This is a genomic window from Hyphomonas sp., from assembly GCF_041689225.1.
GTDB lineage: Bacteria > Pseudomonadota > Alphaproteobacteria > Caulobacterales > Hyphomonadaceae > Hyphomonas.
In genome coordinates, this window is record NZ_JBDNGN010000163.1 from 1 (window position 1) to 56,261 (window position 56,261).

55 protein-coding genes (1 of these 55 running past the window's edge) are annotated in these 56,261 nt (G+C 62.6%); 33 read left to right on the forward strand and 22 right to left on the reverse strand.

Annotation, left to right across the window (positions count from 1 at the left end):
- Positions 1-211, forward strand: a 211-nt coding sequence (locus ACESNB_RS16015) for an acyl-CoA dehydrogenase family protein (RefSeq protein ID WP_373009117.1), incomplete at its 5' end; no start/stop codon positions are given.
- A gap of 21 nt (positions 212-232) precedes the next feature.
- Here ACESNB_RS16015 and ACESNB_RS16020 read toward each other — a convergent pair.
- The gene (locus tag ACESNB_RS16020; RefSeq protein WP_373009119.1) at positions 233-1,117 is read right to left on the reverse strand and encodes an N-acyl homoserine lactonase family protein; all 885 of its coding nucleotides are present in this window, start codon (positions 1,115-1,117) and stop codon (positions 233-235) included.
- A 35-nt stretch (positions 1,118-1,152) separates the two neighbouring features.
- The gene (hisI, locus tag ACESNB_RS16025) at positions 1,153-1,554 is read right to left on the reverse strand and encodes a phosphoribosyl-AMP cyclohydrolase (protein ID WP_373009121.1); all 402 of its coding nucleotides are present in this window, start codon (positions 1,552-1,554) and stop codon (positions 1,153-1,155) included.
- A gap of 98 nt (positions 1,555-1,652) precedes the next feature.
- Here hisI and ACESNB_RS16030 point away from each other — a divergent pair, with 98 nt between their 5' ends.
- Both ACESNB_RS16030 and ACESNB_RS16035 read left to right on the forward strand, forming a co-directional pair.
- Positions 1,653-2,483, forward strand: a complete 831-nt coding sequence (locus tag ACESNB_RS16030; RefSeq protein WP_373009123.1) for an enoyl-CoA hydratase — start codon at positions 1,653-1,655, stop codon at positions 2,481-2,483.
- 18 nt (positions 2,484-2,501) lie between these two features.
- The gene (locus tag ACESNB_RS16035; protein WP_373009125.1) at positions 2,502-3,413 is read left to right on the forward strand and encodes a hydroxymethylglutaryl-CoA lyase; all 912 of its coding nucleotides are present in this window, start codon (positions 2,502-2,504) and stop codon (positions 3,411-3,413) included.
- On the opposite strand, the gene ACESNB_RS16040 is transcribed toward ACESNB_RS16035, so the two are convergent.
- Positions 3,410-4,168, reverse strand: a complete 759-nt coding sequence (locus ACESNB_RS16040; protein WP_373009127.1) for a YebC/PmpR family DNA-binding transcriptional regulator — start codon at positions 4,166-4,168, stop codon at positions 3,410-3,412. The two genes, ACESNB_RS16035 and ACESNB_RS16040, sit on opposite strands and share 4 nt — an antisense overlap.
- Before the next feature lie 138 nt (positions 4,169-4,306).
- Here ACESNB_RS16040 and ACESNB_RS16045 point away from each other — a divergent pair, with 138 nt between their 5' ends.
- Both ACESNB_RS16045 and ACESNB_RS16050 read left to right on the forward strand, forming a co-directional pair.
- Positions 4,307-6,286 (forward strand): alkyl/aryl-sulfatase, encoded by a 1,980-nt coding sequence (locus tag ACESNB_RS16045; protein ID WP_373009129.1) that lies wholly within the window; start codon positions 4,307-4,309, stop codon positions 6,284-6,286.
- Positions 6,287-6,336: 50 nt separating this feature from the next.
- Entirely contained in the window at positions 6,337-6,762 is a 426-nt protein-coding gene (locus tag ACESNB_RS16050; protein WP_373009131.1) for a DoxX family protein, read from the forward strand.
- 11 nt (positions 6,763-6,773) lie between these two features.
- Here the strand turns inward: ACESNB_RS16050 and ACESNB_RS16055 are convergent, their stop codons facing one another.
- Both ACESNB_RS16055 and ACESNB_RS16060 read right to left on the reverse strand, forming a co-directional pair.
- Positions 6,774-7,595: a YmdB family metallophosphoesterase gene (locus ACESNB_RS16055; RefSeq protein WP_373009133.1), complete on the reverse strand. Its 822-nt coding sequence runs from the start codon at positions 7,593-7,595 to the stop codon at positions 6,774-6,776.
- Positions 7,596-7,684: 89 nt separating this feature from the next.
- The gene (locus ACESNB_RS16060) at positions 7,685-9,340 is read right to left on the reverse strand and encodes a hypothetical protein (protein WP_373009135.1); all 1,656 of its coding nucleotides are present in this window, start codon (positions 9,338-9,340) and stop codon (positions 7,685-7,687) included.
- A gap of 65 nt (positions 9,341-9,405) precedes the next feature.
- Here ACESNB_RS16060 and ACESNB_RS16065 point away from each other — a divergent pair, with 65 nt between their 5' ends.
- The gene (locus tag ACESNB_RS16065; RefSeq protein WP_373009137.1) at positions 9,406-10,125 is read left to right on the forward strand and encodes a M48 family metallopeptidase; all 720 of its coding nucleotides are present in this window, start codon (positions 9,406-9,408) and stop codon (positions 10,123-10,125) included.
- A 172-nt stretch (positions 10,126-10,297) separates the two neighbouring features.
- Here ACESNB_RS16065 and ACESNB_RS16070 read toward each other — a convergent pair whose 3' ends face one another.
- From ACESNB_RS16070 to motA, 5 genes are all read right to left on the reverse strand, one after another.
- Positions 10,298-12,214 (reverse strand): cation:proton antiporter, encoded by a 1,917-nt coding sequence (locus ACESNB_RS16070; protein ID WP_373009139.1) that lies wholly within the window; start codon positions 12,212-12,214, stop codon positions 10,298-10,300.
- A gap of 42 nt (positions 12,215-12,256) precedes the next feature.
- Entirely contained in the window at positions 12,257-12,781 is a 525-nt protein-coding gene (locus ACESNB_RS16075) for a hypothetical protein (protein ID WP_373009141.1), read from the reverse strand.
- Between the two features lie 66 nt (positions 12,782-12,847).
- Positions 12,848-13,837: an endonuclease/exonuclease/phosphatase family protein gene (locus ACESNB_RS16080; RefSeq protein WP_373009143.1), complete on the reverse strand. Its 990-nt coding sequence runs from the start codon at positions 13,835-13,837 to the stop codon at positions 12,848-12,850.
- Positions 13,838-13,895: 58 nt separating this feature from the next.
- Positions 13,896-14,318 carry a hypothetical protein gene (locus ACESNB_RS16085; protein WP_373009145.1) on the reverse strand — a complete coding sequence of 141 codons (423 nt, stop codon included), beginning with the start codon at positions 14,316-14,318 and terminating at the stop codon, positions 13,896-13,898.
- A gap of 78 nt (positions 14,319-14,396) precedes the next feature.
- Positions 14,397-15,293: a flagellar motor stator protein MotA gene (gene motA, locus ACESNB_RS16090; RefSeq protein WP_373009147.1), complete on the reverse strand. Its 897-nt coding sequence runs from the start codon at positions 15,291-15,293 to the stop codon at positions 14,397-14,399.
- A 163-nt stretch (positions 15,294-15,456) separates the two neighbouring features.
- Here motA and ACESNB_RS16095 point away from each other — a divergent pair, with 163 nt between their 5' ends.
- Entirely contained in the window at positions 15,457-15,936 is a 480-nt protein-coding gene (locus tag ACESNB_RS16095; protein ID WP_373009149.1) for a hypothetical protein, read from the forward strand.
- Positions 15,937-15,981: 45 nt separating this feature from the next.
- Positions 15,982-17,253, forward strand: coding sequence for an MFS transporter (locus ACESNB_RS16100; protein WP_373009151.1), 1,272 nt, complete (start codon positions 15,982-15,984; stop codon positions 17,251-17,253).
- Here the strand turns inward: ACESNB_RS16100 and ACESNB_RS16105 are convergent, their stop codons facing one another.
- Positions 17,254-18,612 carry a lytic murein transglycosylase gene (locus ACESNB_RS16105; protein WP_373009153.1) on the reverse strand — a complete coding sequence of 453 codons (1,359 nt, stop codon included), beginning with the start codon at positions 18,610-18,612 and terminating at the stop codon, positions 17,254-17,256.
- Positions 18,613-18,724: 112 nt separating this feature from the next.
- Between ACESNB_RS16105 and ykgO the strand changes: the two genes are divergently transcribed.
- The 8 genes from ykgO (at position 18,725) to ACESNB_RS16145 (ending at position 23,747) form a co-directional block, all read left to right on the forward strand.
- Positions 18,725-18,850 carry a type B 50S ribosomal protein L36 gene (gene ykgO / locus ACESNB_RS16110; protein ID WP_034736570.1) on the forward strand — a complete coding sequence of 42 codons (126 nt, stop codon included), beginning with the start codon at positions 18,725-18,727 and terminating at the stop codon, positions 18,848-18,850.
- A gap of 31 nt (positions 18,851-18,881) precedes the next feature.
- Positions 18,882-19,493 (forward strand): HAD family hydrolase, encoded by a 612-nt coding sequence (locus ACESNB_RS16115; RefSeq protein ID WP_373009155.1) that lies wholly within the window; start codon positions 18,882-18,884, stop codon positions 19,491-19,493.
- A complete protein-coding gene (locus tag ACESNB_RS16120; protein WP_373009157.1) occupies positions 19,493-20,071 on the forward strand; it encodes a tetratricopeptide repeat protein in 579 nt (192 codons plus the stop codon). Before ACESNB_RS16115 ends, ACESNB_RS16120 begins: the two co-directional genes overlap by 1 nt.
- 5 nt (positions 20,072-20,076) lie before the next feature.
- Positions 20,077-21,030: an alpha/beta fold hydrolase gene (locus ACESNB_RS16125; RefSeq protein ID WP_373009159.1), complete on the forward strand. Its 954-nt coding sequence runs from the start codon at positions 20,077-20,079 to the stop codon at positions 21,028-21,030.
- 45 nt (positions 21,031-21,075) lie between these two features.
- Entirely contained in the window at positions 21,076-21,336 is a 261-nt protein-coding gene (locus ACESNB_RS16130) for a DUF2312 domain-containing protein (RefSeq protein WP_340694120.1), read from the forward strand.
- Between the two features lie 41 nt (positions 21,337-21,377).
- Positions 21,378-21,860 (forward strand): hypothetical protein, encoded by a 483-nt coding sequence (locus ACESNB_RS16135; RefSeq protein ID WP_373009161.1) that lies wholly within the window; start codon positions 21,378-21,380, stop codon positions 21,858-21,860.
- 27 nt (positions 21,861-21,887) lie between these two features.
- Positions 21,888-22,772, forward strand: a complete 885-nt coding sequence (locus ACESNB_RS16140) for an SDR family NAD(P)-dependent oxidoreductase (protein WP_373009163.1) — start codon at positions 21,888-21,890, stop codon at positions 22,770-22,772.
- 87 nt (positions 22,773-22,859) lie between these two features.
- The gene (locus ACESNB_RS16145) at positions 22,860-23,747 is read left to right on the forward strand and encodes an SDR family NAD(P)-dependent oxidoreductase (protein ID WP_373009165.1); all 888 of its coding nucleotides are present in this window, start codon (positions 22,860-22,862) and stop codon (positions 23,745-23,747) included.
- On the opposite strand, the gene ACESNB_RS16150 is transcribed toward ACESNB_RS16145, so the two are convergent.
- Positions 23,738-24,022 carry a hypothetical protein gene (locus ACESNB_RS16150; RefSeq protein WP_373009167.1) on the reverse strand — a complete coding sequence of 95 codons (285 nt, stop codon included), beginning with the start codon at positions 24,020-24,022 and terminating at the stop codon, positions 23,738-23,740. The two genes, ACESNB_RS16145 and ACESNB_RS16150, sit on opposite strands and share 10 nt — an antisense overlap.
- Positions 24,023-24,074: 52 nt before the next feature.
- Between ACESNB_RS16150 and ACESNB_RS16155 the strand changes: the two genes are divergently transcribed.
- A complete protein-coding gene (locus ACESNB_RS16155) occupies positions 24,075-24,959 on the forward strand; it encodes a DMT family transporter (protein WP_373009169.1) in 885 nt (294 codons plus the stop codon).
- 46 nt (positions 24,960-25,005) lie between these two features.
- Positions 25,006-26,028 (forward strand): SDR family oxidoreductase, encoded by a 1,023-nt coding sequence (locus ACESNB_RS16160; RefSeq protein ID WP_373009171.1) that lies wholly within the window; start codon positions 25,006-25,008, stop codon positions 26,026-26,028.
- A gap of 12 nt (positions 26,029-26,040) precedes the next feature.
- Here ACESNB_RS16160 and ACESNB_RS16165 read toward each other — a convergent pair whose 3' ends face one another.
- The gene (locus tag ACESNB_RS16165; protein ID WP_373009173.1) at positions 26,041-26,265 is read right to left on the reverse strand and encodes a DUF1674 domain-containing protein; all 225 of its coding nucleotides are present in this window, start codon (positions 26,263-26,265) and stop codon (positions 26,041-26,043) included.
- A 97-nt stretch (positions 26,266-26,362) separates the two neighbouring features.
- Here ACESNB_RS16165 and htpX point away from each other — a divergent pair, with 97 nt between their 5' ends.
- The 7 genes from htpX to purH all read left to right on the forward strand — a co-directional run bounded on the left by htpX (position 26,363) and on the right by purH (position 35,298).
- The gene (htpX, locus tag ACESNB_RS16170) at positions 26,363-27,262 is read left to right on the forward strand and encodes a zinc metalloprotease HtpX (RefSeq protein WP_373009175.1); all 900 of its coding nucleotides are present in this window, start codon (positions 26,363-26,365) and stop codon (positions 27,260-27,262) included.
- Positions 27,263-27,266: 4 nt separating this feature from the next.
- The gene (locus ACESNB_RS16175) at positions 27,267-28,535 is read left to right on the forward strand and encodes an RsmB/NOP family class I SAM-dependent RNA methyltransferase (protein ID WP_373009177.1); all 1,269 of its coding nucleotides are present in this window, start codon (positions 27,267-27,269) and stop codon (positions 28,533-28,535) included.
- Between the two features lie 206 nt (positions 28,536-28,741).
- Complete coding sequence (locus ACESNB_RS16180; RefSeq protein WP_373009179.1) at positions 28,742-29,239, forward strand: glycine zipper 2TM domain-containing protein; 498 nt, start codon at positions 28,742-28,744, stop codon at positions 29,237-29,239.
- Between the two features lie 94 nt (positions 29,240-29,333).
- Positions 29,334-30,002: a ribulose-phosphate 3-epimerase gene (gene rpe, locus ACESNB_RS16185; RefSeq protein WP_373009181.1), complete on the forward strand. Its 669-nt coding sequence runs from the start codon at positions 29,334-29,336 to the stop codon at positions 30,000-30,002.
- A gap of 11 nt (positions 30,003-30,013) precedes the next feature.
- Entirely contained in the window at positions 30,014-31,744 is a 1,731-nt protein-coding gene (locus ACESNB_RS16190; protein WP_373009183.1) for a heparinase II/III family protein, read from the forward strand.
- Entirely contained in the window at positions 31,741-33,633 is a 1,893-nt protein-coding gene (locus ACESNB_RS16195) for a polysaccharide biosynthesis protein (RefSeq protein ID WP_373009185.1), read from the forward strand. Before ACESNB_RS16190 ends, ACESNB_RS16195 begins: the two co-directional genes overlap by 4 nt.
- Positions 33,634-33,693: 60 nt before the next feature.
- Entirely contained in the window at positions 33,694-35,298 is a 1,605-nt protein-coding gene (gene purH / locus ACESNB_RS16200; RefSeq protein WP_373009187.1) for a bifunctional phosphoribosylaminoimidazolecarboxamide formyltransferase/IMP cyclohydrolase, read from the forward strand.
- 7 nt (positions 35,299-35,305) lie between these two features.
- Here purH and ACESNB_RS16205 read toward each other — a convergent pair whose 3' ends face one another.
- The 5 genes from ACESNB_RS16205 to ACESNB_RS16225 all read right to left on the reverse strand — a co-directional run bounded on the left by ACESNB_RS16205 (position 35,306) and on the right by ACESNB_RS16225 (position 38,901).
- Positions 35,306-36,310, reverse strand: coding sequence for an NAD(P)-dependent alcohol dehydrogenase (locus tag ACESNB_RS16205; protein ID WP_373009189.1), 1,005 nt, complete (start codon positions 36,308-36,310; stop codon positions 35,306-35,308).
- A 61-nt stretch (positions 36,311-36,371) separates the two neighbouring features.
- Complete coding sequence (locus ACESNB_RS16210) at positions 36,372-36,866, reverse strand: hypothetical protein (protein WP_373009192.1); 495 nt, start codon at positions 36,864-36,866, stop codon at positions 36,372-36,374.
- Positions 36,850-37,503 (reverse strand): DUF5671 domain-containing protein, encoded by a 654-nt coding sequence (locus ACESNB_RS16215; protein WP_373009194.1) that lies wholly within the window; start codon positions 37,501-37,503, stop codon positions 36,850-36,852. The genes ACESNB_RS16210 and ACESNB_RS16215 overlap by 17 nt, the downstream gene beginning before the upstream one ends.
- Positions 37,504-37,567: 64 nt before the next feature.
- Complete coding sequence (locus ACESNB_RS16220; RefSeq protein ID WP_373009196.1) at positions 37,568-38,533, reverse strand: alpha/beta fold hydrolase; 966 nt, start codon at positions 38,531-38,533, stop codon at positions 37,568-37,570.
- A 65-nt stretch (positions 38,534-38,598) separates the two neighbouring features.
- Positions 38,599-38,901: an SCP2 sterol-binding domain-containing protein gene (locus ACESNB_RS16225; protein ID WP_373009198.1), complete on the reverse strand. Its 303-nt coding sequence runs from the start codon at positions 38,899-38,901 to the stop codon at positions 38,599-38,601.
- Positions 38,902-39,144: 243 nt separating this feature from the next.
- Between ACESNB_RS16225 and ACESNB_RS16230 the strand changes: the two genes are divergently transcribed.
- Positions 39,145-40,692 carry an acyl-CoA carboxylase subunit beta gene (locus ACESNB_RS16230; RefSeq protein ID WP_373009200.1) on the forward strand — a complete coding sequence of 516 codons (1,548 nt, stop codon included), beginning with the start codon at positions 39,145-39,147 and terminating at the stop codon, positions 40,690-40,692.
- Here ACESNB_RS16230 and ACESNB_RS16235 read toward each other — a convergent pair.
- The gene (locus ACESNB_RS16235; RefSeq protein ID WP_373009202.1) at positions 40,689-41,951 is read right to left on the reverse strand and encodes a SulP family inorganic anion transporter; all 1,263 of its coding nucleotides are present in this window, start codon (positions 41,949-41,951) and stop codon (positions 40,689-40,691) included. The two genes, ACESNB_RS16230 and ACESNB_RS16235, sit on opposite strands and share 4 nt — an antisense overlap.
- 691 nt (positions 41,952-42,642) lie before the next feature.
- Between ACESNB_RS16235 and ACESNB_RS16240 the strand changes: the two genes are divergently transcribed.
- Entirely contained in the window at positions 42,643-43,536 is an 894-nt protein-coding gene (locus ACESNB_RS16240) for a DUF4349 domain-containing protein (RefSeq protein ID WP_373009204.1), read from the forward strand.
- A gap of 46 nt (positions 43,537-43,582) precedes the next feature.
- On the opposite strand, the gene gltB is transcribed toward ACESNB_RS16240, so the two are convergent.
- Together gltB and ACESNB_RS16250 are read right to left on the reverse strand one after the other, a co-directional pair.
- Positions 43,583-48,124: a glutamate synthase large subunit gene (gene gltB, locus ACESNB_RS16245; protein ID WP_373009206.1), complete on the reverse strand. Its 4,542-nt coding sequence runs from the start codon at positions 48,122-48,124 to the stop codon at positions 43,583-43,585.
- A gap of 6 nt (positions 48,125-48,130) precedes the next feature.
- Positions 48,131-49,576, reverse strand: a complete 1,446-nt coding sequence (locus ACESNB_RS16250) for an NAD(P)-dependent oxidoreductase (RefSeq protein ID WP_373009209.1) — start codon at positions 49,574-49,576, stop codon at positions 48,131-48,133.
- Positions 49,577-49,827: 251 nt separating this feature from the next.
- Between ACESNB_RS16250 and ACESNB_RS16255 the strand changes: the two genes are divergently transcribed.
- Both ACESNB_RS16255 and ACESNB_RS16260 read left to right on the forward strand, forming a co-directional pair.
- Positions 49,828-50,676: an undecaprenyl-diphosphate phosphatase gene (locus ACESNB_RS16255; RefSeq protein ID WP_373009211.1), complete on the forward strand. Its 849-nt coding sequence runs from the start codon at positions 49,828-49,830 to the stop codon at positions 50,674-50,676.
- Between the two features lie 298 nt (positions 50,677-50,974).
- Positions 50,975-51,328: a DUF2383 domain-containing protein gene (locus ACESNB_RS16260; protein WP_373009286.1), complete on the forward strand. Its 354-nt coding sequence runs from the start codon at positions 50,975-50,977 to the stop codon at positions 51,326-51,328.
- A 253-nt stretch (positions 51,329-51,581) separates the two neighbouring features.
- Here the strand turns inward: ACESNB_RS16260 and ACESNB_RS16265 are convergent, their stop codons facing one another.
- Positions 51,582-52,571: a complex I NDUFA9 subunit family protein gene (locus ACESNB_RS16265; protein WP_373009213.1), complete on the reverse strand. Its 990-nt coding sequence runs from the start codon at positions 52,569-52,571 to the stop codon at positions 51,582-51,584.
- Between the two features lie 297 nt (positions 52,572-52,868).
- Here ACESNB_RS16265 and ACESNB_RS16270 point away from each other — a divergent pair, with 297 nt between their 5' ends.
- The 4 genes in view from ACESNB_RS16270 to ACESNB_RS16285 are tightly spaced (at most 23 nt apart) and all read left to right on the forward strand, a layout consistent with a single transcriptional unit that may run on beyond the window.
- Positions 52,869-54,155 (forward strand): DsbA family protein, encoded by a 1,287-nt coding sequence (locus tag ACESNB_RS16270; RefSeq protein WP_373009215.1) that lies wholly within the window; start codon positions 52,869-52,871, stop codon positions 54,153-54,155.
- A 23-nt stretch (positions 54,156-54,178) separates the two neighbouring features.
- The gene (locus tag ACESNB_RS16275; protein WP_373009217.1) at positions 54,179-54,649 is read left to right on the forward strand and encodes a DUF1330 domain-containing protein; all 471 of its coding nucleotides are present in this window, start codon (positions 54,179-54,181) and stop codon (positions 54,647-54,649) included.
- Positions 54,646-55,734 carry an MBL fold metallo-hydrolase gene (locus ACESNB_RS16280; RefSeq protein ID WP_373009219.1) on the forward strand — a complete coding sequence of 363 codons (1,089 nt, stop codon included), beginning with the start codon at positions 54,646-54,648 and terminating at the stop codon, positions 55,732-55,734. The genes ACESNB_RS16275 and ACESNB_RS16280 overlap by 4 nt, the downstream gene beginning before the upstream one ends.
- Positions 55,731-56,261, forward strand: partial view of a TetR/AcrR family transcriptional regulator gene (locus ACESNB_RS16285; RefSeq protein ID WP_373009221.1) — the 5' portion only. The gene runs 84 nt beyond the window's last position; only the first 531 of its 615 coding nucleotides appear in the window; its start codon is at positions 55,731-55,733; its stop codon lies off the right edge, out of view. Before ACESNB_RS16280 ends, ACESNB_RS16285 begins: the two co-directional genes overlap by 4 nt.

The following is a 56,261-nucleotide window of genomic DNA, read 5'->3' on the forward strand; positions in this document are numbered from 1 at the left end:
CCTCGAAGCTGGCATGGCGAAACTGCTCGCGGCCCGCGTCGCTTGGGCAGCTGCCGACAATGCGCTACAGATCCATGGCGGCAACGGCTTCGCGGTCGAATACCCGATCAGCCGCCTGCTGGCCGATGCCCGCATCCTCAACATCTTCGAGGGCGCTGGCGAAGTGCAGGCCATGGTGATTGCGCGCCGCCTGCTCGAAGGCGGGAACTGAGCCCCGCCTTCGGCGCCACGCCTAGCGGATTACTCCGCCCAGCGGTTCGATATCAGCCGGTTCGTGCTGGATGATCACCTTGGCGCCAAGGCGTTCGGCGCGCGCTTCGAACGCATCCATCGACGCCAGCGTGTCAGGTTCGCTGGAATTGAAGCGGGGCACGCGCTTAAGTTCACGGCTTTCGGTGCGGTGATAGAGGTCTCCCGTCAGCAGGACAGGGCCGCTTTCCGGCATCATCAGCTGAAGTGAGGAATGGCCAGGCGTGTGGCCAGGAGTCTGGAAGATCACGACCGAGCCGTCACCGAACACGTCATACTCGTCGCCAATGACCAGTTGCTCCATCGGGTTGAACATGGCGAAGGTCGGCGCAAGGCTCGGATCATATGGCCCAGACCCATCCGGCGGGAACATCGCGTCCTTTTCCTTCTGGTTGACCAGCCAGGTCGATCCCTGAACCTGGTCGATCTGGCCGATATGATCGAAATGGCTGTGCGAGATGGCTACGTAATCGATTTCCGACGGCACGATATCATGCTCTGCCAACTGGTCCGTGATCGACGTGTCCATCGAGACTGTGAACACGCCTTGCGTGTTCTCACCATTGCCGACCAGCATGCCTGGCAGGCCGAGGTCCCAGAGCAGCATGCCTTTCGGATGGTGGACTAGGAAACACGTATCGGTCAGCGTGTCCGACTGGCCGGCATAATCACCGGCCGACGAGAAGATATCGAGATCGGACACCGTGATCGTGCCACAGTCGAGCACGGCGACATGAAGCGGCTTTTCCGCCGCGGTCGTTTCTGCCTCGGCAGGTGCGGCTTCGGGCGCAGGTGCTTCGGTCTTCGGCGTACAGGCCGACAGCAGCGCCGCCGTGGATGCCGCGATAAACAGATGTGTCAGGCGCATTGTGTTTTCCCTCAGGTTTGATCCTTGAGGCGAGACTAGTCGGGATTCGTGTCCGACGAAAGCGTCTGGCCATCGGAGCCGACCGCGCGGTAGAAACAGCTGTCCCGCCCCGTATGGCAGGCCCCGCCGGTCTGGCGCACGCGCAGCAAGACGGCGTCCTGGTCGCAATCGACTCGCACTTCGACCACCGCCTGCGTGTGGCCGGAGGTTTCGCCCTTCACCCACAATGCCCCGCGCGAACGGGACCAATAGGTCGCCCGGCCCGTGGCAAGCGTGGCGGCGAGCGCTTCGGCATTCATCCAGGCAAGCATCAGGACTTCGCCGCTGGCAGCATCCTGCGCAATGGCGGCGATCAATCCGTCAGCATTGAATTTGGGGCGCAGCTCAAGCGTTTCGTCCTGTGCACTGCCCTGCAGGGGGGGAGAATAGTCAGTCATGGCGTCCGGTGTCCCATGAATGATGCCAAGGTCAAGCCCTGCTGCCCTTTTCCGTCAAACCGGTCTAGACTGGTCAAAACAATCGGAGGAGACGCAGCATGGCTGCCTATACGCAAATTCTGGAGACGCAGAAGGACGGCGTCCTGACACTGACACTGAACCGTCCCGAGCGCCTGAACGCCTGGACCCCCGTCATGCAGATGGAACTGGAAACGGCCATAAGGGCAGCGGGCGACAATCCGGAGGTGCGCTGCATCATCATTACCGGCGCGGGCCGCGGCTTTTGCGCCGGGGCCGACATGAACCATCTCCAGGACATCCAGGACGACACAGGCGGCGCAGCCGAGACGGCCACAGCGGGCGTCGCACGCCCTGCGCCCACCGGTCTCGAGAAGGTCTATGATGGCCGGTTCGGCTATCTCTATGCCTGCCCCAAGCCCATCATCGCGGCGATCAATGGCCCATGCGCTGGCATCGGCCTCGTCTTTTCCCTGTTTGCCGACCTGCGCTTCACGACCGACGACGCGAAGTTCACAACGGCCTTTTCCCAACGCGGCCTGATCGCAGAGCACGGCATCGGCTGGCTATTGCCGCGCCTCATCGGAGAAGCAAACGCGCTCGATCTCCTGTTCACGGGCCGCAAGTTCACGGGCGCCGAAGCCGCAGACCTCGGCCTGGTCAACAAGTCGCTGCCCGCTGGCGAGCTGATGCCACACGTCCAGGAACTGGCGACCTTCCTCTCAACGCAGGTATCGCCGCGCTCTCTTGCGGTCATGAAACGGCAGGTCCGGGCGGCCTATTTCCAGTCCTATACCGAGAGCCTGGCCGAAGCAGATGTTGAAATGGCGGCCAGCTTCACGACATTCGATTTCAAGGAAGGTGTCGCGAGTTTCGTTGAGCGCCGCGCGCCAGCATTCCAGGGCAAATAGGCAGGAAAAGCAGATTCCATGATACGCCGCATTGATATCGTAGAGGTCGGCCCGCGCGACGGGCTGCAGAATGACCCGGCCAACCTGACGGTCGACCAGAAGCTGGAATTCATTTCCCGGCTTGAGGACGCGGGTGTGCGCCGCATGGAATCGGGCAGCTTCGTCAATCCAAAAGCGGTACCGAAAATGGCCGATTCCGCCGCCGTGTTCGCAGGCCTCGACCGGTCGCGCCCGACCAGGCATATCGCCCTTGCCCTGAACGAAAAAGGCGTCCGGCGCGCCATCGATGCCGGAGCCGACGAGATCAATTTCGTGCTGGTCGCGGGCGAAGGCTTCGGCCGGCGCAACCAGGGCATGAGCCCGCAGGACAGCGCCGACATGCTGGCCCAGTGCGCACCGCTCATCCTCGAAGCGGGAATTCCGCTGTCGGCCACGATCTCGGTCGCGTTTGGCGATCCTTATGATGGCGATGTCGATATCGCCGTCGTCGGTAATCTCGCCGCACAGGCCCAGCGGGCAGGCGTTAACGAACTCGCCCTCGGCGATACGATCGGCGTGGCGACGCCTTGGGACGTGCGCGCGCGGATCGAGCGCGTCCGCATGGAAGCGCCGGACGTGTTCTTGCGCATGCACTTCCACGACACGCGCGGGGCGGCCCTCGCCAATGTGGCCGCCGCCGTGGACGCGGGCGTGGATGTGATCGATGCCAGTTGCGGCGGCATAGGCGGCTGCCCGTTCGCGCCTGCTGCGACGGGCAATGTCGCCACTGAAGACGTGGTCTACATGCTGGAGCGCGCCGGTTTCGACACCGGGCTCGATCTCGGCAAGCTGATTGAAACGGCCCATTGGCTGGAGAAAGTCCTCCAGCACCCGGTGTCATCGTCGCTCAGTCGCGCGCACGCGTTTCCGCCAACGAAGGTGTCCGCCTAGGCGTCGCCGAGGCGGGCCGCTTCTTCATCCGACAGTTCGGAATTGTCATAGACGTTCTGCACGTCATCGAGCTCGTCGAGCACATCGAGCAGTTTCATCAGCGTATCCGCAGGATCGCCCTCGACCGGATTAGTGTTCTGCGGCTTCCAGATCAGCTTGGTTGATTTCGCTTCCACGTCAGCGCCGAAATGTTCGGCCAGTGCGTCGGCGACAGTCTGGAGCTCTTCGCGCTCGGTATAGATAAAGTGGGATTCTTCGTCGGATTCCACGTCCATCGCACCCGCCAGGATAGCCGCTTCCATCACTTCGTCTTCGGTGCCGACGCTGCCCGGATACTCAATCTCGCCAACCTGGTCGAAACCGAAGGACACCGAGCCGGTTTCACCAAGATTGCCGCCATTCTTCGAAAAGGCCGTGCGCACGTCGGTCGCCGTACGATTCTTGTTGTCGGTTGAGGCCTCGACAATGATGCCCACGCCGCCCGGCCCGAAGCCCTCGTAGCGCATGTCGACATAGTCTTCGCCGCCCCCGCCCACGCCCTTGTCGATGGCGCGCTGGATATTGTCCTTCGGAACCGACTGTCCCTTGGCGTTCTGGATGGCGAGGCGCAGGCGCGGGTTTCCGTCCGGGTCAGGGCCGCCCATCTTGGACGCGATAGTGATCTCTTTCGACAGACGCGCAAAGCGAACAGCGCGTTTCTTGTCCTGCGCACCTTTGCGGTGCTGGATATTTGCCCATTTACTATGGCCGGCCATGAAAACCTCTTGGGGGTCGGGAACGTGAAGCGTGGCCTTTAGCGTAGGATGGCTAGACTTCCAAGCGTCGCGGCGTCAGCCCTTGCAGAGGTCCGTCAAATCTTCGAAGTTACAAAAAACTCCTGGGAGGAGACCAAGATGCGCCAACGCATGTTCTGGCTGTGCGCCATTGTCCTGTCCGCCTGCTCCGGTGACGCCCCAGCGCCCGACCTTCCCGCCCCGCCACCGGCAGGCGTCGCCACGAATGCAACCCGGGCCGCCAACACCGCGCTCGCTGCGCGGCTGCCACTGGACGAGCAGAGCGATGTCGAAGATGCCAGCCGGGGCCGCATCGCCTTCATCGACGCCCCCGCCATCCTCAATGCCGAGGGCGGCGTCGTCTGGTCGATCCAGCAATTCGATTTCCTGCAAGGCGACGCGCCCGACACGGTGAACCCGTCGCTGTGGCGCCAGTCGCGGCTTGCCGCCGAGCACGGCCTGTTCGAGGTGGGTCCCGGCATCTGGCAGGTACGCGGCTATGACCTGTCGGTGATGAGCGTGATCGAAGGCAAGACCGGCTGGATCATCGTCGACCCCCTGACCAGCGTGGAAACCGCCGCCGCGTCACTGAAACTCGTCAATGACACGCTCGGCACAAGGCCCGTCACCGGCCTCCTCTACACGCACAGCCATGCCGACCATTTCGGCGGCGCGCGCGGAGTGATCACCGAGGAAGACGCCAAGGCCCGCAACGTGCCGATCCTGGCCCCCATCGGTTTCCTCGAGCATGCCGTCAGTGAGAACCTGATCGCCGGCAACCAGATGAGCCGCCGCTCGACCTTCATGTTCGGCAACACAATTGCCCGTAGCCCGACAGCCCATGTCGGCTCCGGCCTTGGCCCCGGCCTGCCGCAAGGCACGATCAGCCTGATTGCCCCGACCGAAGAGATTGCCGGTTGCGGCACACAGCGCGTCGTCGATGGCGTGACGTTCGAATTCATCGACGCGGCGGGCACCGAAGCGCCCGCCGAATTCATGTTCTACCTGCCCGAACGCCGCGCCCTGTGCACGGCAGAAGTCGTCACCGCCACGTTCCATAACCTGTTGACCCCGCGTGGCGCCAAGGTGCGCGATGCGCTCGGCTGGACGCGGGCCATCGACTATGTACTTGAGACCTATGGCGACAAGTCCGACTTTGTCTTCGCCTCGCACCACTGGCCGACCTGGGGTGAGGAAAACGTCGCCAGCCTGCTGACGCACCAGCGCGACATCTACCGCTATGTCCACGACCAGACGTTGCGCAACGCCAATGCGGGCGCAACCATGTTCGAGGCTGCCGAAGCCGTCAGCGAACCTGCTTTCGAAAGCGAAGCAGATGCCTTCAATACCCGCGGCTATTACGGCACGCTCAATCACAATGCCAAGGCGGTCTACCAGTATTATTTCGGCTGGTGGGGCGGCGTTCCGGCGGAGTACAACAAGCTGCCGCACGTGGTCACGGCGGCCCGCTATGTCGAGGCGATGGGCGGGCCCGACGCCACGCTGGCGCTCGGCGCAAAAGCCTTCCACGCGGGCGATTTTCGCTGGGCAGCCGAAGTCTTCAACCATGTTGTCTTTGCCGACCCGGATAACGAGACGGCCCGCAACTGGCTCGCTGCCGCCTATGAACAGCTCGGCTTCCAGGCCGAGAGCGGCGCATGGCGCAGCTATTACCTTGTCGGCGCGAACGAATTGCGCAACGGTATTCCCAGCCTCGGCAACCCACAGCTTGGCAATGCCGAATTCCTGCACGCCGTCGATACGCTCGACCTGATGGATTCCCTCGCCGCCCGGTTCAACCCTGAAAAGATGACAGGTGATCCGTTCGCGGTGAACCTCGTCTTCCCCGACCGCGGCGAGGCGGTGACTCTCCGGATCGGCAAATCGGTCATGGTGCCGCGCAAGGGCGCCAGCGAGAATGCCGCCGCGACCCTGACAATCGATCGCGCCGTGTTCGATCTCGTGCTGCTTGGCCAGACGACCCTGCCCGAGCAACTCAAATCGGGTACTGCCGCCGTCGAGGGCAGCCCGCTGATGCTCGGCGCCTTCTTCGGCACGCTCGACCGGCCGGACTTCTGGTTCCCGGTGGTGACGCCCTGACGCTGATCAGGACGCTCGAAGACTTTGACACAGCGAGAGGGAACACAGTGATGGACGACACAAAAGCCAAATGGGAGGTACTGACCGGTCGGGCCTTGCTAGGCCTGTATTTCCTGGTGCCGGGGATCATGAAATTCCTCGCGCCTGACATGCACGTCGCGCTGATGGAGCATCACGGCGTTGGTTTTGCCCCGCCGCTCATGTGGTTCGCCGCGGTGGTCAACGTCGCAGGCGGACTGGCCCTGATCAGCGGGTGGCACGTACGGATCGTGGCATTCTGCTTCGTGGCCTACATTCTTCTGGTGAATGCGCTGCTGCATGATTTCTGGAATTTCAGCGGCATCGAAGGCGCGCACGAAATGCAGAATTTCATCAAGAACCTCGGAATCCTGGCGGGCCTGCTCGTGCTGGTCGGTGCGAGCAAGCGCCGCCCAATTTCCCTGACGAACTGGTGGAAATCAGACCGCACGGTGTGACGCCCAAGCGTTTAAGCCGGCACCTGCTCGCTCAAACGCCCGCCCATCCGGATGGGCTCGATGCGCACGGCCAGCCCTGTTGCGTCATCCGTCTCGACATAAGTGCCGCACAGCGTTCCATCGCCCAGCGCGGGTTGGTAGCGCTCGCCCGGCAGCTGGGTGATGAACCGGTTCAACGAGTTCTGCTTCTGCATGCCGATGACGCTGTCATAATCGCCGCACATGCCGGCATCGGTCTGGTAGGCCGTGCCGTTCTCCAGGATCATCGTGTCGGCGGTCGGCACATGCGTATGGCTGCCGACAACGAGGCTGGCGCGGCCGTCACAATGGTGGCCCATGGCCATCTTCTCGCTGGTCGCCTCGCAATGCATGTCGACGATGATGGCATCCGCAACGGCACCGAGCGGCATGGAATCGAGTGCCTCGTCCACGGACGCGAACGGGTCGGGCAGGCTCTGGCGCATGAACACATTGCCCTGCACCTGCACCACGCCGACGCGGCGCCCGTCCGGCAGGGAAAACAGGTGCGCGCCCTTGCCCGGCGCATTCGCCGCCAGCGGATAATTGAACGGGCGCAGCAGGCGCGGTTCGCGCTGGATATAGGTCAGGGCCTCGCGCTGGTCCCAGGCATGGTCGCCCAAGGTCAGGCAATCGGCGCCAGCGGCGAAGAACTCATTCGCAATGGCTTCGGTCAGGCCAAACCCGCCAGCGGAATTCTCGGCGTTGACCACGACGAAATCGAGCCGCAGCCGTGCCTTCAGCCCGGGCAAATACTCTAGCACAGCAGCCCTGCCGGGCTTGCCGACGACATCTCCAAAGAATGCGATTTTCATGGTCGCAAGCCTATGCCCTGTCCGGCGGACAAAGAAAAGCGCGCGCCTCCAGCTGGAGACGCGCGCTGACCATTTGGTCAGGGCCGGGCCTATTCGTTGGTGGCGCTGAAACCGAGGGCTGTCTTGGTCAGGACCGACGGATCTTCCATTTCGGCGAAATCCGCCACACGTAGCGGCGTCAACGGCGCCACCGAGATCGTCAGCGTCTTCGGATCGGTCAGGAAGCTGGACAGCGCGGCAGATGCCTCGCTCGCCAGTTCGGGGTCGATACCGGCGCCTGCCGCCATCATTGGCATCATTGCCATCATGCCTGCCGTCTGGCTGCGCAGCTGCTGGGGGTCTTCTCCCGACTGCGCAGCATAGGCATTGAAGGCCCGGTTGGCGAAGCCGTCATCGTCAAATGACAGCTGGAAATTGTGGACCAGCAGCTTGTCGAGGGCGTCCTGCATGAGGGCACCCGGATCGGACTGACCCTCTTCTGCCATGGTCTTAGCCTGAGCGGCGGCAACGGCGCTAGCGCCTTCATACTTGCCCGAGAAATCAAGCCGGAAACCGTCATCCAGCTTCCAAAAATTCTTGCCCTTCGCGATCGTGACCATGTCCTTGTCGGGATCGTAGGTCTGCTCGCCCTGGCCGCTAAGCTCGAGCTTCTCATAGCCCAGGAGCGCGAGCTGCGAGCCGAATTTCTCGCCAAGCTCGCCTTCGCCCGTGCCGAGCGTCATCTTGAACGGATCCGTCGCGACCTTCACGGCCCGGCCCTTCTTGTCACGCGTCACCTTGGAGCTGAGCTTTGGCATGTCGAAACTGGCACCCGAGATGGCGACCTTGAGATCGTCTATCGACACGGAATCATAACCCGGATTGGCCGGATCGTTCTGGAGCATCTCGAACAGGCCGGACTGCATGCCCTTGGCCGCCTCGCCGTTTGCCATATCGTTGAACATTCCGAGATTCGCGCCCCGGATGTCGACGCCGCCAAGGCTGGCCGTCAGGTCGGTATCATCCTTGGGGTCGGTCAAGTCGAGGCTGAGGCCCTTCATGGCCATCCGCGCGACTTTCTCATCCTTCAGGCCAAGCATTTCGACCGAGGAGACAAGGAACGCGCCCTTCTGGCCTTCTTCCTCGTCAATCTGGAAATTGACATCATTCATTGACCAGAGATCGAAAGAAAGCGCCTTGCCTTCGGGCATGTCCACCGCTTCGCCCTTGCCGAACAGGCTGGCAATCCAGGCCGCTGTTTCGGGCGAAGGATTGACCAGTTCCATCGACTTGATCTTGCTCGATCCGTGCACTTCTTCGGGATTCTTTGGAACGAAGGTGATGTCTGACAGCACGACGCGCGAGAAATTCGGCTGACCGTCGATCATGCCAAGGCCCTCGAACTCCATTGTGCCGGCCTTCAGGTCAGCGCCCTTGAGGTGAAGCTCGCCATCGTCATCATCAAGGCTGACACCTTCCACACTGTCATCGTCCGACGATAGGAGGGTCACGTCCTTAAAGACAGCCTTGGCGCCCTTGATGTCACTGCTGGCAAAACTGACCCGGCCCGCACCGGACTGGGTCAAAGACATTGCACTCAGCACCTGACCGGCAGTTGCTGGGTCTCCTTTACGGAGTTTGATCTTCTTCGTTTTGTCCTGGGAATATTCGATTCCGGCCTGGCTGGCGCCATCCTGGTCCTTGTTTTTGTCACCGCATGCCGTAAGCAAAGCGAGGGCGGCAACGCCTGTCAGCAGATATTTCATCTTTGGTCCCTTTATTGAATAACTGCGAGCAGGTGTCCCCGACGCGTCTCTTGAGAGTTTGATACATGGCATACAACAATGGCCAGACAATGACACTGAAGGCGCCGAATGGTTCGCGCATTGTGGTACGATTTGAAGTAAATTCCAAGGCGCGACGGCTGATTTTGCGGCTGGACGAACGCCGGCGTGAGGCCGTTGCGGTCGCCCCAAGTAACCGTCAGATCAAGGATGCTGCTGCATTTGCTGCAGAACGGGTCGAATGGATCTCCACGCGCCTCCAGCATTTGCCCGAAATCGTTCGCTTCGAAGAAGCTGAAATCATCAGTTTTCGCGGCGAACCCTGCCAACTCACGGCAAATGGCGACACCCGCCTGCCCAAGATGTGGCCCGGCGACCCCCTGCTGCTCAGCGCGCCGGGTGATCCGGAAACGCTACCATCGCGCGTGACGCGCTACCTCAAAAAGCAGGCAAAGACCGATCTGACCCGGTCGCTCAACCGTCACATTGAGACGTTAGGCGTTGAATATAAATCAATTTCTGTGAAAGACACCCGCTCTCGCTGGGGATCGTGCACATCGGACGGGCAACTCTCCTTTTCGTGGCGCCTGGTCATGGCGCCGCCGAAAGTGCTCGACTATGTCGCCGCGCATGAATGCGCCCACATTCTCGAGATGAATCATTCGCCGAAATTCTGGGCACATGTCTCCCGATGTGTCCCGGACTGGAAGCGCCAACGCGCCTGGTTGCGTACCCACGGCGCCGGACTTCAATCGGCTGGGGAATAATCCGCTGGCTGAAGGTAAAGCCGGGCGCCATATCCCGGCCAGAAGTCCCCATACTGAAAATAAATTTTGAAAGCGCCCGCTCACTATCGAAGTGCGATCCTGGATTTGATATAGGGACTTAGAAAGCGTCCATTCATAGGTCTGTTTTTAGGATCGAGACCTTTGGAGCGCTTCAGCCTGCCTGAGCAGCCGCAAGTTCCTTCTCGGATTCGGTCGGCCTCGCCGGACCAAAGCTGATCAGGGTCACGCCCTCGCCGCCCTTCGGCTCGCGATTGGGACCGAGGAAAGTGACCGTGCCGTCAGGCCGCACTTCGGCAATCAGGTCAGCCTTTTGCCGGTCTTCGCGAAATTCCTCGAGGCCGTATTCGTCGGTCAATTTCGTCTTGCCGAACGTCCAGCCGCGAAAATGATCCCGGATCAGGCTGTCGTAGCCCCGCCCGCGCCGGATCAACGTGCGCCCGCGTGTACCCATGCCGATGGCGCGCGGATCCTCGTCCTCGGTATCCTGCGCGGACAATTGGTAGACCTTGTGACGGCCGAGCTCCGGCGCAAAATGCCCCGACACAAGCGCATTATAGGGCTCGTTCGCCGACAGGCCGATCACCTGGTCGAAGGCAGAATGGTCCAGGCGCACCTCGGCATCCTCTGACAGGACCTCCCCGAAGAACGTATTCAGGCCGGCTTCGCGCGCCGGGCGCAGGCGGCGCCAGTTATTGTCAGCCAGGATGGGCTCGACGCCAGCGCTCTGCAGCGCTTTCGCAAGGTCGATGCTCCACGGGTTGACGCCCACAAACAGCACGCCCGGCTTGTCCTTGCGGGCAAGACCAAGCCGCCGCGCCAGCGGCCCGATGGTAAAGCCGTGCAGCACCACGGTGGCGAACACCATGGCAAAGGCGAGCGGCGTGATCTGTTCAGCGCCGGAGAAATAGAACTTGCTGTCGCCGCGGCGCCCGAGGTCTTCGAGCAGAGTCGCAAACAGGCTGGAGACCGCCACCGCCACGATCCCGCGAGGCGCGATCCAGCCGAGCAACAGGGCTTCATTGCGCTTCAGCGTGCCGTAGGTGGATATCCAGACCGAAAGCGGCCGCACGACGAGCATCATGACCGCGAGAAAGGCGAGTGTGCGCCAGGTCAGCGCGTCCTGGATCACAGCGGGTTTCAGGTTCGCCGTGAGGATCACGAACACGCCGGAGACCAGCAGGACCGCAATATCTTCCTTGAATTTCCGCAGCTCGGCGATTCCGGCAAGCCGTGAATTGGCGAGCGTCATGCCATAGGCCGTCACCGCGACGAGACCGATTTCCTTCTCGATCTGCTCGGCCAGCGCATAGCAGAGGATGATCGAGGCAAAGATGATCGGCGCTTTCAGGTATTCCGGTGTCCACCCGGCCCGGAAGGCCCGCACAATGGCCCAGCCGAACGCAATGCCGAGCGCCACGCCGAGCGCGGCAGCAAATACGATCATCGCGCCCTTGCCGAGAATCGACTCGCCGGTTGCCGCCACGCTGATGATCTCGAACGAGGCCACCGCGAAAAGCGCGCCGATCGGGTCGTTGACGATTCCTTCCCATTTCAGAAACGCACCCGCCTTGCCACCCAGTTTCGACTGACGCAGCAGCGGCATGATCACGGTCGGTCCGGTAACCACCATTACGCCCGCAAACACAATGGAACTGGACCAGTCGAGCCCGGCCGCGTAGCGCGCCGCAAGCGTACCAAGCCCCCAGGCCAGCGGCCCGCCAATGAACACCATACGCCGCACGGCCGCGCCCGCATCACGCAGGTTCTCGAATTTGAGGACAAGCCCGCCCTCGAACAGGATCACGGCAACCGCCAACGACACGATGGGCCGCAACAGGTCATTGCCGCCACCATTGAACACGCCTTCGGGATCCAGCAGCGGTTCACCGAATATAACGGCCCAGAGTGGCCCGGCTGCCAGGCCAGCCAGCGCCATAAGCACGATTGCCGGGGCCTGCAGGCGCCAGGCCAGCCATTGCGCGCCGATTCCGAGCGCCCCGATCAACGCACACGCGAAGATCAGCTCGCTGGATCCAGCACCCGCGAGAGCAAAGTCCATATGGTTCATGCGTGCCCTATCAGCTCAACCGCTCGATAATCCTCACCCGCATTAAGCAGGGTGAACCTTGATGTCATCCGCAAAGTCAAAGCCGATCCCCCGGGTTCCGTAGTCGCCAACCTTGTAGCGCTCGATATTTTCCGCAAACCAATTGATCACATGTGAATAGACATGCTGATAAAAAGGCTCGGGGTCCTTGTCCCTGAGCGGCAGGTGGAATTCATATTCGGCGCCGTCCTCGATCTGGACGATGAATACCTCGCCAACCTTCCGGCACTCCATGCTCACCCGCAGCCAGTCGGCCTGGCGCGACACGCGAACGGCAAGGCCGAACGCAATCGGCACCAGCGGCCGGAATCCCCGTGGTGGCAGCGAAAACGCTCCGTCACCGTGCGGTTTGGGCTCAAATGCGCCTGTCGGCGGCACGAGATGGACGCAAATACCGTCAGACGCGCCGATATAGTCGCACAAGCCCGCCCGCACTTCTTCAGCGAGCGAACGGATGCGATTGTAATTCTCGGCGGCGAGCGCCTGGTATGTTTCAACCGTGGAGATCAGTTCATCGAAACGCGACAATGGGCATGGCCTCCAGCCTGGGCAGGTCAGATATGTACGAAAGACTAGGCTGATAAGGTCCGGCCTTCAAACTTTAAGGTCGCCGCCATCGGGCAATGGTCGGATGCCTTGGGCACCATCCAGCCGATTCCGGGGAACCTGAGCCCGGTATACCGGGCGGCATGATAGGGCGAACCGGCCCGGATTATGCGCGTTGCCGGCGCCGGATTCTGGGCCGCAAGGCGTGGCGACAGGAACATATGGTCGAGGGGCTCCATAGACATCGTCCTCCGGATAGTGGTGCGTCCAGCGGCCAAGCGGATCATGTATCGCGCGCAAGGCGAGATCCACGGCAAAGCCGTCGTCCAGCAAGGGACCGAAACCCGAATTTCCGACCGCCACGCCATCTACTTGGCGATAATCGTTGAAGTCACCGAGAATGACCCAGTCTTCCTCCTCCGGGCGCTCAAACCGGTTCCGGATCACCTGGCGAACCGCTTCTGCTTCAGCCTCGCGCACGCCTCGGGTCCTGTCGCGCCCGCCGTGCATCGACTTGAAATGGCAGACGAACAGGGTCAGCGCCCGCCCGTCCTTGACGACATCCACTTCAAGGCAGTCGCGGCGGAAGGCATAATCGTTCACGCCGCGGCCCTCTGGCGGGACAACCCCGAGCGCGCCGAACGTCGATCGCGCGTGGCTGCGCCGGAAGATCACCGGCAGACGCGACAGCAGTGCCACATCGATCCCGCGTGTATCATTGCCTTCGTGCAGCACGCGTTCACCGAACGCACTGCCGGCCCACCTTGCAATGTAGCGGGTGTCGAACGCCGTCAGCGTAACCAGGTTTTCGACTTCCTGCAGGGCGCAGACATCCGCCTCGGTCGCCACCAGCGCCTGCGCGGTCAGGGTCCGGTCGTCCTCGGACAGCACATTGAAGACAGAATCCACCTGTTCGGCGACCTGAACATTGTCGACTTCTGTCAGGCGCTGGCGCGCATTGGCGATGCCGGCGCGGCGAAAGTCCCAGCGCATCATCAGGTTTTCGCAATTGAAGGTCGACAGGCGTATGTCAGGCATGGTGCGGGCACTCGCCCGCGCCTGCCCGCCGCATCAATGCAATCTGTGTGGAACCTGCTTAGGCCGCCGTCTCGGCTTTGCTGGCAGCCTTGCGGTCATCTTCCAGCCGGTACCAATAGAGCTGCAGGCCGCAATAGGCGAGCACGATGCCAAGATTGGTCGAGGCCAGCGTGCCATAGTCCTGGCCACGTGCAGGCTCGAGAATCAGCTCGATAAAGGTCGCAAATCCCAGAGTGATCACCGCCGCCGTGCCGGACCGGCGCAGGCCGATGGTCAGCGCAACCCAGATTGTCAGTGACGCAAAGGCCACCATGCGGAAAATATGGTCTTCCACGCCGATCACGCCGCCTGAATTATAGGCTGTCGCTTTCAGGGCGACAAATATCGCGATCAGGCCCGTCAGGCCCGTGGCGACCATTTTCAGGTTGCCTGAAACCCAGTATTTGCGTTGGGGGAGCATTTCTACAGCTGTATCTGACATTGCTATCACCTCGTCCATGCGGATCGAGCGACTGTCTCAGAACCGAATTTCGCGACCGTTAAGCAATCGTTGCGAATTTCAGGCCGCTGTTCGTGACTTGGCAACGAATCGCGAGACGCTCAGCGCCCGTTCCAGCGTCGACGGGTCCGGCTGGAGGGCGGGTGGAATGGTCGTGCGGCCCATTTCCAGCGCAATTCCCGGCTGCAGCCCCTCGGCATAGGCGCCCAGGACCGACCGGATCACGTCCAGGAAGCGCGCATCCTCCTCGACAATCTGTCCGAAGCGGGCGGCAACAGGCCCGACCAGGCCATAAGCGAGAAACACGCCAAGGAATGTGCCCAGCAGCGCCGACCCGATCATCGCGCCCAATATGGCTGGCGACTGGTTGATCGATCCCATGGTCCGGATAATGCCGAGGACGGCGGCCACGATACCCAGCGCCGGCAGGGCGTCCGCCAGCGTGTGCAGGGCGCCCACCGCTTTCATGCGCTGGTCGAGATAGACGGCAATCGACTGGTCCATCCGGGCCTCTGCACGGGCCGGATCGGACAGGTCCAGCGCCATCAGCCGGAAAGCATCGCAGACCATGCCACTCGGCGCATCATCATCAAGTATCCGGGGCGCCGCCTGGAAGACCGCAGAATTCTCCGGGTCCTCGATGTCGGATTCGATCGCCACGAAACCGCCCTGACGCGCCTTGCGCATCAAAGTGCCGAGCAGCACCAGCAGGTCTTGGTAGTCATCACGTCTCCATTTGGCGCCGCGGAACGCCTTGGCGAATCCGCCAAGCGCCTCGCGCGACACGCTGAGAGAATTGCCGATCAGCACCGTGCCGACAGCCGCGCCGCCAATCAGCGCCAGCTCGAATGGCAGCGCATGCATGGCCGCACGCCCTCCGGTCAGCACAAGGCCGCCGAAAACAAGGACAATGACGAGAACGAGGCCGACAAGTTGCGCCAAACCGATACCTTTCAAGGCGATGACAGCCTGCACTCTGCGCAGAAGGGTGTTAACCCTGCGTTTCTTTCGGCCCGCCTGGCATGCGCCTGTACCGGGCGGTTGATCGGTCCCGGCGGTGCACGTATCAATAGGCCGGAGCGTCATCGGGGGGGTGGCGCACAGGAGGCCGTTCCAGCCCATGCGCATTTTCCTCGCCGCCATCGCGTTTTCCGCCGTCGCCGCGCCGTGTGTCGCGCAGCAATACGCCGCCAATGACGGCTACCGCGTCTGCGCAGTCGAGCAGACCGAACAGGGACGCGCCGTCGTCAGGACAACCTGCGGCGATGTTCAGCGCCCCGATATTCCAGCAGCGCTCACATCGCTGGCAGAACTTGAAACCGCGCGCGCGGTGCGCGAATCCTTCACCCAGGAGATCGACACCTACGCGACGTGCGTCTCCGATTTCATAGGATCCTATCGCCGGCCCGGTGGCGACGCCGCCAGCCTTGCGCCAGACCAGGCCGCCTGCGCGCATTCGTGGGCCGAGGAACAGGCGACCGAAGCGGTGCGGGCATTTGGTCGCGCCTGCATCGACTTTTCCAACCGTTCAATGATGGATTCCCGCCTATCGCCCTGGTCCGGCGAGTGCTACCCCCCCGTCTCCGGAGACAAGGGATAAGTCTCCCGCTGGACATTTTCACCCCTCCAGTCGATTGGTCTAGACATGACCCAGACAGTCGATCCCCTTCAAGATGTGCCGCGGCCCGAACGTCGCGGCGCTTTCTTTTTGCTGTTCTTTTCCCTCATGGCCATCGGTGCCGGCAACACGATGCTGATCGCTGCCGTGCTGCCACCAATGACCCGCGAACTGAACCTGCCCGATTGGATGGCGGGGTCCATTTTCGCACTGTCGGCTTTCTGGTGGTCGGTCACATCGCCCTTCTGGGGCAAGAAATCGAACCGCTGGGGCCGGCGCCCGGTCGCTGCCATGGGGCTTGCCGGTTACGGCCTGTCGATGACGCTCCTCCTGGTCTTCGGCTGGCTCAGCCTCAACCATATGATCACGGGCACGGCGCTGGTTTTCATTTCCCTTGCCGCGTCGCGCTCCATTTTCGGCCTGCTGGGATCAGGTGCGAGCCCGGCCGCGCAGGCCTATGTCGCCGACAGGACGAGCCCGGCCGAGCGCCAGTCGGAAATCGCCTTCATCACATCCGGCTTCAGCGTCGGCACCGTGATCGGCCCCGCTGTCGCTGCGGCGCTTGTCGCAACTGCCGGCCTGCTCAGCCCGCTGGCCGTCACCGCCGTGATCGCCTTCACCATGTCGGCGCTGATCTGGTTCCGCCTGCCGGAACAACGCGCACCCGTCACCGACGCAACACAATACGATGATGAAACCGGCGCCCACGGCCTCTGGCGCTCGGGCACGGTCCTGCCCTTCCTCGTCTTCGCTGTCTGCCTGTCGCTGACAACCGGCATCCTGACCCAGGTTTTCGTGTTCACCGTGATGGACCGGATGGGCGTGTCAGGTCGGGAGGCCGCGCAATTCACCGGCCCCGCCTTCACCGTCGGCGCCCTTGCCGTGCTGCTCGCCCAGCTCGTGCTGATCCCGCGCCTCAAGATGCGGAACAAGACGCTCATGATGGTCGGCTGCGTGCCGCTTTTCCTCGGCGCGATCATTCTTGTGTTCGCGCGCGACTATGCCAGCCTCATCCTCGCACAATTCTGCATCGGCCTCGGTCAGGGCCTCGCCCGGCCCGGCTTCTCCAGCGGCGCATCGCTGGCGGTCTCGCCGCAGCTTCAGGGCAACGTCGCCGGGCTCGTGATCTCGGCCAATGGCATGGGCTTTATCATCACGCCCTTCTTCGGCCTGTTCCTGTATGAATATGTGAACCCGCACCTGCCCTTCGTCATCTGCGCGGGCCTGCTGGTCTTCATGGTCCTGTTTGCCCGGTTCGGCCTGAAGGATGGTGTCGGCGAGTATGCCGAGGCCGATTGATCAGCTCGGACCGTCGGTCGCCGAGGACACACCCACGCCGCTGCTGCCGCCATCGGTCACCAGTGCCAGCATCTCCTTGGTCGGATAGCCGTCGGCCACCAGTCCGCGCGATGTCTGGAAGCCCATCAGCGCCAGTTTCGTCTGGCGGCCCGGAATGCCGTCCACGGGCCCGGCGCTGAACCCTCGCCCGTTGAGGCCGGCCTGCAGCGCCTTGATATCCGCCACCGACAGGGGCCTCAGGTGGGTCGGCCAGGGCGTGACCGGTCCGCTTTCACCGATGACAGCATTGCCCGCCATGCCGACCGCAAAGGCATAAGAGTCGGCGTTGTTATAGGCCTTGAACACTTTGAAATTGCTGAACAGCAGGTATTTCGGTCCCTCGGCGCCCGCCGGCAGCCAGAGTTGCGAGAAGTCCGCTCCGCCAGTCTCGAAGGGTCCGCCCGTAATCGGCACCAGTCCTGCCGCCCGCCACGTATCCATGCGCCGCTCATTGCCATCGGCCAGGCTGAAGTCGAACCCCGTCGGCACGGCCACTTCGATTCCCCAAGGCTGGCCCATCGCATAGCCGAATTTCTTCAGGTAATTGGCCGCCGACGCGAGCGCGTCGCCTTCGTTCTTCCAGACGTCCTTGTGTCCGTCGCCGTCGAAATCCTCGGCATAGGCCAGATAGCTGGACGGCATGAACTGCGTCTGTCCCATAGCCCCGGCCCAGCCCGCGACCAGGTCCGAGCGTTCGGCATCGCCGCGCTCGACCATTTTCATCACGGCGAACAATTCCTTCTCGGCGAAGGCTCGCCGACGCCCCTCGACCGCCATGTTGGCGAGCACGTTGCCGGCATCGAAATTGCCGATAACCGCGCCATAGCTCGTTTCCATGCCCCAGATCGCGACCAGGACTTGCCGGTCGACGCCATAACGCGCCTCGAGGTCGGCGAACATCTCAGGGTGGATGGCGAGGCGCTCCCGGCCATTGCTGATCCGGCTCTCGCCGAGCGGCACCTTGAGATAATCCCAGATTGGCTTGGCAAACTCGGCCTGGTCGCTGATGCCGGTGGCGGCGACCTGGAGATTGGACCCCAGCCAGAGCGGGATCGGCTCGATGCCGGTGAGCAGCGATTCCACCAGTGCCCGGTCATGGCCTGCTTCCAGCGCCCGGTTGGAGTAATCCGCGCGCCAGGCATCCATCTCGGCATGGCCTGACGATTTATAGGTGATGGGGCCTGTCTGCGGCGCAATGACAGGCGGATTACCCGTCACGGGCGGTTTCACCTCATGCGGGCCGGCAGCACATGATGCGAGAAGTCCCGTGAGGGCGGCGGCAGCCAGCCATTGCGTCCTGGCCATGCCATTCTGTATCATTGTTGCTCTCCGTCGGAATATAGGCGCGTGACAGCGCGCGTCCTTGACTCTGCTACCCGGATTCATTACTCGCACCGCTTTCCTAATATCACATGATCGTCAGGCTAGGCCCATGAAAGTCCGCTCGTCACTTAAGTCCCTCAAGGCACGTCACCGCGATTGCAAGATCGTGCGCCGTAAGGGCCGCGTTTACGTGATCAACAAGACCAACCCGCGCTTTAAAGCGAAACAAGCCTGAGCCGAAGATGAACAGGCAATGAGGCGGGAAAATGACCGTTTCGATTGTCCTGTTCGATCTCGGCCGCGTCGTGCTCGATTGGGAGCCATCGCGCCTCTATGACAAAATTTTTGACAATACAGACGCCCGGGATCACTTTCTGGACTCGGTCTGTACGATGGCTTGGCATATGTGCCACGATGCCGGGGTCAGCTTTGCCGACAATGCCGACGCGCTCATCGCCGACCATCCCGAACACGAATCCGAGATCCGCGCCTGGGGCAGGCGCTGGATGGAGATGTTCGACGGCTATATCGACGGCACGCCCGACCTGATCGAACGCCTGCATGCACGCTATGTGCCCCTCTACGCCCTCACCAACATGCCGACCGAGACCTGGCCCCTGATGCAGCAGCATTTCGGCCCGCTGCTGGACCGGTTCCGCCACGTCGTCGTTTCCGGCGACCTCGGCATGGTCAAGCCCGATCCCGCGATCTACCATCATACGCTTGAGGCAATTGGCCATCCGGACCCGGCGGCTATCCTGTTCATCGATGACAGCGCGCCCAATATCGCCGCCGCCGATGCGCTCGGCTTTGCCACCCACCACTTCACCGGCGCCGCCGGTCTCGAAGCCACACTCGCGCATCACGGCCTGATCTGATGCAACTTGGTGTTGCCGCCACGCGCTTCCCGGCCATATTGAACTTCATGTTCAAACGCTTGCTCCTCGCAGCCCTCGTCTTTGCCGGGCAGGCCGCCGCCGGGCCCTCGGACGAGATGTTCGAAAAACTCCACAATGCCCCCAGCGAAAGCGAAGCCAATGACGTCGCTCAGGACATCTGGGCCTCATGGATGGATTCCGGGTCGCCAACCGTCGACATGATCATACAGCGCGCGGTCGATGCCCAGACCGTCGGAGACTATGAAACCGCCCGCGCCTTCTATGACCGCGCCATCCTGATCGCGCCCGACTATGCTGAGGCCTGGAGCCGGCGCGCAGGTCTCTTCCTCAACGATGAAAACTTCCCCGAAGCCCTGCGCGACCTCAACGAGGCGCTGCGGCTCGAGCCCCGCCATTTCGGCGCATGGGCCGGGCTCGGCATCATGATGGAAGCCATGGGCGCAGAAAACGAGGCCCTCGAAGCCTACCGGCAGGCCCTCACGATCTATCCGTTCATGACCCAGGCCATGCAGGCCGAAAAGCGACTGTCCAAGGTCGCCGAAGGCCAGGGGCTTTGACGCGCATGTTCAGCCTTACCCTGCTTGCAGTCTCGTTCGTCAGCGTCGGTGGTTTCGGCGCCTGCGTGTCGAGCGCCGCCTATACGTCGAAGGTCCAGCAGGCGAACCCCGCCTCCACTGGCCAGATGCTGACCGTCAACGGCCATGGCGTGAATGTCCTCACCGCCGGCACGTCCGGCCCGCCCGTCCTGATGATCCACGGCGCCAGCGCCAATGCCCGCGAATTCAACTGGACGCTCGCCCCGCGCCTTGATGATGGCTACCGCGTCCTGATGGCCGACCGGCCGGGACATGGTTATTCCGAACGCTTCGCGGGTGCCGAACACCTCGAAGCGCAGGCCGCGCAGATGGCTGGCGTGCTCGACCAGATGGCACCCGGCGAAAAGGCCGTGATCGTCGGCCATTCCTTCGGCGGCGCGGTGGCGCTCCGCCTTGCGCTCGACCGGCCCGATCTCGTGCAAGGCCTCGTCCTCATCGCGCCCGTGACGCATGACTGGGGCGGCGGCGGACAGGCTTGGTATAACGGCCTTGCCGCAGCACCCATGGTCGGCCCGATGTTTACCCAGCTCGTGCCCACCGTCGGGCCGCAGCAGGTCCGCGCCGGCATTGACGGCGTGTTCGATCCTGCGCCCGTGCCGGAGAAATATTTCGAGCAGTCCGCCATCGGCCTGCTGTTTCGCCCGCCTAACTTCAGGGCCAACGCGCAGGACGTGCGCAGGCTCGAAGCCGAACTTGCCGAACAGTCGCGTCGCTACCCGGAACTGCGTGTGCCCATAACCGTCTTCTCCGGCAGCCAGGACACGGTGATTTCGCCGAAGCTCCATGTCGGCGAACTGAAGAAACAGGTCCCGGTCGATCTCGTGATCCTGCCGGACGAAGGCCACATGCCCCACCATGCCCACGGCGCGGATGTCGCGGATACCATTCGGCGACTGGCCACGGGCAGTGAGTCTCGCTAAGAGGCTCGGCCTGCCTGCCACCATATCGATTCGAGGATTACCTTCATGGAAGACGCTGCCGCCACGCACCTGACCGAGACCACCAAGGAAAAGCTTCGCCAGACCGTTTCGAAAATCGAGCGGCTGGAAGAGGAAAAGAAAGAGGTCGCCGAGCAGATCAAGGATATCTATGCTGAAGCCAAGGCCTTCGGCTTCGACGTCAAGGCGCTGCGCCAGGTCATCCGTCTTCGCAAAGTCGAAAAGGCTGACCGCGAAGAACAGGAAATGATGCTCGAACTTTACCTCATGGCGACCGGCGACGCCTGAATCAATTGGCCTTTGTGCCGGATTGAACTAACATCCCCACCATGTCCCGGGATGTCGACGAGCGTAAGAAACGTGCCGCCCTGCGCAAGGCCGCCGCCCTCGCCGAACACGGCCTTGGCCCCGAACTCTCCGATTGGGAGCGCCAGTTCCTCGAAGAGGTCGAAGAGCGCATCGAGACCTATGGTTCGGCCTTTGCCGATCCGGAGAAGGGTGCCGAAGGCGAGGCCCTCTCCAGCCTCCAGCGCATCAAGCTGAAAGAAATCGACAAGAAGGCGCGCGGCAAGGGCAAGTCCGGGTTCAAGTCGAAAGCGCGCCCGGCCTTCACGCCGCGTGTGCGCGACATCGCCGGCGAGGAGGAAGAGCCTCCCGTCGATGCGTCCGAACCACCCCCGTCCCGCCCCATGGCACCCCGGCTGGTGAACGCTTCCACACCCTCACCACCCCCGCAGGACACCCCGAGCACCCCCACGCCACGGCCCCGTTTTCGGGTAATCGAGGGCGGCAAGCAGACCGCAGACGACTGACCCTTTCCCCCAGACAAGAGGCGACACATGGCACTGGACACGACCCCCACCTCCCTCCGCACTGTTGTCGTGACAGGTGCCTCGACCGGCATCGGTGCCGCAACCGCCCGCCACCTCGCCGCGCAGGGCTGGTGCGTCTTTGCCGGCGTGCGCAAACAGGCCGACGGTGATCAGTTGAAGGACGGCGCCCTGGGCGATCTGCGCCCGATCCTGCTCGACGTCACCCAGCCTGGCAGCGTTGAATCGGCCGTCCAGACCGTCGCCGAAGCGCTTGGCAACGCCCGGCTCGCCGGTCTCGTCAATAATGCCGGCATCGCCAAGATGGGGCCGCTGGCAATCCAGCCATTGGCGGATTTCGAGGCCCACTTCGCCGTCAATGTGTTCGGCATGCTCCGCGTCACGCAGGCCTTCGTGCCCCTGCTCGGATCAGACAAGGTCCGGACCGGTTCGCCCGGCCGGATCGTCAATATCACCAGCGTTGGTGGCAGAATCGCGGCCCCCTTTCTCGGTGCCTACACGGCCACGAAACACGCCAATGAAAGCATGACCGACACATTGCGCCGCGAACTCCTGATCTACGGAATCGACGCAATCGCTGTGGGTCCCGGCTCGGTGAAGACCCCCATCTGGGACAAGGCGGAAGCGGCCAATGACGAACAGCCCTTTGCCAAAAGCGATTGGGGCGCGTCGCTGAAAACATTCCAGCAGGTCATGCTCGATGGCGGTCGCACCGGGTTGGATCCGGTCGAGATCGGCAGGGTCGTCCAGACCGCGCTGGAAGACCCGAAGCCCAAGGCCCGCTACGCGCCCGTGCCCAACAAGCTGACCAATTTCACGATCCCGACCCGCCTGCCAAAACGCTGGCTCGACAAGATCTTCGCCAGTCGGTTCGGCCTGCACGCACCAGACTAGGCGGCCCGGCCCCGAATCTTTTTCACCTTCCCTTGACGTCCCCGGCGGAAGCCCGGCGCATGGTGGGAAAAACGGGAGAATAACATAATGTCAGATCTCAGCGGCAAGATCGCCATCATCACGGGCGCCGCCAGCGGCATCGGCCTTGCGGGCGTCGAAGTCTTCGTCGCCGCAGGCGCGAAAGTCATCGCGGGCGACGTGCAGGACGAAAAAGGCAAGGCGCTGGAAACGCGCTTCGGATCAGACAAGGTTCGCTTCACCCATTGCGACGTCACCGACATGGGGCAGCTCGAAGCCCTCATGCAATCCGCCGTCGATGCCTTCGGCGGCCTTGATATCCTTTGGAATAATGCAGGCCATGGCGGCACGCCGACCGGCGTCGAAGACCTCGATCTCGAGGGCTATGACACCACGATGAACCTGCTCCTGAAACAGGTCTTCGCCGGCACCAAGTTTGCCGTTCCGCACATGAAAGCGCGCGGCGCCGGGTCGGTCATCAACACGTCATCGATCAGCGCCGTCTGCGCGGGCTATGCCCCGATCACCTATTCGGTCGCCAAGAAAGGCGTCGCGCATTTCTCGAAGCTGGCCGCTGGCGAACTCGCCAAGTACAAGATCCGGGTCAATTCGATCCTGCCGGGCTTCATTGCCACGTCTATCTTCGGCGCCTCCCTCGGCCTGTCGCGGGAACAGGCAGACCAGATGGCTGAAATGGTCGCCCAGAACGGCGGCAAGATGCAGCCCATCGGGCGCGTGGGGCGCGGCAACGACATTGCCGAAATGGCCGCGTTCCTGGCCTCCGATGCGGCTGGCTTCATCACCGGCGGTGAGTTCCTGGTCGATGGCGGGATGACCGTCGGACCGGTGCACAGCTGGAACGAGGAAGCGGCCGGGCCGCTCCTCGAAGCGCTAGGCCTCACGCCCGAACAGGCGGAGCAGATGCGCCTTGCTCAGGCGTCCGGTTCTCAATCCTGAACGACCGCGTCCAGACCCGGGACCGCTTCGACGGCCTGCAGCAGGTCCGCCAGCGTCGGCGCCCGGAAGACGCGGCGGCCGTGTTCGTCGGAAAGCACATAACCCCTGACCGTCTTAGTCAGGGGAAAGCGGCGCCAGTGGGCGCGGGTGCGGAAGATCCAGACCTGTTCCGGCGCCTCACCTGCGGTTGCCCAACCGGTCCACATATGCTCGATCGGCAGACGCCGCCACAGGCGGTCGATCTCGTCGATTTCCGAAGCGGTGAAGCATTCCATGCCGGCTAGTCCAAACTCTTCTGCAGCTCGCGAGGATAACCGCCCCCAACGGGTGCGCAACCTCGAAGGTGCGCTGTGGATGGCCGCGTCCGGCGTGGTATTCACGGCCTTCCTGACCCTCTCCAAGCTCCAGTCGGCCCATTACGATCCCGGCTTCCTCGCCTTCTGGCGCGCAGCGGTCGCTCTGATGATCACGCTGCCGATCATCTTCCAGCAAGGACTCGGCATCCTGCGGGTCCAGCAGCCCGGCATGGTCTTCGTGCGTAGCCTGTTCGGCACCCTAGGCTTCATCCTGAGCTTTTATGCCGTCTCCGATGCTGTCGGCCTGCCGCTGTCCGCCTTCAACGCGATCAGCTTCTCGCGGGCAATGTTCATCACAGTCATCGCTGCCCTAATCCTTCGCGAAACGGTCGGTTGGCATCGCTGGGGCGCCACACTGGCGGGCTTCGGCGGCGTCCTCATCATGACCCAGCCGCAATCAGGCGTCAGCCTTGGCACGCTCCTCGCGCTTGCCGCCGCTTTCTGCATGGCCGGCGCCATAACGCTGGTGAAAGTGCTATCGCGTCTCCACCGCCCGATGACGCTGCTGATCTGGGCCAACCTCCTGTCATCCATACTGTTGCTGCCCCTCGCGATCTGGAAATGGCCCGCTGTCGCGCCGTCGCTTCAGGACTGGAGCATGATCGGAGTAATGGGCCTTTGCGGCGCCGTCGGACAATACCTCTACATTCGCGGCATGAGCATTGGCGACGCATCCTTCCTCTCCCCCATCGACTATCTGCGCCTACCAATGGCGGCCCTGGTCGACTGGCTGCTGTTTCATCTCCTGCCCGGCCCCTGGACCTGGGCCGGCACGGCGATCATCATCTCGGCAACCTTCTACATCACGTTCCGCGAGCACCGGATGAGCGGCAAGGCCGTCGCGCCTCCCTTGTGAAAGATGGCGAGAGCGCTCATCATTCACGAAAATCAGGGAGGCTGCGATGGCCAAGGTACTCGTTACGGGCGCGACCGGATTCATAGCCGGGCACGTCATCCTTCAATTGCTGGATGCGGGCCATGAGGTGCGCGGCACGGCGCGCTCGGCCAGCAGCGCCGCCAAGCTCAACGAAACGCTCAGCAAATATGCTGGCAGGCCCATCGCAATAGAGCTGGTCGCCGCGAATCTGGAACGCGACGACGGCTGGGCCGAGGCGGTCGCCGGAATGGATTTCGTCCAGCATGTGGCCTCGCCTTTCCCGAGCGGAGTCCCGAAGGATCCTGACGAACTTATCCGACCGGCAACAGACGGCGCACTCCGCGTCCTGAAAGCCTCCCGGGCCGCCGGCGTGAAACGCGTCGTGATGACCTCGTCCATGGCGGCGATCGCCTATGGCTGGGGCGAGAACCGTCCTGCTGTCCTGACCGAGGAACACTGGTCCAATCCAGACAACCTGAAAGACAACACCGCCTATACGCGCTCCAAGACCATCGCCGAGCGCGCAGCCTGGGACTATATCAACGGCGAAGGCAAAGGCCTCGAACTGGCGGTCATCAATCCTGCTGTCGTGCTTGGCCCGGTGATGAGCGGCGATCTCTCAGCCTCGCTTGAACTCCTGACCATGCCCCTGTCGGGAAAAATCCCCGCCGTACCGCGCATCGGTTTCGGCATTGTCGATGTCCGCGATGTCGCCGCAGCGCAGGTCGCAGCGATGACCGTGCCGGGCGCAGCCGGCGAGCGCTTCCTCGTCTCGCAACCTTTTATGTGGTTCAGCGATGTCGCCGACGTGCTGCGCGAAGCCTTCCCCGCCTATGCGAAAAAACTTCCCAAAGGTACGATGCCTGATTTCATGCTGAAAATTGTCGCCGTCGTCAATCCGACCCTGAAACAGGTCATTCCGGAACTCGGACGGCAGCGCCAGACATCGAACGAGAAGGCCAAACGCGTCCTCGGCTGGCAGCCCCACACAGCGAAAGCGGCTATCATTGATGGCGCGCAAAGCCTGATCGACGCCGGTGTTGTCTGACGCGTCCGGCGCTCAGAAATCGTAGGCAATTCCCTTGCGTTCCCAGTCACCATAGCGTGTTGGCTCGATATTGCGGGGCCCGCCATTTTCGTCCTCGGGCAGGGTCGCCGCACCGGCATCCGCCGCCGCGCGGCGCGCGTCTGCTTCTTCCAGCGCCCGGCGTGCCTCAGGGGTCAGACGCTTGCGCCGTTCGGTCTCGTCCTGACTGCTGTCAGGGTTTGATGATTCTTGGTCCATGTGCCAGCAGACTCCTCAATTCGTTAATGGTCACCATATAACTGACAGTATCATCCGTAGAAACATCGAACTGCCGTATTAGTGGAGTATAGGTCCAATGGGGACTGCGAAAACCTTCATCCTGCTTGCCATGCTGACCGCCCTGTTCATGGCGATCGGATATCTCGTTGGCGGCGTGCTCGGCATGACGGTCGCATTCGTCGTCGCTGCGGGCATGAATGCATTTTCGTACTGGAACGCCGACAAGATCGTCCTGAAGATGCAGGGCGCGCGCGAGCTGACGCCGGAAACCATGACGCCCATGCTGCGCACCTTCGCGAATGACGTTGCCTCGCTCGCCGAACGGGCCGGCCTGCCCACACCCAAGGTCTACATTATCGAAACACCGCAGCCGAACGCCTTTGCCACCGGACGGGATCCCTCGCATGCCGCCGTCGCAGCAACGACCGGCCTGCTCGGCATGCTGACCCGGGAAGAAGTGTCGGGCGTGATGGCCCACGAACTCGCCCATGTCGGAAACCGCGACACGCTGACCATGACCATCACCGCCACCATTGCGGGCGCGATTGGCATGCTGGCGAATTTCGCGCTCTTCTTCGGGCGTGACCGTAATGGCCTGATCGGCTCTCTCGCGATCATGATTATCGCCCCCATCGCCGCCGGCCTCGTTCAGATGGCGATCAGTCGCTCGCGAGAATATGTAGCCGATGCCAGGGGCGCTGAAATCTGCGGCAACCCGCTCTGGCTGGCCTCTGCGCTCGAAAAGATCGAACGCGGCGCCCGCGCGTCCGTCAACGTCCAGGCCGAGCGCAACCCCGCCATGGCCCACATGTACATTTCCAACCCGCTCAGCGGCCGCGGCGCCGACAACCTGTTCTCGACCCACCCGACCACGGCCAGCCGGGTCGCCGCCCTGCGCCGCATGGCCGGCGACCAGATATCCGCCTCCACCGCTGACGCCACCCCTGCCCGGCGCGCTGCCGGCCCGTGGGGTTGAGGACGTGAGCGGAGCCGATATTCGCCGCGCTGCAGCCGACCTGCTGACCCTGACACTGGACAGTCGCCGCACGCTCGACGATGCGATGGACACGAGCCAGATATTCAACACGCTGGAGGGTTCCGACCGCGGGTTCGCGCGCGCCATCGCGAGCGCCGCCCTGCGCAATCTGGGCCACATCGACGACGCCCTTGCCCCCCTCCTGTCACGCCCGCTCCCCGCCGTCACCGCACCCATACGGGCCCTGCTCCGCACCGGCGTCACCCAGCTTTGGCTGATGGATACGCCGCCCCATGCCGCCGTCGGCGAAACAGTGGAAGCGGCCAAGGCCTGGCCGGAAGCGCGCTCCGGCGGCGCCTTCCTCAATGCGGTCCTGCGCCGCGCTGACCGCGAGCGCCCTGATTTCTCCACCATGTCTCCGGTGACGATCTGGCCGGACTGGCTGCAAAAGGCCTTCACCGATGCGCTCGGTGAGGACGCGGCGATCGCCCTTGCCAAGGCGCAGCTTTCCGAGCCCGCGCTTTACCTGACACCCAAATCCGACCCCGACAAAGTCGCCGCCGAGACCGGGGGCGAAATCGTTCCCGGCGGGGCTGTGCGGGCATCGGGCGGATCAGTCGAAGACAAGGACGGGTTTGCCGCCGGTGACTGGTGGGTCCAGGACGTCGCGGCCATGATTCCTGCGCGGCTGCTGAACCCGCAAGCGGGCGACACCATGATCGACCTGTGCGCCGCGCCCGGCGGCAAGACGCTCCAGCTCGCCGCATCAGGCGCCAGCGTCATCGCCGTCGACCGGTCTACACCGCGCCTGCGACTTTTGCAGGAAAACCTCGCCCGCACGGGCCTTTCCGCCGACGTGATTGCGGCAAATGCCGACGAATGGCGCCCGGATGCGCCTGTTGCGAAGATTTTGCTCGACGCGCCATGCTCGGCGCTCGGAACGCTGCGCCGGCACCCGGAAGGCGCATGGATCAAGCGCGACGCCGACATTGCCCGCTTTCCGGTGGCCCAGGCCCGCCTGCTCGAATCGGCCCTGGACATGCTGCAGCCCGGCGGGACGCTCGTCTATTGCGTCTGCACGCCCCTGCCAGCCGAAGGCGTCGACATCATTGACGCTGCCGTCGCGAGCGGCCTCGTCCGGCGGACGCCGGTCAGCGCCGCTGAAATTCCCGGTTTTGAAAACGCGATCACGCCTGATGGTGACGTCCTGACCCTGCCCGGCATCGCCGGTGACCATGACACCTTCTTCATCGCACGGCTGGTCAAGGCCTGATTCGCCTCCGGATTCCTCGCGGCACGGGCGATCCGGGGGTAAATACGTGTTAGCCGCAGGTTGCGCCATGGCGTCTCCGCGAGGAAATCTTGCGATGGCTGCCATTGAATCGCCACTGATCACCCCGAAATCATTCAAACGGGTTCATCTGCTATTCAGCCGAATACGCGCAAAAAGCGTCCATTCAATGTGCAAGGAGCACTGATATGTCTGCAATTACTTACTCCCGCGCTGTTCCTGGCAAGGTCATGGCTGGCGCTCTTGCCGCGCTCACGCTCGCCCTCGCTGGCTGCGCCAACAATCCCGGCGTTGGAACGACGAGCACGCAGTCCGTCGGCCAGGCGTCAACCGTTTACCAGGGCACCGTGACCTCCGTCCGGGCCGTAACGATCAAGCCCGACCGCTCGATCATCGGCGTCGCAACAGGCGCTGTCCTCGGCGGCCTCGCAGGCTCCGAACTCGGCGGCGGTGACAAGGCCCAAACAGCTGGCGCCATTGGTGGTGCAGTCGTTGGCGGCGTCGCCGGCAACGCGGCCGGCAAGGCCATGGGCACCAAGCAGGGCTATGCCTACATCGTTCGCTTCAGCAATGGCGACGTGAAGGAAATCGTCCAGGGTGCCGACGTCTACATCGCGCCTGGCACACAGGTCGACATCATTGCCGGCGCTGACGGCTGGAAGCTGGTTCCACGCGGCGGATACTGATCTGGCATGCCCGGATCCGGGCACGTGGTTAAAACTTGATTCCCGGGCAGCCGGCCGCCTTGTGCGGTCGGCTGTTCCCTTTTAGGGAGAGAGCATGAGTAAGGTCCTGATTTCCCCTTCGATTCTCTCGGCGGACTTCGCCTGTCTGGGAGACGAAATTCGTGCGATTGATGCTGCCGGCGCCGACATGATCCACATTGATGTGATGGACGGTCATTTCGTGCCGAACCTGACATTCGGCCCGCCTGTCATAGAAAAGCTTCGCCCACACTCGAAGAAACCCTTCGACGTTCACCTGATGATCGCGCCGGTTGATCCGTTCATTGCCGCCTTTGCCAAGGCGGGCGCCGACATCCTCACCGTCCATCCGGAGGCGGGGCCGCACATTCACCGCACCTTGCAGGCAATCCGGGCGGCTGGCATGCGACCGGGCGTGGCGCTCAACCCGGGCACGCCAGCCTCGATCGTTGAGCCCTTGCTCGACAATCTCGACCTGATCCTCGTCATGTCGGTCAATCCGGGCTTCGGCGGACAGAGCTTCATCGAGAGCCAGTTGCGCAAGGTCGAAGAACTCCGGCACATGATCGACCAGTCAGGCCGTGACATCATCCTGGAAATTGACGGTGGCCTGAACCCGGAAAACGCGCCCCGGGCCGTTTCTGCGGGCGTCACTGCGATTGTTGCAGGCTCGGCCGTTTTCAAGGGTGGGCCTTCCGCCTATGGTGACAATATCCGGGCGCTCAGGCCGAGCGTTCAAGTATAGTAGGTTTCAGGATGGGGCGTGCCTTGGGTGGTGGAGACAGCGAATTCGGAGCTGACCGCACGCGTTCCAGCGCCGACGATGCAGCCCTTTGGCGCCGATTTCGCGGCGTCGCGGGTGAAGATGCGCGAATCGGCGCGCGCCAGCGACTGAAACTGACGGGAACGGCTCCCGGGAAATTCAGCGTCAATCTCCCTGATATCGTGCCGCCAGACACATGGCGCGGCGAAGCCCTGATGCGCGACGTGTGGCGCATGGGCATGGAACGCCTGACATTGGAGCGGGCTCAGGCCCCCTGGTCGGCTCCCCTGCCATCGCGGCACTTCGCCGACCGCCTGCACCGGTTTGACTGGCTGCCGGACCTCGTCTCGCAAGGCCCTGCCGGGGCAAGCCGGGCCGCCGCGTTTATCGACTCCTGGATCGACGCTTTCGGCACGTTCAACGGCTTCGCATGGCGCGCTGAGCCGACTGCAAATCGCATCTGGAACTGGATGCGGTGCGCCAGCGACGTGTTCACGGCGGACGCCAGGCCCGAACGGATGGACTGCCTGGTTCGGCAATTACGATTGCTTGCCGATACGCTGGACCAGACGACCGATCCCAAGACCCGCTGGATCGGATCTTGTGTCATGGTCGCCCGGTCTGTTTGCCTTGACGGGGCACACAAGCTGGATGAGGCGCTGGGCCGGTTGGACGGCGAATGCACGGCCCAAATCCTTCCCGATGGCGGCCATGTCAGCCGCAGCCCGTCACGCCTCCTGTCTGCTTTGCTCAATCTGCTCGCACTGCGCGAAGTCCTGCAGGAAGCGGGGCATGTCGTGCCGGACTATTTCGTGAAATGGATTCCGCGCATGGGCGCCATGCTGGCCTTCTTCCAGACGGACGACGGCGCGCTGAATCCGTTCAATGATGGCGACGAGGGCCGACCCGAAGCCGTGAACGCCGCATTGGCGCGCCTCGGCGCGCCCCCACGCCATTTTACGTTTGCACCGAAATCCGGTTTCCAGAAACTTCAAAAAGGTCCCGTACGCCTTGTGCTCGATTGTGGCGAAGCCCCGCCGCCGCCATTCGGGGATTTCGCCCATGCCGGCGCGCTCGGATTCGAATTGTCAGACGGACCGGCCCGGCTGGTCACGTCCTGTGGCTACAGCGCGGAAGTGAATGTCGACTGGCAGGCCGCCGTTCGCCGCACCGGCGCGCACTCAACGCTTGTGCTCGCGGGACGGGACTCGGCCAGTTTCGTGACCAATGAAGAATCCCGGCTGCTGGCAGCCATGGGTCCCGAAGGTATCTCGGCGAAACGCCTCGAGGAGTCTGATGAGACCTGGCTTGATGCCCAGCATGGTGGCTACAAGGCCGCTTGCGGCCTCCTGCACCGTCGGCGCCTGTTCATGTCGGGCGATGGCAGCCGACTGACCGGCGAAGATTCTCTGGTGCGTCCGATTTCTCAATCCCGATCGGATGATTCCAAGTTCATCAATTTCGAGATCCGGTTCCACCTTCATCCTACCGTCACGGCGATGATGTCGCGGGATGCCATCCGCCTGATCTGCGACAATGGTTCGGTCTGGCGCTTCAAGACGAGCCATGAGGGCACACGGCTTGAACGGACCGTCTATCTCGCGCGCGGTATCGTCGAGCAACCCGAACAGATTGTCATGTCCGGTTATGCTGACCCGAACAGCGACGGCAATGAGCCGCCGAACTGTATCCGCTGGGCTTTCCTGAAGGAATCCGCAGCATGACCCCGCAGCGCGCTGCCCGAAGGGCCATGGCCCTGACCTTGGGATTCGACGTCACCATGGCAGCGATCGCCATGATCATGGCGTCCGTTCTCGTCGGGTCGTCGGACGCCGTCACCGGACCGTATTCGTTTGTGTCTGGTATTACAGCCACCTGCTTTTTCGTCCTGGCCGTATTCGCCGGTTTCGTGATCCGCGGCGTCCAAAAACAGGTCTGGCGCCATATGGGCTGGCCCGATGCCGTGATGACGGTTCAGGCCATCGGCCTGTCGGGCCTGATCTACCTGCCGGTCATGCTGCTGCTCAATGGCCGGCTCGTCGCGCCATGGGCGACCTTCCTCGTGGCTACCCTGCTCTGGACGATCCTGCTGTTCGCAGGTCGCATGTTTGCCCTGTCGCGATCGACGCACATGCCTCTGCAGATTTTTAGCCCCGTCTCGCGATCGGGACAACCTGTTCTGCTCGTCGGCGATGCCGAGAATTGTGTCACCGTGTTGCGCCGGCTCCAGAATGCGCCGCAGGGCGGCAAGGTGCGCGTGCTCGGCGTTATCGAAATGCGCGGAGCCGATCCCGGACGCGCCATCCGCGGCGTCCCGATCATGGGATCCCTGGAAGACCTCGGCAATGTCATCGACGTGCTGCGCGTCCGCTACGGCCGGACACCGTGGCTCGCTGTGACCGGCGTCGCGCGGTCGCGAGAGGGCATGCTCCAAATCCTGGAAATCGCATCAAGCCACGGCGCCGAAATCATGGCCCTTGGCGGTGACGAAGCCGCGCAAATTCTTGAACCCGTTCATCCTGCAGATCTTCTCGCCCGGCCAGAACGCCAACTCGATATCGCGCCCGTTCGCAATATCGTCACATCCGCGAACGTGCTCGTGACCGGCGGCGGCGGCACAATCGGTGCGGAGCTGACCCGGCAGGTTGCCGCGCTCAGCCCGTCTTGCCTCACAATTCTCGACGCATCGGAATTCAACCTTTACAGCATCGACATGGCGCTCGGTGCCACAGCGCCTGACGTGCAGGTTGTCTCGCGGCTCGGCGATGTTCGCGACGTCAGTAGGCTTGCCGATGTTTTCCAGCGCGCCCAGCCAGACCTCGTTATCCATGCAGCCGCACTCAAGCATGTGCCCCTGATGGAACACAATGTCTGCGAAGCCATCCTGACCAATGTGGGCGGCGCCGTGAACGCGGCGCGCGCCGCTGTGGGCGTTGGCGCGCGCCGTTTCGTCTTCATCTCGACAGACAAGGCCGTCGATCCCGACAATGTGATGGGCGCCACGAAGCGCCTGGCGGAAATCGCGGTCAGCCGGATTGCAGCCGATTCCCGGATGTCGGCCTCCATGGTCCGATTCGGCAACGTGCTCGGTTCATCCGGGTCCGTCGTACCGCTGTTCGAAAAGCAGATTGCTGCTGGTGGGCCAGTCACGCTTACCGATCCGGGCGTCACGCGCTATTTCATGACCGTCGAAGAGGCCTCCTCGCTAGTGTTGCAGGCCGCCGCCCTTCAGGCCCTGGAAGGCGCCGCCGACCTGTTCGTGCTCGATATGGGCGAGCCCATCCCAATCCTGCAGCTGGCCGAAACAATGATCCGCCTCAAGGGCCTTGTCCCGGGTGAGGACATCGAGATTGTGACGACAGGCCTTCGGGACGGCGAGAAAATGCACGAAGTGCTGACCTATGGGCACGAACAGGTCAGCCCGACCTCGGTCGATGGCGTCAGCCGCGTGGCCTCGCCGAACGGGCATGGCGAATTGTTCGAGAAGCAGCTGGCCGCCCTCCTGGAATCGGCAGGCCGCCGGGACCGCTCCGAGGCTCTGAGACTGCTGGGGGTGCTGGTGCCGGAATATGGCGCCAACCGGGCGGGCCGGGACCGACGCCACAGCGCTTGACGCCCCGGGCGGTCGTGCTACCCCGCGCGGTAATTCAGCCAGCCACCAGAGGACACCCCCATGACAGACGCCGCCAGCCGCGGAGCCCCCGTTCGCATCCGCCGAGCCCTCCTGTCTGTCTCTGACAAGACCGGCCTCGTCGACCAGGCTCGCAAGCTTGCCGCCATGGGCGTGGAACTTGTCTCGACCGGCGGCACGTCGAAATTGCTGAAAGAAGCCGGGCTGGCCGTGAAGGACGTCGCCGACCTGACAGGCTTCCCGGAAATGATGGACGGACGCGTCAAGACGCTGCATCCGGCCGTGCATGGCGGCCTTCTTTACTTGCGCGACAACCCGTCCCACGTGAAGGACGCCGAAACCCACGGCATCGGCGCCATCGACCTCATCTACGTGAACCTCTATCCATTCGAGGCGACGGTTGCCTCCGGTGCCGATTTTGAAACATGCATCGAGAACATCGATATCGGCGGCCCCGCCATGCTCCGCGCCGCAGCCAAGAACGGAGCGTTCGTGGCCGTCTGTACCGACGGCGGCGACGTCGATGCCGTGATCACGAAAATGGAAGGCCATGACGGCGAGGTACCGGTCACGCTTTGCCGCAAGCTCGCCGCGAAGACCTATGCCCGCACCGCCGCGTACGACGCCGCCATTTCAGGCTGGTACGCGCGTCAGCTTGGCGACACAGCGCCCGACTGGGCCGCGATCGGCGGCAAGCTGCAGGAAGCCATGCGCTACGGCGAAAACCCGCACCAGAAGGCGGCCTTCTATGTGACCGGCGAAAAACGCCCGGGTGTCGCCACCGCGAAACAGCTGCAGGGCAAGGCACTCTCCTACAACAATATCAATGACACCGACGCGGCTTATGAACTGATCGGCGAGCTCGGCGCCGAGACGCCCGCCGTGGCCATCATCAAGCACGCCAACCCGTGCGGCGTTGCACAGGGCAAGACCATCATCGAGGCCTATCGCGCGGCGCTCGCCTGCGACTCGACGTCTGCATTCGGCGGAATCGTCGCTCTCAACCGTCCGCTGGATGGCGCGACCGCCGACGAGATCAGCCGGGTCTTCACCGAAGTCGTCATTGCGCCGGGCGCCGATGCGGACGCCGAAGCCATCTTCGCAAAGAAGAAAAACCTCCGCCTCCTGATCACCGAGGGCTTGCCCGATCCAGCCTCTGCCGGTCATTTCGTCAAGACAGTCGCCGGTGGCTTCCTGATGCAGGACCGTGATTTCGGCCGCATGACGCGCGCCGACCTCAAGGTCGTCACCCGTCGCGCGCCCACCGAGGAACAGCTTGACGACCTCCTCTTCGCGTGGCGCGTCGCCAAGCATGTGAAATCGAATACGATTGTCTATGCGAAAGATGGCGCCACGGTCGGCATCGGCGCAGGCCAGATGAGCCGCATCGACTCGGCCCGCATAGCGGCGCGCAAAGCCGAAGATGCCGCCGAAGTGGCCGGCTGGGACGTGCCGAAAACCAAAGGCTGCGTCGCAGCGTCCGATGCGTTCTTTCCGTTCGCAGACGGTTTGCTTCAGGCCGCGTCAGCTGGTGCCGTTGCCGTGATCCAGCCCGGCGGGTCCATCCGCGACGACGAAGTGATCGCCGCCGCAGATGATGCCGGTCTCGCCATGGTGTTCACGGGCATGCGCCATTTCCGGCACTAGGACCGGTTCAGATCGAGACGATGATCTTGCCGAAATGCTTTTGCGATGCCTGATGGGCGAACGCGTCGGCGATCTTGTCGAGCGGGAATGTCTGGTCCAGCACGGGTTTGATATTGTTCGCCTCGATCGCGGCGATCATGTCTTCCTGCATCGTCGCCGAGCCGACCGTGATGCCTGACAGCGTGATGTTCATCGAGAACAGCGCCGCCGTCGGCACTTCGCCGGACACGCCGGTGAGCACGCCGATCAGCGAAATATGCCCGCCCATCTTGCAGGCTTGGATCGACTGGCCGAGCGTGCCCGGCCCACCGATCTCGACCACTTCATCGACGCCGCGTCCGCCTGTCAGGGCCTTGGCTTTCTTGCCCCAGTCAGGCGTCGTCTTGTAATTGATCAAGTGGTCCGCACCGAGTGCCTTCAGGCGCTCGAGTTTTTCGTCGGATGACGAGGTCGAGATCACCCGCGCGCCCGCCGCCTTGGCGAACTGCAGCGCAAAGATCGAGACGCCGCCTGTGCCTTGTGTCAGCACCCAGTCGCCGGGCTTGATCTTCGCTTCCACCATCAGCGCGCGCCAGGCCGTCAGCGCGGCGCAGGGCAGCGTTGCGGCTTCCGCGAACGTGTAGCCATCAGGCATGCGCGTGAACGCCGTCTCCGGAGCCGCGACGAGTTCTGCGCCGAACCCGTCGGCACCATCGCCCGGCACACTGGAAAAGCCGGCCATTTGCGGCGCCCCTGAATACCAGTTCGGGAAGAACAGGCTGAGCACCTTGTCGCCCGGCTTGAACCGGCTCGCGCCCTCACCGACGGCCACGACCTCGCCGGCGCCGTCCGACATCGGGATACGGCCATCGGGAGTCGGGATGCCGCCCATCACGACAACGAAGTCATGATAGTTGAGACTGCTGGCCTTCACACGGACAAGGATCTCGCCCCGGCCCGGTTTTGGGTCCGGGCGGTCTTCGATTACAAGGTTTCCGGGACCTCCGGGCTTTTTGACGGCGGCTGTTTTCATGGGGCGCTTCCTCTTCGCTTTGCCTGAACGTGGGTCGTCGACGCTAGGGAAGTCAAGCAGATCAGCCGAGTGACGCAACAAGATTCACGGTATAGCAGGACCGGCCCGCCTCGGGGCGAGGCGTTGCCGAGTCAATATAGTAATCGCCCATTTCAACATACGAGCGCCCGTAATCGCGGCTTCCGGGCCGGGCGAAGACGGCACAGATTTGCGCTTGCAGGTCGTCCACGCGCACGATTTCAAACGCCTCGCCTGAAATCGGATCGTCCCGCCATCGCGCATTGCGACAGCCTGTTGCGAGCCGCGCCGCGGATCCGAAATCGCCTATGGCTGACCGGACGCTCTGCATGTCGTCCGGCAGGGGTCCGGTCCCACGGCGATAGCAGTTGAGCGCCAAGGCCGTCTCGGCCAGCGCCTGCAGGCGAGCTTCATCCTGCTGCACCTCACGCGCCTGTTCCGGCCCGCCTATGATCGCGAGGCCCGCGACAATCGCGGCAACGGCCACCCCGACGAGCGCAACGGCCAGCCAGTCTCCGGATTCACGGGGTGTCCACATCGCCCTTGTCTCCCTTCTCCGCATCGCCGATGAAATAGGTGAAGATTGCCCCGGCGATCACGGCCACGACCACCGACTTGAGGACAAACCGCACGGTCAGGTCGCCACCGAGGAAATTGTACACGAGCGACATGCCGTCGCCGACCAGCGTGCAGCCGGCAATGACGAGGCTGATATAGGTCAGCCATTTGCGAATGCGCGAGCGCTGCATTTGCGGGTTCCGGCGGCGTGCGCCGCGCAGGATATAGCCCAGCCAGAGGAAGAGCGGTGTCGCCACCAGCAGGCCCGACACGCCGCTGCGCACCTGCGATTCCAGCCTGAACACACGATAGTCGTTCACGTTGGCCTTGTCGGGGAAGCCGTATTCGATCAGCGCGAACAGCAGCGAGCCGAGGCTGAACGAGACAATGCCCAACAGGATGAAGAACAGAAGGTAGAAGAAGGCTTCCCGCGCAGACAGGTAAGGTTGCGGCCGAGGCACGGCGACCGGGAAGGCCACATCGGAATAGGTCTCCAGCGCGGCATCCACCTCGGCCTTGCGCCAGCCCGCCTTGGTCAGCGCGTCGAGGATGGCACTGCGCGTCTGCCCGTGCTCCAGGCTCTGCTTGACGAATTCCACGAGTGTCTTGTCGGCCATCGCGTCCTCACTCCCATGCTGTGACCGTCAGCATAGCCCGTCTGTCATGCCGTCGCCAGCCGGATCAGATGCCGGCGCGTTGCAGCAGGCGTTGGAAGCCTTCCCAGAATTCGGCCCGGCGTTCGTCGGTTTCCATCAGGATTTCGTGCAGCGCGCCCTCAACGGTCACATGCTCGCAATCGGGAAGACGGGCGCAGACGGCCTCATGCGACGCATTGTCGACGAGCTTCTCTTCACCGGCCGACGCGACGAAGACCGGGATGCTCACGGCGTTGAGCGCCCTGGACTTGCCGAACGTCGAAACGATATTGAGCGACGCGCCCAGCCAGCCCCAGGTCACCGGGCCCAGTTCCAGTTCCGGCGCCGCATCGCACAGGTCGCGCTGCATCTGCCAGCGGCGCTTGTCATGCGTCACGATATTCGTCTCGAACGTCTCCGCCGGGCCCGGCTGCTGCGCATAATCGTCAGAGCGCCCCGTCGCCCGCATGGCCCAGACGAGATAGCTCATGCCGAGGAACTTTGACTTGAGTCCCCACATCGGCGCGCAAAAGGCGGCGGCCTCAACCTTGACCAGGCCCTGCGCGATGGTTGCCAGCGCAATCGCACCGCCCATGGAATGGGCAAGCGACACGTAAGGGCGTGGCAGCCGGTCATCGAGCTTCTCCAGCCCCTTGGCGAGCGCGCCCATGAATGTCTCGAACCGGTCGATATGGCCTTTTTTCGTATCATCCAGCAAGCGGTCCGACAGGCCCTGTCCCGGCCAGTCGATAATGACGACGGCAAAGCCCATGGCCTGCAGCTCGCGCCCGACTTCGAAATACTTCTCAATGAATTCTGTCCGGCCCGGGCAGACAATGACCGTGCCCCGCGGATTGTTATAGGTCAGCGCCGGAGCAATACAGGCGCGCAGCGATCGTCCCGCACTACCCTCGAACCAGACAATCTCGGCGCCGTCGGGCGCAGGATTGCCGGGCACAAGGACAAAGTCCTTGCGCTGATCGGCTTTGGCGATGGCGATCTTGTCAGTCATTAAAAAAAGCCGCCCTCAGGTTTCCCCTGGGCGGCCCCTTCTGGATTGGTAAGCCGTCGCGGATGCTACGAAAACTTCTTCATCAGGCTCTGCAGTTGCATCGCAACCGACATGTCGCCTTCGACTTTCAGCTTACCCTGCATGAACGCCATGGTCGGGTCCATCTGGCCGCCGGAAATCTTCTGGAAGTCATCCCAGTCGACTTTGATCGTGGCATCAGCGGCGCCGTCCGAATTGTCGACCGTGCCAGCGACGCCGTCGATGAAGAGTTTGCCGACGCTGCCAAAATCAAACTTCACCTTTTTGGTGAAATCGCCGCCCGGCTGGATAGCGGATGAAGCCTTGGTTGTGAGTTCTGCGAGATCCATGATGGGTCCTCCTTGGAATGGGTCTGAATAGGATAAAGCAGAGGGACACGGGGAAATGCAAGGAAAGATTGAAGCCCGGCGGAATTGTTCAGGGCCGCCGCTTGGTGCGATCATGGCCTCGACCCACCCCGTGATGATGGTTTCAGCATCGCGAAGGCGCGCCCCCGCCTACCCCTGCGGCATCCCGTCGAGGTCCGCGTAAAGTCTTGACCGAAGCCCCCCTCAGCGCCGAATGATGAAGCCATGAGTTGGGAAAAATCGATCGAGGAATTGCGTCGGCGCGAGCGCCTGTCCGAAAAAATGGGCGGCGAAGAGCCTGTCTCGCGCCAGCGTGGGCGCGGCAAGCTCACCGTCCGCGAACGTGTGGCCTTCCTGGTTGACCCCGGCAGCTTCCACGAAATCGGCAAGATCGCGGGCAAGGCGACCTATGGCTCCGACGACGAACTCGAAGCCTTCACCCCGTCGACGTCCGTCACCGGACGCGCGACTTTGAATGGCAAATCGACGGTCATTCTGGCCGATGATTTCACCGTTCGCGGCGGCGCATCCGACGCGGCGATCTGGCAGAAAATGGTCCAGTCGATCAAGATGGCCACCGAATACCGGATGCCGCTGGTGCAGATGATCGACGGCACGGGCGGGGGCGGCTCGGTCAAGAGCCTCGAAAAGGATCCGCGCACCTACATTCCGGAAACGCCCGGCTGGAACGAGATCGTCCATGGCATGACGCAGGTGCCCTTCGTCTCGCTGGCGCTTGGTCCCTGCGCAGGCATGGGTGCGGGCCGGGTCGCTGCGAGCCATTTCTCGGTCATGGTCAAGGAACTCAGCCAGGTCTTTGTCGCCGGGCCACCGGTCGCCATCGCGCTCGGCGAGAATGTCACCAAGGAAGAACTCGGCGGATGGAAGATCCAGGGGCAGAACGGCACGGTCGACAATGTGGTCGAGAGCGAGGCCGATGCCTTTGAAGCGGCGCGGCGATTCCTGTCCTACCTTCCGCCATCAGTTCATGAACTGCCGGAACGCACGCCGCCGACGGACGACCCGAGGCGCAAGGAAGACTTCCTCCTGTCGATCGTTCCGACGGACGGCAAGACGCCTTACAAGCCCCGCAAGATTGTCGAGGCGACCGTCGACCGGCACAGCTTCTTCGAGATCGGGCACGACTGGGGCCGGGGCATGGTGTGCGGCTTCGCCCGGATCGACGGACATGCCGTCGGCATCCTCGCCGGCGACCCCTTCTTCCTCGATGGCGCCTGGACAGCCGATGTCTGCGACAAGGTAACCCGTCACATGGACCTATGCTCCATGTTCCACCTGCCGGTCGTGCACTTTGTCGATTGCCCCGGTTTTGCCGTCGGCGTGAGGGCGGAAACCGCCGGTGTCACGCGCGCGGGCGTGCGCGCCATGACCGCGATCTACCAGGCCAGTGTTCCGGTCTGCTCGGTCGTCATCCGCAAGGCCTACGGCCTTGCCGGCTCGACCATGATGAACCAGTCGAAGACCAAGTGGCGCTATTGCTGGCCTAGCGGAGACTGGGGCAGCCTGCCCATGGCGGGCGGCATCGAGGCGGCCTTCCGCAAGGAACTCTCCGAGGCCGAGAACCCGGAAGAACTGAAAGCGGCGCTCTACAAGAAGTTCGAAGCGATCCGCTCACCCTTCCGCACGGCCGAAAGCTTCCTCGCCGAGGAAATCATCGACCCGCGTGACACGCGGCCCCTCCTCGTCGACTTCGTCCAGCACGCGTCGCGCATCGTCGAGACGGGCGAGTTCAGGCACGGGTACCGGCCCTAACGTTCCGGCGTTTCCCAATCAGCAGGGGGCACGTTCCGGCGCCGCAGGCGAATGGCCAGTCCGACGGACACGCCGACACCAATCGCAACGGTCAGATCGGCAACCACCGTCAGGACCAGCGTGAGCAGCAAGAGAAATTGGTCAGCCCGAGGCGCAGACAGGTAACCCTTCCACTTGTGCGGTTCGCTCATGTTCCAGGCGGTGAGGATTAGCAACCCGGCCAGCGCCGGCATCGCCAGGTAGCCCGCGAGCGGCGCAGCCACCAGCATCGCAATCAGGATTGTCAGCGCGTGGACGATGCCGGCGACCGGCGTCTGTCCGCCCGCGCGCACATTGGTTGCGGTCCGCGCAATGGCGCCGGTCGCTGGCAGGCCGCCAAAGAGCGACGAGCCCACATTTGCAAATCCCTGTGCAATCACTTCGGCATTCGGCCGATGATGCCCACCGGTCATCTTGTCGGCCACCATGGCCGACAGCAGCGATTCGACACCGGCGAGGAAGGCAATCACGAAGGCTGACGGCAGCAATTCCAGAATGCGGTCCATTGACAGGGACGGGAACGATGGCATGGGCAAGTGACTTGGCAGGGCGCCGAACTGCGATTGAATCGTATTCACCGGCAAAGCCATGAAGGCGACGACAGCTGACGTCGCAGCCACAGCGAGGATCAGGCCCGGCGCGCGGGGCGCAGCGCGCCGCAGTCCGACAATCAGGATCATCGTGGCGCCACCGATGGCCAGTGCGGCCAAGCTCAGCGTGCTTCGCGCCTCCCACAGGGCAGGCAGTTTCTCGAGGAAATCGGCAGGAAGGCCCGTCATGGACAGGCCCAGCAGGTCCTTCACCTGACTTGTCGCGATGATAACCGCGATGCCGATCGTGAAACCGTTCACGACAGCTTCCGGCACGAAGCTGATAAGGTTGCCAACCTTCAGCAAACCCGCCGTGATCAGGATAATACCGGCCATGAACGTGGCAATCACCAGGCCGTCATAGCCGTGTTCGGCAATGACGCTAAAAACGACAACGATGAAAGCGCCTGTCGGCCCACCGATCTGGACGCGGCTACCGCCGATCAACGAAATCAAAATCCCGCCAACAATTGCAGTGACAATTCCCTTGGCCGGATCGGCGCCAGACGCGATGGCAATCGCAAGGCTGAGCGGCAATGCCACCATCGCAACGGTGATGCCGGCCATCAGGTCGGCACGCAACAAAGACCAGGAATAGGTCTGCAGTGTCGTGAGGATTTTCGGTTTCATGCCATGCCTGACTGCCAAGGGTGAACTACTCAGCTAGCATAAATGCATGGCTTCGTATCTGGGCGTCTTGCCTCACCTAAGAGAGAGGATCACAACGATACAACGCCAGATGGAAGACGGCTTATCCACCCCCTCTCGCAACTGACGTATAATGCGCCGCGATACCCAGCTTCTCCCTCCTCACCCCCATGCCGGGCCTGCCCTGGTATCTGCTGCCAATTTGGCCGCTGATCTACTGGCGCATCCAGCGCCTGAAGTGTTGGTTCCGCGCAGCAGGCGGCCCCGGCGGCCAAATGCTCTGGGGCGTTTTGTGGAATGGCCGTGTCGCGATCATCCAGCTCTCGGATGACCTGTCCGGGCATCATCCGGGCTGCTTCCGTGCACCGGTGTCGGACGAGCTGAGGCTGGCCCTCAATTCTGAAACTATTCTCCCGTGTCCCCGGCGAACGCCGGGGCCTCAAGCCATCTTGTCCCGAATAATCTCATGAGATCCCGGCCTGCGCCGGGAAGCCGGATTCAAGATTCCCGACACCTGACCCGCACCTCACCCTCAGGACACCCATACCCTACCCGAAGCACCCTCAGGCGCCGCATGCGCTGGCCCTCCCCAAGCCGTCCGCAATTCCAGCCTGATATTGCCTTTATTCGGGTTTCATGATGGCTCTGTGCCATCTGTGGAGGGACCAAGATCATGAAGACACATTGCGCAATCCTGCTGGCGACGGCGGCCATTGTACTGGCCGCCTGTGGCGGCTCTGGCGGATACGACAAAAGCGAGATGTCGCCGTCCATGTCAGCGCCCCCTGCTCCCACGGCGATGATGAGCCAGGACGCCTACAATGAGGAGATCAATGTCGGCGGCGCACCATCCGAAGCGGACTTAAAACAATACATCGCCTATTCACATTCGCTCGGCCTGCGCCTGCCGGTCGCTTCGATTGAGCCCGTGATGCAGGGCCATATTGCCAATTGCACCGCGGCCGGCCCGGCGAAATGTATCGTCACCAATTCCTATCTCAACGCCTGGTCGGAAGATGAGGCGTCCGGCTCGCTGAACATCCGCGCCACGCCGGAGTGGATCGAAACCTTCATGAACGGTGTCGAGGCTGAAGCCGAAGCGGTGAAAGGCGATGTGACCAGCCGCCAGACCACGGCGGAAGACCTGACCGTGACCATCATTGATACCGATGCCCGCCTTAACGCGCAGCAAGCCCTGCAGAAGCGGATCGAAGACCTGTTGGAAAACCGTCCGGGCGATCTGGGTGACCTGCTCGAAACCGAACGGGAACTCGCACGCGTCAATGGCGATATCGACTCGCTGAAATCTAGCATGAAGGCGCTGATGCAGCGCGTGAACATGAGCCAGCTGGCCGTCAGCTACGAGACCAAGCGCAATCCGGTCTCGCGCGGCGCGCTGAGTCCGCTCGGTGACGCCTTTGGCGGGTTCTTCTACAACCTGTCGAGCGCGCTCGCTGCGGTCATCACCGCCTTTGCCGTCGGCCTGCCATGGCTGATCCTGATCGGCGTGTTTCTGTGGGTGTGGTTGAAACTGATCTGGCCACGCATCCGCCGCAAGAAGACCTGAACCGTCCGGCGGGCCTCATCCTGCGAAGGACGAGGCCCGGTTACGGTCAGGCCTTTTCGGCCACTTTCTTCTTCGCCTTGGGCTTGTCCTTTGGCAGGAGAAGGTGAGCGATTTCTTTCGGAACGATCATCAGGATCTGACTGAGCGCAACATCCCATTCGGCCAGCAGGTCGGTGGCCCGGATCGAGCCCGTGCGGTCCGCATGTTCCTGGACCAGGGCACGGCATTGCTCGATATGTTCGGTCGGCATGTCGGCGAGCGGATACCAGTCGATGCCATCGGCGTTGGCGACCCGTTCGAACCGGCTCTCGGGATCCCAGACAAAGGCAACGCCGCCCGTCATGCCGGCACCGAAATTGTCGCCGACCGGACCAAGGATGACTGCCCGGCCACCGGTCATGTATTCACAGCCATTGGCACCGCAGCCCTCGACCACTGTCTTGGCACCCGAGTTGCGCACGGCAAAGCGCACGCCCGCCGTCCCTGACGCGAACAGCTTGCCAGCCGTCGCCCCATATAGGCAGGTGTTGCCGACGATGGCGTCACCGATGGATGAGCGACGCTCGCGCGGTTTCGGGGCGACAACAATCGTCGCGCCCGACAGGCCCTTGCCGACATAGTCGTTGGCATCGCCAATCACTTCGAGCAGCAGGCCCTGCACGCTGAATGCGCCCAGCGACTGGCCGGCAGACCCTTCTAGCCGGATATGCAAGCGGTCTTCCGGCAGAGCGCTCATGCCGAACTTCCGGGTGATCGCCGAACTCGACCGCGCGCCAATCGCGCGCATCGTGTTCTGGACATTGTATTCCAACTGCATCTTCTCGCCGCGCTCGAAGAACGGCTCCGCGTCGCGCAAGATCTGCACGTCGAGCGAATCCGGCACTTCTTCCCGGCGCGTCGGCTGGTAGACGACCGGATGATCGGTATCGACCTGCACAAGCAGCGGGTTGAGATCAAGGTCGTCGAGATGCGATGCACCGCGGCTGACCTGAACCAGCAGGTCCGTCCGTCCGATCGCTTCGTCCAGCGATGTCAGGCCGAGCGAGGCCAGCACTTCCCGCACGTCTTCCGCGATGAAGCTCATCAGGTTGACCACTTTCTCAGGCGTGCCTGTGAAGTGGGCCCGCAACGCCTCGTCCTGGACGCAAACGCCAACCGGGCAGGTATTCGAATGGCACTGACGCACCATGATACAGCCCATGGCGATCAAGCTTGCGGTGCCGATACCATATTCCTCGGCACCCAGCATAGCCGCGATAACGATATCGCGTCCGGTCCGCAGGCCGCCATCGGTACGAAGGGTCACCTTGCCGCGCAGATTGTTCAGCGACAGGATTTGGTGGGCTTCGGCCAGGCCGAGTTCCCAGGGCAGTCCGGCATATTTGATCGAGGTCTGCGGGCTCGCGCCCGTGCCGCCGACACCGCCGGCGATCAGGATGATGTCGGCCTTGGCCTTGGCCACGCCGGCGGCAACCGTGCCGACGCCCGATTGGGCAACGAGTTTCACGCAGACGCGGCAATCCGGGTTGATCTGCTTCAGGTCGTAGATCAGCTGGGCGAGGTCTTCGATCGAATAGATGTCATGGTGCGGTGGCGGCGAGATCAGCATCACACCGGGTGTCGCATGGCGCAGCTTGGCGATGAATTCAGTCACCTTGAAGCCGGGCAGCTGGCCGCCCTCGCCGGGCTTGGCACCCTGGGCGATCTTGATCTCGATCTCGCGGCACTGGTTAAGGTATTCCGCTGTCACACCGAAACGACCGGACGCGACCTGCTTGACCGCCGAGTTCATATTGTCGCCATTCGGCAGCGGCCGGTAACGGGCACTGTCCTCGCCACCTTCGCCGGACACCGACTTCGCGCCGATCCGGTTCATGGCGATGTTCAGCGTGCCGTGGGCCTCGGGGCTGAGTGCGCCGAGAGACATGCCCGGCGTCACGAACCGCTTGCGGATCTCGTTGATTGACTGGACCTGCGACAGGGGCACAGCTTCGCCGGCTGCCTTGAAGTCCAGAAGGTCGCGCAACTGGATCGGGTCACGCGCATGCACGGCCTCGACATATTTGCGGAAGATCGAATAGTCACCGCGATTGCAGGCTGCCTGTAGCGTGTGGATCAGGTTGCCGTCCAGCGCGTGGGGCTCTTCACCGGCGCGCAGGCGATAGAACCCGCCAACCGGAAGCGAGACGACATCTTCGTCGAACGCCGCTTCGTGCCGTGCCAGCGCATTCTCTTCGAGACCGGCAAGGCCAAGCCCGGAGATACGGCTGCTCATGCCGGGAAAATAATCGGCAACAAGCGCGCGGGAAAGTCCGAGCGCTTCGAAATTATAGCCACCACGATAGGATGAGATCACCGATATCCCCATCTTGGAGATTATCTTCAGCAATCCGGCTTCGATGGCTTCCTTGTAGTTCTTGACGCACTGGTTCAGCGACATGTCTCCGAACAGGCCGCGCGCCTGCCGATCAGCAATTACGTCCTGAGCGAGATAGGCGTTCACGCAGGTTGCGCCCACGCCGACCAGAACCGCAAAATAGTGCGTATCTAGACACTCTGCCGACCGGACCGTGATTGAACAGAAGGTGCGCAAGCCCTGCGCAACGAGATGCGAATGCACCGCGCCCGTCGCAAGAATCATCGGGATCGCTATCTTGCTCGCAGACTGGTGCTGGTCGGTCAGCACGATATGCTCACGGCCTTCGCGCACGGCTTCTTCAGCCTCGCGGCGGATCCGGCTCAACGCATCCTTCAGCGCACCGCCATCGGATGTCGCGTCCGCCTCGTCAAACGTACAGTCGATTTCTGTCATGCCGACGCCGAGCCGCGTGATCAGGCGTTCGTACATGCCCGTGGTCAGGATCGGGCTTTCCAGCACGAAGACTTCCTGTTGCGACTTGTCCGTGTCGAGCACGTTGCCGAGGTTCTTGAACCGCGTCTTCAGGCTCATCACGCGTGCTTCGCGCAGGGGATCGACAGGCGGATTGGTCACCTGGCTGAAATTCTGGCGGAAGAAGTGGCTCATCGGCCGGTAGAAATAGGACAGCACGGCAGGCGCCGTATCGTCACCCATGGACCCCAGGGCCTCCTTGGCCGCTTCCGCCATGGGCGCCAGGATCAGCTCCAGCGTTTCCAGCGAATAGCCCGCCGCCGTCTGGCGACGCAGGAGCTCTTCCTTGCTGAACAGCTGCGGCTCCGGTCCGGGGCCGATTTCCGGGTCCAGTTCAGTGACGCTCGATAGCCATTCTTCATAGGGATTCTGGGCCGCCAGGAAATCGACCAGTTCACGATGCTCATAAAACTTGCCGGTCTGGAGATCCGCCGCGATCATGCCGCCAGCAGGAATCGAACCGCGCTTAGCAACTTCGTGATCGCCGAGCGGGCACATGCCGGCTTCCGAACCGACCGCGAGAATGCCGTCCGTGGTCAGCGCATAGCGCAGCGGGCGAAGGCCGTTGCGGTCAAGGCCTGCAATCGCCCAGCGACCGTCATAGGCTGCAATCCCGGCTGGCCCGTCCCAGGGCTCCATCACCGAGTTGCAATAATCATACAGCGCGCGGTGGGCAGTCGGCATCACCGAATCGCGCTTCGACCAGGCTTCCGGAATCAGCATGGCTTTCGCCATCGGCGCCGGGCGGCCCGACTTGCAGAGAAGCTCAAACACGGAATCCAGCGCGCCTGAATCCGATGATCCGTCCGGGATCACCGGCTTGACGTCATCGACATGCTCGCCGAAGGCCTCCGAAACCATGCGGATTTCGTGGCTCTTCATCCAGTTCTTGTTGCCGCGCAGCGTGTTGATCTCGCCATTGTGCGCGATCATCCGGAACGGCTGGGCCAGCGACCATTGCGGGAACGTATTGGTCGAATAGCGCTGGTGATAGATCGCGAAATTCGAGATGAAGCGCGGGTCTTTCAGGTCGAGATAAAAATTGTCGATGTCCTCGGCCAGGAACATGCCCTTGTAGATCAGCGAGGCGTGACTGAGCGAGCAGACATAAAAGCCCGGGATCGCCATTTCGCGCGCGCGCCGTTCAATACGTCGACGGCAGATGTAGAGCGCCCGCTCAAGGTCTTCCGGCGAGCGGCCCTGTGCGTCACGGAACATGATCTGCTCGATGGCCGGACGCGTGTCCTTGGCCTTCTGGCCGATCACGGAGACGTCCACCGACGGCTGACGCCAGCCATAAATATAGAAGCCGAAATGCAGCACTTCGGTTTCGACAATCGTGCGGGCGGATTCCTGCGCTGCAAAGTCGGTTCGCGGCAGGAATATCTGCCCGACGCAGATCGGGTCGTCGGTCGGCGTATGGCCCGTACGGGTCACGTGCTCACGGAAGAAATCCTGCGGCACGGCCAAGCGGATACCGGCGCCGTCGCCTGTCTTGCCGTCAGCATCGACCGCCCCACGGTGCCAGACATTCTTGAGCGCCATGATGCCCATCTCGACAATCTCGCGGCGCGGCTTGCCATCCAGCGCGGCGACAAGGCCGACGCCGCATGCATCATGCTCGTCAGCCGGATCATAGGCATGACCGTCGACAAGTTTTTGACGGTTGGCTTCGTATTGCTTCACATAATCTGACATCTGATCTTACTCCGCCGCCACTTTCGAGGCCTTTTCAGCCGACTTCATTGCCCGGTGCATTGCCTCGGCTGCATCCCGGCCATCCTTGATCGCCCACACAACGAGCGACGCGCCTCGCACGATGTCGCCAGCGGCATAGACGCCCGACAGGCTCGTTTCCATGGTCGCGTAGTCGACACGGACCGCACCCCACCGATTCACCGTGAGGGCGGGTTCGCCGAACAGTTCCGGCAGGTCTTCAGGATCGAACCCGAGCGCCTTGATCACCATGTCGGTTTTCACGTCCATCGTGTCACCGGTCTTGACCGGGCTTCGGCGCCCGGAGGCATCTGGCTCACCGAGTTTCATTTTGGCAGCGCGGACGGCCTTGGCCTTGCCGGCCTTGGTGTCCAGGATGGCTTCCGGCAACGCCAGCCATTCGAACACGACGCCTTCTTCTTCGGCATTAGCCACTTCGCGCTGGCTGCCCGGCATGTTTGCGCGATCACGGCGGTAGAGGCAGGTCACGGACTTGGCGCCCTGACGCACGGCCGTTCGCACACAATCCATCGCCGTGTCGCCGCCACCGATGACAACCACGCGTTTGCCCTCGGCATTCAGCGTGCCGTCGTCAAATTCGGGCACGGCATCGCCAAAACTCTTGCGATTGGAAGCCGTCAGGAAGTCGAGCGCCCCGAGCACGCCAGTTGAACCGGCGCCCGGACATTTCAGATCCTTGGCCTGATACACGCCAGTGGCGATGAGGACCGTGTCATGCGCCTTGCGCACATCTTGGAGCGAAATGTCCGGACCAATCCGCGTATTGAACTTGAACGTCACACCGCTGTCTTCGAGATGCTTGATCCGACGCGCGACAATCGGCTTTTCCAGTTTGAAGCCGGGAATACCGTAGACCAGCAACCCGCCACCTCGGTCATAGGCGTCATAGACAGTCACCTGGTAGCCCTTGCGGCGCAGCTGCTCGGCAGCAGCCAGGCCGCCAGGACCAGCGCCGATGATGCCGGCAGACTGGGCGCGCTCGCGCGGCGGAGAGATCGGCTTCACCCAGCCCTCTTCCCAAGCTGTGTCGGTGATGAACTTTTCGACCGAGCCAATCGTCACTGTGCCGTGCCCCGATTGCTCGATCGTGCAGATGCCTTCGCACAGCCGGTCCTGCGGACAAATACGCCCGCAGATTTCGGGCATGTTGTTGGTTGCGGTCGAGACCTGCCAGGCCTCTTCAAGCCGGCCTTCAGCCGCGAGTTGCAGCCAGTCCGGAATATTGTTCGATAGCGGGCAACCTTGCTGGCAGAAAGGCACGCCGCATTGCGAGCAGCGCGCCGCCTGAGCACCGGCCGCCTTGAGGCTGAACTCGGAATAGATTTCGTTGAAGTCGTGCGCACGCGCCTCCGGCGCTCGCTTGGCCGGCATGGACCGTTCCACATGGGTAAACTGCAGCATCTTGTCAGCCATTCAGACCTCCACTCAATTGACGTAGTATCTACAATGGCGGTGGCCCTCGCGACAAGCGGGAATCCCCTCGAGTATATCGTATTGATACGTACATTAGAGAAATCACGTGTTTTATTCTGCCGAAATCGTCACGCCGACGTCATTGTAGATCATTTCGATATTTATAGAGCGAGGTGCCCACGCGCCCAAACTCGGCTAGGTGAGATGTCTTCAGCGGCGGCCGAGCTGCGGCAAAACTTGAAGAGGCCCCGATGTCCCTGCTCCAACTGATCATCATAGCCACACTGCAGGGCTTTACCGAATGGCTGCCCATTTCGTCGTCGGCCCATGTCCTTCTGGCGTCCGACTATTTCGGACTGGTCGGGCGGGATGAGTTGCTGATCAATGCGGTGTCCAATCTCGGCACACTGGCTGCCATGCTGCTGTATTTCCGCAAGGATGTCGCGAGCGCAGTTCTGGGCGGATTCGAACTGGTCGCCGCACCCGTCACGAAGAAACCACTCTCGCCCGGCGCACGCCTGGCATTGTGCATTCTCGTGGCCACGCCGATCGCACTCGTTGTCGCTGCCCTTTACGAAAGTCTCCTGCCGCAGGGCATGCAGGATGCCTTGCGCAGCGTGTACACCGTGGCCGGTGCCACCATCGCCTTCGGCGCACTGCTCTGGTGGGCGGACGTCCGTGGCGGCCGTGAGCGCAAGGAGGCCGACATGACGCTTGGGCACGCTTTCCTGATTGGCGCGACACAGGCGATTGCCGCGATCATCCCCGGCACCAGCCGGTCCGGGATCACCATGACCGCCGCACGCGCACTCGGCTACGAACGCGCCGAAGCTGCGCGCTTTTCGATGCTCATCGGCGCACCCATCCTGGCCGCCGCCGGTCTCTACGGCGCGCTCGGCCTGATGGATGCGACGACAGACGGGGTTGTGACATTTCAGGATGGGATGATCGTCGCCGCCGTCGCCTTCATCACCGGTCTCGCGTCCATCGCAGCCCTCATGGCGATCCTGCAACGCATGAGTTTCCTGCCCTTTGTGTTGTACCGTTTTGTGCTCGGCATCGCACTGATCCTCACCACGCCCATGATCGGACTTCTATAGACTGTCCCGCCACGTGCGCGTCGCCAAAGCGCAACCTTTCCTGCCTCAATGAGCTGGTCCTGTGCCCAACACGTCTGGAAAGGAAATACCTATGAGACTCCACATTTACGCCCTCACGGCGATCGCTGCTCCCTTGGCCCTTGGCGCCTGAGCCAATGCAGGCCTGAACCAGTCTGAAAAAGCTGTGGCATCGCAAGGCACGGCCACTGCAGACTATTTGAAGACGGAAGCGTCAGCGCTCAACAAGCTGACGTCGATCTATATCGACGCGGCAGCCCTGTAAAAGCAAGCCGCCGAGATTCCGGATGAGAACAATGGACTCAAGGAAACGCTGCTGGAGCTTTACGACTATCGCAATGGCGAGCGCGAAGTGATTCAGGACCGCGTGATTGCGCTTGGCGGACGACCCGCAACCATGGGCGAGGCACTGGGCACAGGCCACCGAACCTTCACTGCGCTGCGTAGGGCTGTCGATGACGATACCGAAGTGGCCATCGAGGAAGTGCTGCGCGGCGAGGAGTATATTCGCGACGAACTTGCCAAGGTTGCCAAGGCAGATCTGACGCCGCAAACCGCCGCGCTGATCGGCAAACTTCAGGTTTCAGTGAACGCGGAAATCGCCAGGCTGAAGAAAACAGACCAGGCGCTCTGACCTGATCGCATCGGTAATACGGAGCAGGGCCGCTCTTTCGTTTACTGCGGAAGGGCGGCTCTTTTTATGCCGAACAAAGCAACACGCGTCGCAAGGGGTGTAGCCTCCTGCCGCGTGCTGCCCTCTCGCATCGTGCGTCCCTAACGCCTGCGGAGACCAATATCTCGGACATCAATCAGGGCCCCCAACAAGGCGCCTATCGGGCAATTTGCGGGCATTTTCATTCAGACTGGGTTCAGGTGCGCTGCACCGCTCAGGAATCAGCCGTCTTGTTGAACTCGCCATAGGGCCGGAACCGCCAGAGATAGGTCGGCGCAATCGACTCGATTGTCTCCAGCTTGGTCAGCCCAAGGTCCTTTACCGTCAGGGCGCCATCGGCCACGACATTGTCTGACTTGAGCATCACGACCTGGTCGCCCGTAATCGGCGGCCCGCCCAGCATGCCCCACGAAAACGGCGGAATGTACCGCCAGACAGCCGCGGCGATATAGCCGATCGGACGCGCGAGGAAGAAGGGAAGCGAAATCTTGAACCGGCGACGGTCCACCTGCTGCAGGATGAAATCGTAAATCTCATTGAACGTGTAGGCGCGCGGGCCGCCGAGCTCATATGTCTTGCCCGCTGCGCCTTCGAGGTCGACCGCAAGGGCAATCGCCTCTGCCACATCGCCCGCATAGATGGGCTGCACCCGCGTCTTGCCACCGCCGATGGCGGGCAGGGCCGGCGCAAAGCGCGCCATCTGGGCAAACTTGTTGAGGAACCCGTCCTCTGGTCCGAACACAACGGACGGACGCAGGATCGTCGCCGTCGGCACCGCAGCGCGAACAGCCGCTTCAGCTTGAGCCTTGGTGCGGCCATAGTCCGACTTGGACTCGGCATCCGCGCCGATAGCTGACACCTGAACGAATGTCCTGATGCCCTTTTCGGCCGCAACCTCAGCCAGAAGGGCTGCGCCTTCGCGCTGTGTTGAGTCGAAATTCTGCTTGCCACTCTCGAACAGGATTCCGACCAGGTTGACGACAGCGACAGCGCCGTCCAGTGCGCGTTCGATCGACTCCCGGTTGCGAATATTGGCCTGAACGATATCGACCCAGCCCGGTGCCCCGGCTAGGCGAACATCAGCTGCTGTATTCACGTGCCGGCAGGCCACCCGAACCCGGTAGCCCTTTTCAACGAGCGTGCGCGCTGCATAGCGCCCAATAAAGCCCGAACCGCCGAATATCGTCACCAAACCCTTGGTCATGTCACGCTTCTCATCTGCCGGCAGCGCCGGAATTAACGTTGTCTCCTTTGACCATACAGCCTCGCTCATGTCCATGCGGCAAGAACTGACACCGGCTCGATGGGGATCGCCTTCGAACAACGCCCAGTTGGCGTAGAGCGCACGGTTCAGGTCCGGACGACGAAGCAAATCAAGCGCCCGTTGCCGCGACAAATAAATTATGGCAGAGTATATGCCATAATGTGTTTAGTGTCGGATATGGAAGGTCAGACGCGTGAGCCTGAAAATTAAGCCGCCTCTGCCGGGCGAGGCCCATCCATGTCTCTGAAAACAGCGCTGGTTTCCCGCATCGCCGAACGCATCACGGGCGCGCCGCAGATGCAGGCGCGGCGCGCAAAGGGCGAACGGCAACGTGTGGCGGCCAACTCACGGCATGTCGTCGAATACTTCCATCAGGCCGACGACCCCTATTCCCACCTTACGGCCCAAGTTCTGGGAGCATTTTCCGAGCGGTACGACATCGCACTCAAGGTCCATCTGGTTGGGCCACCGCCCGACTGGGCCGCACCAGAACGCGAGCGACTCGAAGCCTACGCCCGCTCCGACGCTGACGCCCTCGCGAAAAAGGCAGGCCTCGATTTTCATGATCCCGGCACACAGCCAGACATGGCGGCACGAATCGCTGCGCTGCATTCGCTTGCCAGCGCCGTTTCGGAGAATGCATTTTCCGCCCGGGCCCCTGTGATTGGCCGTCAGCTTTGGTCGGGCGACCAGGATGCGATGGGCGGATCGTCAACAATGTCAGCCGACGAGATAACTGCCACAGGCGACGCGCGCCGGGCAGAACTCGGCCATTACCTGGGCGCTACTTTCCACTATGGCGGCGAATGGTACTGGGGCATAGACCGTCTCCATTATCTGGAATCCCGCCTGACCGAACTCGGCGCCCGTACCGCCCCCGGCGACACGCCCCTCTTTGCCCCACCGCCGGTGCCATCGCCCCGCAGCGCGCCGGCCTCGGCGCCCGGCAAGGCGTTGCACTACTATCTCTCCTTCCGCAGTCCCTACACGTACATCGCAGCCCAGCGGGCAAAGGCCCTGGCGGATGCCTATGGCGCCGACCTGAAGCTGCGCTTCGTGCTGCCAATGGTCATGCGCGGCCTGCCGGTACCGCGCATGAAAAGCCGCTATATAACGCTCGACACTGCCCGCGAGGCGCGCCGCCTCGGCATCCCATTCGGACGGATCGCCGATCCTGTCGGCCGCCCGGTCGAGCGCGGCTACTCGCTCCTGCCCTGGGCTCGTGAACAGGCGCGTGGCTTCGAATTCTGCCAGACCTTTTTTGAAGGCGTCTGGTCGGGCGGTGTCGATGCCGGCTCCGACCGTGGCATGAAACAGATCGTGGAGGCAGCGGGCCTCGACTGGCAGGCCGCGCGTAACGTCATCGGCAATGATGACTGGCGTGCCGAAGCTGAAGCCAACCGTACCGAAATGATGGATCTCGGAATCTGGGGCGTCCCCAGTTTCCGGGTCGGCGACACAGCAACCTGGGGCCAGGACAGGCTCTGGTTCATCGAGGACGCACTCAAACAGCCGCAGAGCTGACGAAAGGGAATAGGGAAAACACAATGCAGGTCATCAATGAGGTCTTTCCGGCGGATCCGTCACGCATGCAGGCCATGCTTGAGAAAGGTCCTGACGGACCGGTCTTCATGGTCAACTTGTTGAAGTTCAAGGACAAGGCGGAGTATGAAGACGGGCGCGAAACCGATCTCTCGGGGCGAGAAGCCTACATGATCTATGGCCGGGCCGTCACTGACGTTTTGCCCCTGTTCGGCGGACGCGGCATCTTCGCGGGCGACGTGACCTTTCTTGCGCTCGGACAGGTCGAGGAACTCTGGGACGAAGTCGCCATTGCGATGTATCCCAATCGCGCCGCCATGGTGAAAATGTCGATGTCGCGCGAATGGCAAGACATCTCCGTACACCGCGCAGCGGGGCTTAAAGGCCAGTTGAACATTGAAACCGTCGCGCCGAATGGCGGCAAGGACTCGCCCTTCCTCGCAATGCTCATGGGCGCAAAAGGAGACCAACCATGAAATGGTTCGTACGCAGCCTTGTCGGCGCCATCTGTCTGGTCGTTTTGGCCGTGCTCGGATTTCAGCTTTTCAAAACGCAAATTGCCGAGATCGCATTCAAAAAAGCGATCGAGGCCAATGTCGGCCGCGACGCCAGCACCGAGTTGCCGGACGGACTGCACGTCTTCATTTGCGGCGCCGGCACACCTCTGCCTGACCCATTGCGCGCGGGCCCCTGCCTCGGCGTGATTGCGGGCGATCGTGTGTTCGTTTTCGATGCCGGTTCCGGAGGGACGCGCAACCTGACCCGCATGCGCTTCCCGCTTGGCCGCACCGAACGCGTCTACCTCACCCATTTGCATTCCGATCACATGGATGGCCTCGGTGAATTGCTGATGCAGGTCTGGGTAAACGGCCAACGGGCCGAACCCCTCCCTGTTTCTGGTCCCCGCGGTGTCGATGAAGTCGTCAGCGGCTTTAACGCGGCCTACCGGATCGACGGAACATTCCGAACCGCGCATCATGGCGCCGGCATTGCCAATCCGGCAGGACGCGGCGGCCTCGGTGAAACCATCACGCTGCCCGCCGGTCCCGGCTCACGCGCCGTCGTCCTCGATGAAAACGGGCTAAAGATCACAGCGTTCTCGGTCAGCCATGCGCCCGTCGAACCGGCATTTGGTTACCGCGTCGACTACAAGGGCCGCTCGGTCGTGATCAGCGGGGACACGATCTATGATCCAAACCTCGTTGCCATTTCCCAAGGCGTGGACGTTCTCTTCCATGAAGCCCTGGACCCGGAAATGGTCGGCGCCATGCACGATGCCGCCGCCGCCAAGGGCGCGGATCACCTCGCGAAAATTCTCGACGATATCCTCACCTACCACGCACCGCCCGTCGACGCGGCGCGGGCGGCGACCGAAGCGGGCGCGCGGCAACTCGTATTCTATCACACGATCCCGCCGCTGCCGTCGCACCTACTCAACGACTATTATGTGCGCGACGCCAAGAAGGCGTTTGACGGCAAGATCACTGTGTCGGAAGACGGCATGGTGTTCAGCCTCCCGGCGGACAGCAACGCGATCAATCGCCATGATGGGTTCAAATGACCGGATTGAAAATCACGCCCTTTCCCGGTCCGTCGGCCAATGATGATTGCTCTGACGGACGGCGTCAGCGTAGCGAGCGCAGCCGGACACAGATCGTCGAAGCCCTGTTCGCCCTGATCCGCGAAGGCGACATGAACCCCAGCGCCGCCCGTGTTGCCGAACGCGCCGCTGTCGGCCAACGCACCGTGTTTCGCCTGTTTGAAGATATGGACAGCCTGTTCGGCGAAATGGCCGAGCAGATACAGGCCGAGATCATGCCGATCGTGCTCGCACCCTATACTGCCACGGACTGGAAAGAGCGGCTTGGCGAAATGGTCCGTCGCCGGGCCGACGTCTATGAACGGATTTTCCCGGTCAGGGTTTCGGCCAATCTCAGGCGATTCCAGTCGCGTTTCCTGATGGACGAATATCGCCGCAACCTCATTCTCGAGCGTGAGAGCCTGAAGGCCGTGCTGCCGACGGATCGCGCATCCGACAAGCAGCTTGTCGCGGCGCTGGATGTTGTGACCGGATTCCAGGCCTGGCGT

Coding starts and splice junctions, on each gene's coding strand:
- ACESNB_RS16030 (WP_373009123.1), top strand. CDS start 1,653: ATGGCTGCCTATACGCAAATTCTGGAGACGCAGAAGGACGGCGTCCTG.
- ACESNB_RS16065 (WP_373009137.1), top strand. CDS start 9,406: ATGGCATACAACAATGGCCAGACAATGACACTGAAGGCGCCGAATGGT.
- ACESNB_RS16150 (WP_373009167.1), bottom strand. CDS start 24,022: ATGGAATGCTTCACCGCTTCGGAAATCGACGAGATCGACCGCCTGTGG.
- ACESNB_RS16045 (WP_373009129.1), top strand. CDS start 4,307: ATGCGCCAACGCATGTTCTGGCTGTGCGCCATTGTCCTGTCCGCCTGC.
- ACESNB_RS16275 (WP_373009217.1), top strand. CDS start 54,179: ATGCAGGTCATCAATGAGGTCTTTCCGGCGGATCCGTCACGCATGCAG.
- hisI (WP_373009121.1), bottom strand. CDS start 1,554: ATGACTGACTATTCTCCCCCCCTGCAGGGCAGTGCACAGGACGAAACG.
- ykgO (WP_034736570.1), top strand. CDS start 18,725: ATGAAAGTCCGCTCGTCACTTAAGTCCCTCAAGGCACGTCACCGCGAT.
- ACESNB_RS16060 (WP_373009135.1), bottom strand. CDS start 9,340: ATGAAATATCTGCTGACAGGCGTTGCCGCCCTCGCTTTGCTTACGGCA.
- ACESNB_RS16190 (WP_373009183.1), top strand. CDS start 30,014: ATGGGGCGTGCCTTGGGTGGTGGAGACAGCGAATTCGGAGCTGACCGC.
- ACESNB_RS16055 (WP_373009133.1), bottom strand. CDS start 7,595: ATGAAAATCGCATTCTTTGGAGATGTCGTCGGCAAGCCCGGCAGGGCT.
- ACESNB_RS16210 (WP_373009192.1), bottom strand. CDS start 36,866: ATGTGGACACCCCGTGAATCCGGAGACTGGCTGGCCGTTGCGCTCGTC.
- ACESNB_RS16220 (WP_373009196.1), bottom strand. CDS start 38,533: ATGACTGACAAGATCGCCATCGCCAAAGCCGATCAGCGCAAGGACTTT.
- ACESNB_RS16080 (WP_373009143.1), bottom strand. CDS start 13,837: ATGCCTGACATACGCCTGTCGACCTTCAATTGCGAAAACCTGATGATG.
- ACESNB_RS16225 (WP_373009198.1), bottom strand. CDS start 38,901: ATGGATCTCGCAGAACTCACAACCAAGGCTTCATCCGCTATCCAGCCG.
- ACESNB_RS16040 (WP_373009127.1), bottom strand. CDS start 4,168: ATGGCCGGCCATAGTAAATGGGCAAATATCCAGCACCGCAAAGGTGCG.
- ACESNB_RS16120 (WP_373009157.1), top strand. CDS start 19,493: ATGCAACTTGGTGTTGCCGCCACGCGCTTCCCGGCCATATTGAACTTC.
- ACESNB_RS16020 (WP_373009119.1), bottom strand. CDS start 1,117: ATGCGCCTGACACATCTGTTTATCGCGGCATCCACGGCGGCGCTGCTG.
- ACESNB_RS16095 (WP_373009149.1), top strand. CDS start 15,457: ATGCGCATTTTCCTCGCCGCCATCGCGTTTTCCGCCGTCGCCGCGCCG.
- ACESNB_RS16255 (WP_373009211.1), top strand. CDS start 49,828: ATGTCCCTGCTCCAACTGATCATCATAGCCACACTGCAGGGCTTTACC.
- ACESNB_RS16235 (WP_373009202.1), bottom strand. CDS start 41,951: ATGAAACCGAAAATCCTCACGACACTGCAGACCTATTCCTGGTCTTTG.
- gltB (WP_373009206.1), bottom strand. CDS start 48,124: ATGTCAGATTATGTGAAGCAATACGAAGCCAACCGTCAAAAACTTGTC.
- ACESNB_RS16215 (WP_373009194.1), bottom strand. CDS start 37,503: ATGGCCGACAAGACACTCGTGGAATTCGTCAAGCAGAGCCTGGAGCAC.
- purH (WP_373009187.1), top strand. CDS start 33,694: ATGACAGACGCCGCCAGCCGCGGAGCCCCCGTTCGCATCCGCCGAGCC.
- ACESNB_RS16195 (WP_373009185.1), top strand. CDS start 31,741: ATGACCCCGCAGCGCGCTGCCCGAAGGGCCATGGCCCTGACCTTGGGA.
- ACESNB_RS16240 (WP_373009204.1), top strand. CDS start 42,643: ATGAAGACACATTGCGCAATCCTGCTGGCGACGGCGGCCATTGTACTG.
- rpe (WP_373009181.1), top strand. CDS start 29,334: ATGAGTAAGGTCCTGATTTCCCCTTCGATTCTCTCGGCGGACTTCGCC.
- ACESNB_RS16115 (WP_373009155.1), top strand. CDS start 18,882: ATGACCGTTTCGATTGTCCTGTTCGATCTCGGCCGCGTCGTGCTCGAT.
- ACESNB_RS16125 (WP_373009159.1), top strand. CDS start 20,077: ATGTTCAGCCTTACCCTGCTTGCAGTCTCGTTCGTCAGCGTCGGTGGT.
- ACESNB_RS16270 (WP_373009215.1), top strand. CDS start 52,869: ATGTCTCTGAAAACAGCGCTGGTTTCCCGCATCGCCGAACGCATCACG.
- ACESNB_RS16050 (WP_373009131.1), top strand. CDS start 6,337: ATGGACGACACAAAAGCCAAATGGGAGGTACTGACCGGTCGGGCCTTG.
- ACESNB_RS16280 (WP_373009219.1), top strand. CDS start 54,646: ATGAAATGGTTCGTACGCAGCCTTGTCGGCGCCATCTGTCTGGTCGTT.
- ACESNB_RS16265 (WP_373009213.1), bottom strand. CDS start 52,571: ATGACCAAGGGTTTGGTGACGATATTCGGCGGTTCGGGCTTTATTGGG.
- ACESNB_RS16140 (WP_373009163.1), top strand. CDS start 21,888: ATGGCACTGGACACGACCCCCACCTCCCTCCGCACTGTTGTCGTGACA.
- ACESNB_RS16130 (WP_340694120.1), top strand. CDS start 21,076: ATGGAAGACGCTGCCGCCACGCACCTGACCGAGACCACCAAGGAAAAG.
- ACESNB_RS16085 (WP_373009145.1), bottom strand. CDS start 14,318: ATGTCAGATACAGCTGTAGAAATGCTCCCCCAACGCAAATACTGGGTT.
- ACESNB_RS16070 (WP_373009139.1), bottom strand. CDS start 12,214: ATGAACCATATGGACTTTGCTCTCGCGGGTGCTGGATCCAGCGAGCTG.
- ACESNB_RS16135 (WP_373009161.1), top strand. CDS start 21,378: ATGTCCCGGGATGTCGACGAGCGTAAGAAACGTGCCGCCCTGCGCAAG.
- ACESNB_RS16100 (WP_373009151.1), top strand. CDS start 15,982: ATGACCCAGACAGTCGATCCCCTTCAAGATGTGCCGCGGCCCGAACGT.
- ACESNB_RS16180 (WP_373009179.1), top strand. CDS start 28,742: ATGTCTGCAATTACTTACTCCCGCGCTGTTCCTGGCAAGGTCATGGCT.
- ACESNB_RS16145 (WP_373009165.1), top strand. CDS start 22,860: ATGTCAGATCTCAGCGGCAAGATCGCCATCATCACGGGCGCCGCCAGC.
- ACESNB_RS16165 (WP_373009173.1), bottom strand. CDS start 26,265: ATGGACCAAGAATCATCAAACCCTGACAGCAGTCAGGACGAGACCGAA.
- ACESNB_RS16105 (WP_373009153.1), bottom strand. CDS start 18,612: ATGATACAGAATGGCATGGCCAGGACGCAATGGCTGGCTGCCGCCGCC.
- ACESNB_RS16205 (WP_373009189.1), bottom strand. CDS start 36,310: ATGAAAACAGCCGCCGTCAAAAAGCCCGGAGGTCCCGGAAACCTTGTA.
- ACESNB_RS16250 (WP_373009209.1), bottom strand. CDS start 49,576: ATGGCTGACAAGATGCTGCAGTTTACCCATGTGGAACGGTCCATGCCG.
- htpX (WP_373009175.1), top strand. CDS start 26,363: ATGGGGACTGCGAAAACCTTCATCCTGCTTGCCATGCTGACCGCCCTG.
- ACESNB_RS16035 (WP_373009125.1), top strand. CDS start 2,502: ATGATACGCCGCATTGATATCGTAGAGGTCGGCCCGCGCGACGGGCTG.
- ACESNB_RS16230 (WP_373009200.1), top strand. CDS start 39,145: ATGAGTTGGGAAAAATCGATCGAGGAATTGCGTCGGCGCGAGCGCCTG.
- ACESNB_RS16160 (WP_373009171.1), top strand. CDS start 25,006: ATGGCCAAGGTACTCGTTACGGGCGCGACCGGATTCATAGCCGGGCAC.